The sequence below is a fragment of the Arthrobacter sp. BPSS-3 genome (assembly GCF_044628475.1).
GTDB lineage: Bacteria > Actinomycetota > Actinomycetes > Actinomycetales > Micrococcaceae > Arthrobacter.
On the sequence record NZ_JBIMMV010000005.1, the window covers coordinates 1 to 54,169 of the forward strand.

At 69.6% G+C, this 54,169-nt stretch carries 55 protein-coding genes (1 of these 55 cut by a window edge); 21 read left to right on the forward strand and 34 right to left on the reverse strand.

The features are described from left to right. The first annotated feature begins 26 nt into the window (after window positions 1-26). Window positions 27-122: a hypothetical protein gene (locus tag ACFVY3_RS09205; protein WP_400159658.1), complete on the forward strand. Its 96-nt coding sequence runs from the start codon at window positions 27-29 to the stop codon at window positions 120-122. A gap of 108 nt (window positions 123-230) precedes the next feature. Here the strand turns inward: ACFVY3_RS09205 and serS are convergent, their stop codons facing one another. Continuing rightward, window positions 231-1,511 (reverse strand): serine--tRNA ligase, encoded by a 1,281-nt coding sequence (gene serS, locus ACFVY3_RS09210; protein ID WP_400159505.1) that lies wholly within the window; start codon window positions 1,509-1,511, stop codon window positions 231-233. A 78-nt stretch (window positions 1,512-1,589) separates the two neighbouring features. On the opposite strand from serS, the gene ACFVY3_RS09215 reads away from it, so the two are divergent. Continuing rightward, complete coding sequence (locus ACFVY3_RS09215; RefSeq protein WP_400159506.1) at window positions 1,590-2,651, forward strand: diacylglycerol/lipid kinase family protein; 1,062 nt, start codon at window positions 1,590-1,592, stop codon at window positions 2,649-2,651. 1 nt (window position 2,652) lies between these two features. On the opposite strand, the gene ACFVY3_RS09220 is transcribed toward ACFVY3_RS09215, so the two are convergent. The 3 genes from ACFVY3_RS09220 to ACFVY3_RS09230 all read right to left on the reverse strand — a co-directional run bounded on the left by ACFVY3_RS09220 (window position 2,653) and on the right by ACFVY3_RS09230 (window position 4,305). Next, window positions 2,653-2,871 (reverse strand): hypothetical protein, encoded by a 219-nt coding sequence (locus ACFVY3_RS09220; RefSeq protein WP_290257029.1) that lies wholly within the window; start codon window positions 2,869-2,871, stop codon window positions 2,653-2,655. Between the two features lie 121 nt (window positions 2,872-2,992). Further along, window positions 2,993-3,964 (reverse strand): prephenate dehydratase, encoded by a 972-nt coding sequence (pheA, locus tag ACFVY3_RS09225; RefSeq protein WP_400159507.1) that lies wholly within the window; start codon window positions 3,962-3,964, stop codon window positions 2,993-2,995. Window positions 3,965-3,978: 14 nt separating this feature from the next. Next, window positions 3,979-4,305: a rhodanese-like domain-containing protein gene (locus tag ACFVY3_RS09230; RefSeq protein ID WP_290257031.1), complete on the reverse strand. Its 327-nt coding sequence runs from the start codon at window positions 4,303-4,305 to the stop codon at window positions 3,979-3,981. Between the two features lie 120 nt (window positions 4,306-4,425). Here ACFVY3_RS09230 and ACFVY3_RS09235 point away from each other — a divergent pair, with 120 nt between their 5' ends. The 4 genes from ACFVY3_RS09235 (at window position 4,426) to ACFVY3_RS09250 (ending at window position 9,518) form a co-directional block, all read left to right on the forward strand. Further along, on the forward strand, window positions 4,426-5,856 hold the full coding sequence (locus tag ACFVY3_RS09235) for an amidase (RefSeq protein WP_400159508.1): 1,431 nt from the start codon (window positions 4,426-4,428) through the stop codon (window positions 5,854-5,856). 112 nt (window positions 5,857-5,968) lie between these two features. After that, a complete protein-coding gene (locus ACFVY3_RS09240) occupies window positions 5,969-7,081 on the forward strand; it encodes an alcohol dehydrogenase catalytic domain-containing protein (RefSeq protein ID WP_400159509.1) in 1,113 nt (370 codons plus the stop codon). 101 nt (window positions 7,082-7,182) lie between these two features. Continuing rightward, entirely contained in the window at window positions 7,183-8,652 is a 1,470-nt protein-coding gene (locus tag ACFVY3_RS09245; RefSeq protein ID WP_400159510.1) for a peptide MFS transporter, read from the forward strand. A gap of 5 nt (window positions 8,653-8,657) precedes the next feature. Further along, the gene (locus ACFVY3_RS09250) at window positions 8,658-9,518 is read left to right on the forward strand and encodes a phosphotransferase (protein ID WP_400159511.1); all 861 of its coding nucleotides are present in this window, start codon (window positions 8,658-8,660) and stop codon (window positions 9,516-9,518) included. Here the strand turns inward: ACFVY3_RS09250 and ACFVY3_RS09255 are convergent. Next, window positions 9,508-9,981, reverse strand: coding sequence for a DUF4190 domain-containing protein (locus ACFVY3_RS09255; RefSeq protein WP_400159512.1), 474 nt, complete (start codon window positions 9,979-9,981; stop codon window positions 9,508-9,510). The two genes, ACFVY3_RS09250 and ACFVY3_RS09255, sit on opposite strands and share 11 nt — an antisense overlap. Window positions 9,982-10,130: 149 nt before the next feature. Here ACFVY3_RS09255 and pgm point away from each other — a divergent pair, with 149 nt between their 5' ends. After that, the gene (pgm, locus tag ACFVY3_RS09260; protein ID WP_400159513.1) at window positions 10,131-11,804 is read left to right on the forward strand and encodes a phosphoglucomutase (alpha-D-glucose-1,6-bisphosphate-dependent); all 1,674 of its coding nucleotides are present in this window, start codon (window positions 10,131-10,133) and stop codon (window positions 11,802-11,804) included. A 100-nt stretch (window positions 11,805-11,904) separates the two neighbouring features. On the opposite strand, the gene ACFVY3_RS09265 is transcribed toward pgm, so the two are convergent. From ACFVY3_RS09265 to ACFVY3_RS09280, 4 genes are all read right to left on the reverse strand, one after another. After that, the gene (locus ACFVY3_RS09265) at window positions 11,905-13,080 is read right to left on the reverse strand and encodes a GGDEF domain-containing protein (protein WP_400159514.1); all 1,176 of its coding nucleotides are present in this window, start codon (window positions 13,078-13,080) and stop codon (window positions 11,905-11,907) included. A 102-nt stretch (window positions 13,081-13,182) separates the two neighbouring features. Continuing rightward, complete coding sequence (locus ACFVY3_RS09270; protein ID WP_400159515.1) at window positions 13,183-13,803, reverse strand: hypothetical protein; 621 nt, start codon at window positions 13,801-13,803, stop codon at window positions 13,183-13,185. Window positions 13,804-13,823: 20 nt separating this feature from the next. Next, window positions 13,824-14,429, reverse strand: coding sequence for a malonic semialdehyde reductase (locus ACFVY3_RS09275; RefSeq protein ID WP_290257041.1), 606 nt, complete (start codon window positions 14,427-14,429; stop codon window positions 13,824-13,826). Window positions 14,430-14,504: 75 nt separating this feature from the next. Beyond that, window positions 14,505-15,266 (reverse strand): phosphotransferase, encoded by a 762-nt coding sequence (locus tag ACFVY3_RS09280; protein WP_400159516.1) that lies wholly within the window; start codon window positions 15,264-15,266, stop codon window positions 14,505-14,507. Between the two features lie 233 nt (window positions 15,267-15,499). Here ACFVY3_RS09280 and ACFVY3_RS09285 point away from each other — a divergent pair, with 233 nt between their 5' ends. Further along, the gene (locus ACFVY3_RS09285; RefSeq protein ID WP_400159517.1) at window positions 15,500-17,050 is read left to right on the forward strand and encodes a DUF222 domain-containing protein; all 1,551 of its coding nucleotides are present in this window, start codon (window positions 15,500-15,502) and stop codon (window positions 17,048-17,050) included. Between the two features lie 223 nt (window positions 17,051-17,273). Here ACFVY3_RS09285 and ACFVY3_RS09290 read toward each other — a convergent pair whose 3' ends face one another. Then, a complete protein-coding gene (locus ACFVY3_RS09290) occupies window positions 17,274-18,080 on the reverse strand; it encodes a GNAT family N-acetyltransferase (protein WP_400159518.1) in 807 nt (268 codons plus the stop codon). A gap of 60 nt (window positions 18,081-18,140) precedes the next feature. On the opposite strand from ACFVY3_RS09290, the gene ACFVY3_RS09295 reads away from it, so the two are divergent. Both ACFVY3_RS09295 and ACFVY3_RS09300 read left to right on the forward strand, forming a co-directional pair. Next, the gene (locus ACFVY3_RS09295) at window positions 18,141-18,815 is read left to right on the forward strand and encodes a class I SAM-dependent DNA methyltransferase (RefSeq protein ID WP_400159519.1); all 675 of its coding nucleotides are present in this window, start codon (window positions 18,141-18,143) and stop codon (window positions 18,813-18,815) included. A gap of 74 nt (window positions 18,816-18,889) precedes the next feature. Further along, the gene (locus ACFVY3_RS09300) at window positions 18,890-20,245 is read left to right on the forward strand and encodes a uracil-xanthine permease family protein (protein ID WP_400159520.1); all 1,356 of its coding nucleotides are present in this window, start codon (window positions 18,890-18,892) and stop codon (window positions 20,243-20,245) included. Window positions 20,246-20,339: 94 nt separating this feature from the next. Here ACFVY3_RS09300 and ACFVY3_RS09305 read toward each other — a convergent pair whose 3' ends face one another. Then, window positions 20,340-20,867: a hypothetical protein gene (locus ACFVY3_RS09305; RefSeq protein WP_364137981.1), complete on the reverse strand. Its 528-nt coding sequence runs from the start codon at window positions 20,865-20,867 to the stop codon at window positions 20,340-20,342. A gap of 122 nt (window positions 20,868-20,989) precedes the next feature. On the opposite strand from ACFVY3_RS09305, the gene ACFVY3_RS09310 reads away from it, so the two are divergent. Beyond that, window positions 20,990-21,505, forward strand: a complete 516-nt coding sequence (locus tag ACFVY3_RS09310) for a DUF6328 family protein (RefSeq protein WP_400159521.1) — start codon at window positions 20,990-20,992, stop codon at window positions 21,503-21,505. On the opposite strand, the gene ACFVY3_RS09315 is transcribed toward ACFVY3_RS09310, so the two are convergent. From ACFVY3_RS09315 to ACFVY3_RS09345, 7 genes are all read right to left on the reverse strand, one after another. After that, complete coding sequence (locus ACFVY3_RS09315; RefSeq protein ID WP_400159522.1) at window positions 21,502-23,070, reverse strand: MFS transporter; 1,569 nt, start codon at window positions 23,068-23,070, stop codon at window positions 21,502-21,504. The genes ACFVY3_RS09310 and ACFVY3_RS09315 overlap by 4 nt on opposite strands. A gap of 114 nt (window positions 23,071-23,184) precedes the next feature. Next, the gene (locus ACFVY3_RS09320; RefSeq protein ID WP_377971101.1) at window positions 23,185-24,309 is read right to left on the reverse strand and encodes a glycerate kinase; all 1,125 of its coding nucleotides are present in this window, start codon (window positions 24,307-24,309) and stop codon (window positions 23,185-23,187) included. Between the two features lie 43 nt (window positions 24,310-24,352). Next, window positions 24,353-25,153 (reverse strand): glycerophosphodiester phosphodiesterase, encoded by an 801-nt coding sequence (locus tag ACFVY3_RS09325; RefSeq protein ID WP_400159523.1) that lies wholly within the window; start codon window positions 25,151-25,153, stop codon window positions 24,353-24,355. Between the two features lie 26 nt (window positions 25,154-25,179). Next, window positions 25,180-25,422 (reverse strand): hypothetical protein, encoded by a 243-nt coding sequence (locus ACFVY3_RS09330; RefSeq protein ID WP_290257051.1) that lies wholly within the window; start codon window positions 25,420-25,422, stop codon window positions 25,180-25,182. A 162-nt stretch (window positions 25,423-25,584) separates the two neighbouring features. Continuing rightward, entirely contained in the window at window positions 25,585-26,403 is an 819-nt protein-coding gene (locus ACFVY3_RS09335; RefSeq protein ID WP_400159524.1) for an HAD family hydrolase, read from the reverse strand. A gap of 70 nt (window positions 26,404-26,473) precedes the next feature. Continuing rightward, window positions 26,474-27,007 (reverse strand): YbhB/YbcL family Raf kinase inhibitor-like protein, encoded by a 534-nt coding sequence (locus ACFVY3_RS09340; protein ID WP_400159525.1) that lies wholly within the window; start codon window positions 27,005-27,007, stop codon window positions 26,474-26,476. Window positions 27,008-27,042: 35 nt separating this feature from the next. Further along, complete coding sequence (locus ACFVY3_RS09345; protein ID WP_400159526.1) at window positions 27,043-28,005, reverse strand: carbohydrate kinase; 963 nt, start codon at window positions 28,003-28,005, stop codon at window positions 27,043-27,045. Window positions 28,006-28,088: 83 nt separating this feature from the next. On the opposite strand from ACFVY3_RS09345, the gene ACFVY3_RS09350 reads away from it, so the two are divergent. Then, window positions 28,089-29,405, forward strand: a complete 1,317-nt coding sequence (locus ACFVY3_RS09350; RefSeq protein ID WP_400159527.1) for an MFS transporter — start codon at window positions 28,089-28,091, stop codon at window positions 29,403-29,405. Between the two features lie 71 nt (window positions 29,406-29,476). On the opposite strand, the gene nhaA is transcribed toward ACFVY3_RS09350, so the two are convergent. Both nhaA and ACFVY3_RS09360 read right to left on the reverse strand, forming a co-directional pair. Next, complete coding sequence (nhaA, locus tag ACFVY3_RS09355; RefSeq protein WP_400159528.1) at window positions 29,477-30,871, reverse strand: Na+/H+ antiporter NhaA; 1,395 nt, start codon at window positions 30,869-30,871, stop codon at window positions 29,477-29,479. A gap of 114 nt (window positions 30,872-30,985) precedes the next feature. Then, window positions 30,986-31,780, reverse strand: a complete 795-nt coding sequence (locus ACFVY3_RS09360; protein ID WP_400159659.1) for an alpha/beta hydrolase — start codon at window positions 31,778-31,780, stop codon at window positions 30,986-30,988. Window positions 31,781-32,000: 220 nt separating this feature from the next. Between ACFVY3_RS09360 and ACFVY3_RS09365 the strand changes: the two genes are divergently transcribed. Then, window positions 32,001-33,107, forward strand: a complete 1,107-nt coding sequence (locus ACFVY3_RS09365; protein WP_364137999.1) for a (p)ppGpp synthetase — start codon at window positions 32,001-32,003, stop codon at window positions 33,105-33,107. 12 nt (window positions 33,108-33,119) lie between these two features. Here ACFVY3_RS09365 and ACFVY3_RS09370 read toward each other — a convergent pair whose 3' ends face one another. After that, window positions 33,120-33,860, reverse strand: coding sequence for a Type 1 glutamine amidotransferase-like domain-containing protein (locus ACFVY3_RS09370; protein WP_400159529.1), 741 nt, complete (start codon window positions 33,858-33,860; stop codon window positions 33,120-33,122). Between the two features lie 128 nt (window positions 33,861-33,988). On the opposite strand from ACFVY3_RS09370, the gene ACFVY3_RS09375 reads away from it, so the two are divergent. From ACFVY3_RS09375 to ACFVY3_RS09390, 4 genes are all read left to right on the forward strand, one after another. Further along, the gene (locus tag ACFVY3_RS09375) at window positions 33,989-35,548 is read left to right on the forward strand and encodes a phospholipase D family protein (RefSeq protein ID WP_400159530.1); all 1,560 of its coding nucleotides are present in this window, start codon (window positions 33,989-33,991) and stop codon (window positions 35,546-35,548) included. 194 nt (window positions 35,549-35,742) lie between these two features. After that, window positions 35,743-35,892: a lmo0937 family membrane protein gene (locus ACFVY3_RS09380; protein ID WP_290257060.1), complete on the forward strand. Its 150-nt coding sequence runs from the start codon at window positions 35,743-35,745 to the stop codon at window positions 35,890-35,892. Window positions 35,893-36,022: 130 nt separating this feature from the next. Next, complete coding sequence (locus tag ACFVY3_RS09385; RefSeq protein ID WP_377971079.1) at window positions 36,023-36,394, forward strand: YidH family protein; 372 nt, start codon at window positions 36,023-36,025, stop codon at window positions 36,392-36,394. Then, window positions 36,391-36,780: a DUF202 domain-containing protein gene (locus ACFVY3_RS09390; RefSeq protein WP_377971077.1), complete on the forward strand. Its 390-nt coding sequence runs from the start codon at window positions 36,391-36,393 to the stop codon at window positions 36,778-36,780. Before ACFVY3_RS09385 ends, ACFVY3_RS09390 begins: the two co-directional genes overlap by 4 nt. A 60-nt stretch (window positions 36,781-36,840) precedes the next feature. On the opposite strand, the gene ACFVY3_RS09395 is transcribed toward ACFVY3_RS09390, so the two are convergent. Next, entirely contained in the window at window positions 36,841-37,560 is a 720-nt protein-coding gene (locus ACFVY3_RS09395; RefSeq protein ID WP_364138007.1) for a VIT family protein, read from the reverse strand. A gap of 227 nt (window positions 37,561-37,787) precedes the next feature. Here ACFVY3_RS09395 and ACFVY3_RS09400 point away from each other — a divergent pair, with 227 nt between their 5' ends. Then, the gene (locus ACFVY3_RS09400) at window positions 37,788-38,081 is read left to right on the forward strand and encodes a DUF4287 domain-containing protein (protein ID WP_290257064.1); all 294 of its coding nucleotides are present in this window, start codon (window positions 37,788-37,790) and stop codon (window positions 38,079-38,081) included. 35 nt (window positions 38,082-38,116) lie between these two features. Here the strand turns inward: ACFVY3_RS09400 and ACFVY3_RS09405 are convergent, their stop codons facing one another. Continuing rightward, complete coding sequence (locus ACFVY3_RS09405) at window positions 38,117-39,640, reverse strand: SulP family inorganic anion transporter (protein WP_400159531.1); 1,524 nt, start codon at window positions 39,638-39,640, stop codon at window positions 38,117-38,119. A 164-nt stretch (window positions 39,641-39,804) separates the two neighbouring features. On the opposite strand from ACFVY3_RS09405, the gene ACFVY3_RS09410 reads away from it, so the two are divergent. Both ACFVY3_RS09410 and ACFVY3_RS09415 read left to right on the forward strand, forming a co-directional pair. Continuing rightward, window positions 39,805-40,206 (forward strand): MerR family transcriptional regulator, encoded by a 402-nt coding sequence (locus ACFVY3_RS09410; RefSeq protein WP_290257066.1) that lies wholly within the window; start codon window positions 39,805-39,807, stop codon window positions 40,204-40,206. A gap of 74 nt (window positions 40,207-40,280) precedes the next feature. Continuing rightward, window positions 40,281-41,279, forward strand: a complete 999-nt coding sequence (locus ACFVY3_RS09415; protein ID WP_290257067.1) for a bile acid:sodium symporter family protein — start codon at window positions 40,281-40,283, stop codon at window positions 41,277-41,279. Window positions 41,280-41,389: 110 nt separating this feature from the next. On the opposite strand, the gene deoC is transcribed toward ACFVY3_RS09415, so the two are convergent. The 6 genes from deoC to ACFVY3_RS09445 form a co-directional block, all read right to left on the reverse strand. Next, entirely contained in the window at window positions 41,390-42,058 is a 669-nt protein-coding gene (gene deoC, locus ACFVY3_RS09420; RefSeq protein ID WP_400159532.1) for a deoxyribose-phosphate aldolase, read from the reverse strand. A gap of 21 nt (window positions 42,059-42,079) precedes the next feature. Next, the gene (locus ACFVY3_RS09425; RefSeq protein ID WP_400159533.1) at window positions 42,080-44,065 is read right to left on the reverse strand and encodes a substrate-binding domain-containing protein; all 1,986 of its coding nucleotides are present in this window, start codon (window positions 44,063-44,065) and stop codon (window positions 42,080-42,082) included. Continuing rightward, window positions 44,062-45,552, reverse strand: a complete 1,491-nt coding sequence (locus tag ACFVY3_RS09430) for a sugar ABC transporter ATP-binding protein (protein WP_400159534.1) — start codon at window positions 45,550-45,552, stop codon at window positions 44,062-44,064. The genes ACFVY3_RS09425 and ACFVY3_RS09430 overlap by 4 nt, the downstream gene beginning before the upstream one ends. Window position 45,553: 1 nt before the next feature. Continuing rightward, the gene (gene rbsD / locus ACFVY3_RS09435; RefSeq protein ID WP_400159535.1) at window positions 45,554-45,958 is read right to left on the reverse strand and encodes a D-ribose pyranase; all 405 of its coding nucleotides are present in this window, start codon (window positions 45,956-45,958) and stop codon (window positions 45,554-45,556) included. Between the two features lie 68 nt (window positions 45,959-46,026). Next, window positions 46,027-47,001 carry a ribokinase gene (locus tag ACFVY3_RS09440; protein WP_400159536.1) on the reverse strand — a complete coding sequence of 325 codons (975 nt, stop codon included), beginning with the start codon at window positions 46,999-47,001 and terminating at the stop codon, window positions 46,027-46,029. 34 nt (window positions 47,002-47,035) lie between these two features. After that, complete coding sequence (locus tag ACFVY3_RS09445; protein ID WP_400159537.1) at window positions 47,036-48,046, reverse strand: LacI family DNA-binding transcriptional regulator; 1,011 nt, start codon at window positions 48,044-48,046, stop codon at window positions 47,036-47,038. Window positions 48,047-48,416: 370 nt separating this feature from the next. On the opposite strand from ACFVY3_RS09445, the gene ACFVY3_RS09450 reads away from it, so the two are divergent. Beyond that, window positions 48,417-49,016, forward strand: a complete 600-nt coding sequence (locus tag ACFVY3_RS09450; protein WP_400159538.1) for a DUF6919 domain-containing protein — start codon at window positions 48,417-48,419, stop codon at window positions 49,014-49,016. 21 nt (window positions 49,017-49,037) lie between these two features. Here ACFVY3_RS09450 and ACFVY3_RS09455 read toward each other — a convergent pair whose 3' ends face one another. From ACFVY3_RS09455 to ACFVY3_RS09475, 5 genes are all read right to left on the reverse strand, one after another. Beyond that, window positions 49,038-49,334 (reverse strand): antibiotic biosynthesis monooxygenase family protein, encoded by a 297-nt coding sequence (locus ACFVY3_RS09455; protein ID WP_400159539.1) that lies wholly within the window; start codon window positions 49,332-49,334, stop codon window positions 49,038-49,040. An 88-nt stretch (window positions 49,335-49,422) separates the two neighbouring features. Next, on the reverse strand, window positions 49,423-51,189 hold the full coding sequence (locus ACFVY3_RS09460; RefSeq protein WP_400159540.1) for an acetyl/propionyl/methylcrotonyl-CoA carboxylase subunit alpha: 1,767 nt from the start codon (window positions 51,187-51,189) through the stop codon (window positions 49,423-49,425). Beyond that, window positions 51,189-52,886, reverse strand: a complete 1,698-nt coding sequence (locus tag ACFVY3_RS09465) for a 5-oxoprolinase/urea amidolyase family protein (RefSeq protein ID WP_400159541.1) — start codon at window positions 52,884-52,886, stop codon at window positions 51,189-51,191. Before ACFVY3_RS09465 ends, ACFVY3_RS09460 begins: the two co-directional genes overlap by 1 nt. 7 nt (window positions 52,887-52,893) lie before the next feature. Beyond that, window positions 52,894-53,652 carry a LamB/YcsF family protein gene (locus tag ACFVY3_RS09470; protein WP_400159660.1) on the reverse strand — a complete coding sequence of 253 codons (759 nt, stop codon included), beginning with the start codon at window positions 53,650-53,652 and terminating at the stop codon, window positions 52,894-52,896. A 93-nt stretch (window positions 53,653-53,745) separates the two neighbouring features. Next, window positions 53,746-54,169, reverse strand: the 3' portion of a protein-coding gene (locus tag ACFVY3_RS09475; protein WP_400159542.1) for a LysR family transcriptional regulator substrate-binding protein. The gene runs 314 nt beyond the window's last position; 424 of the gene's 738 nt are visible here — the last part of the coding sequence; its start codon lies off the right edge, out of view; it ends in the stop codon at window positions 53,746-53,748.

The window sequence follows — 54,169 nt, forward strand, 5'->3', positions numbered from 1 at the left end:
CCTCGAACCAAGCCCGAACCAACGCCCTGCAGCCATGGCTAAACTTCTACAACAACCACCGGCCACACGGCAGCCTCGGAGGCAAACCACCCATCAGCAGGTGCAACCAACCTACTGACTGAGTACAGCTAGGACGCGCGCCACAGCACGACATGAAGCGCCCGTGAACACTTGGGTGGCTGGATGGCGGGGCCGACGGCGGGAGGCTGGCGGGGGGCTGGAGCGAATGGTCAGAGGACGGGCAGGACGGTCATCCCGCCCAGGTACTTCTGCAGCGCGGCCGGCACGTTGACCGAGCCGTCCGGGTTCTGGTGGTGTTCCAGGATGGCCACGATCCAGCGGGTGGTGGCGAGGGTGCCGTTGAGCGTGGCGACCGCGCGGGTGCCCTTGGGGGTGCCGTCCTCGGTGATCACGCGTTCGCGGATGTTGAGCCGGCGCGCCTGGAAGGTGGTGCAGTTGGAGGTGGAGGTCAGCTCGCGGTAGGCGCCCTGGGTGGGGACCCACGCCTCGCAGTCGAACTTCCGCGCCGCGGAGGTTCCGAGGTCGCCCGCGGCGGTGTCTATCACGCGGTAGGGAAGCTCGCATTTGGCCAGCATTTCCTCTTCCCAGGCCAGCAGCCGGGCGTGCTCTGCGGCGGCTTCCTCGACCGTGGTGTAGATGAACATCTCCACCTTGTTGAACTGGTGCACGCGGATGATGCCGCGGGTGTCTTTGCCGTGCGAGCCGGCCTCGCGGCGGTAGCAGGAGCTCTGGCCGGCGTAGCGTATGGGGCCGGCGGAGAGGTCCAGGATCTCGTCCGCGTGGTAGCCGGCGAGGGCCACCTCGGAGGTGCCCACCAGGTAGAGGTCGTCCTCGGCGAGGCGGTAGATCTCGGCGTCGTGCTTGACGTCGAAGCCAGTGCCCTGCATGGTCTCGGGACGGACCAGGGTGGGGGTGATCATCGGGACGAAGCCGGCGTCGATGGCCTGTTCCATGGCCATCTGCAGCAGCGCCATCTCGAGCCGGGCGCCGACGCCGCGGAGGAAGTAGAAGCGGGAGCCGGAGACCTTGGCGCCGCGTTCCATGTCGATGGCGCCGATCAGCTCACCGATTTCCAGGTGGTCCTTCGGCTCGAAATCGGGGAACTCGCGCGGGGTGCCGACGGTCTTGACTACGACGTAGTCGTCCTCGCCGCCCTCCGGGACGCCGTCCTCGACCAGGTTGGGAATGCCGCGCAGCAGCTCCTCCTGGGCGGTCTGGGCGGCGTCGGCCTCGGCGGACGCTTCCTTGACCGACGCGGCAAGGACCTTGACCTCGGCCAGCAGGGCCTGCTTCTCCTCGCCCTTGGCCTGCGCCACCTTCTTGCCGAAGGCGTTCTGCTCGGCGCGGAGGTTCTCGTAGCGGATCAGGGCCGCCCGCCGGGACGCGTCCGCGGCGATGATCGCGTCCACCACGGATTCGTCGGCGCCGCGGGCGCGCTGGCTGGCGCGGAACTTGTCCGGATTTTCGCTGAGGTCTTTTACGTCGATCACCAGACAAGAGTATCGAATCCGCACGGTGACGCCGGGCAGTCCGGCCGCGGGGCGGGCCCGGGTTAGTGTTGGAGCACCATGCGCGACTGGCTGCTCTACCTCGTCATCGCTGGAGCCCTGGCCTTTGCCCTCTCCAGCTGGTGGGGCGTGCGCCGGCTCAAGGCCAAACACACGCGCAGCGCCGTCTGGGAGGAGACCCACCATCCGGGCCTGGAGCGGCAGAAGGTCGCGGTGGTGCTGAACCCCATCAAGGCCCGTGCGGCCGAGGCGCGTGCCCTGGTGGAAGGGGCGTGCCTGGCGGCCGGCTGGGAGGCCCCGCTCTTCTACGAGACCACGGCGGAGGATCCCGGCTTCTCGCAGGCGCGTGCCGCCGTCGCGTCCGGCGCCGACGTCGTCCTGGTAGGCGGCGGGGACGGCACCGTGCGGGTGGTCGCCGACGTCCTGGCCCACTCGGACATCGCGATGGGGCTGCTGCCGCTGGGCACCGGGAACCTGCTGGCCCGCAACATCCACCTGGACATCGGGAACCTGCATTCCTGCGTGGAGACCGCCCTCTTCGGGCACCAGCGCTTCATCGACACCGCCCGGATGAAGGTGGCCAACGGCATCACCGGCCAGTCGTCGGAGCACGCCTTCCTGGTGATCGCCGGGATCGGGATGGACGCAGAGGTAGTTAGCGACACCAGCGACGGCCTGAAGAAGGCGGTGGGCTGGCTGGCCTACACCGAGGCCGGGGTGCGGCACCTGCCGGGCCGGCGGAAGCGGGTGTCCATCTCCCTGGACGACGAACCGGAGCAGTCACGCAAGATCCGCAGCGTCCTGTTCGCCAACTGCGGGCTGATTCCCGGTGGCATCGACTTCATTCCGCAGGCAATGATCGACGACGGGATGCTGGACGTGGTGGTGATGAGCCCGCGCAGCGCGATCGGCTGGCTGGCGATGTATTGGAAAATCGTGCTCAAGCACAAGCGGAACCTGCCCGTGATGACCTACTACCGCTCGGGCAAGGTCGTCATCACCTGCGCCGAGCCGATGCCGACGCAGGTGGACGGTGACCCCTCGGGCGAGGCCACGAAGGTCACCGTCCAGATCGCCCCCCGGTCCCTGCTGGTGCGGGTCCGGGAAGACGAAGCCGTCTAGCCTAGCTGGCTTCCTTGCCGGCCTCTTCGGCCTTCTTTGCGTCCTCGGCAGCCTTGGCGGCGCGCGCCTCGCTCTGTTCGCGGATCATGGCCTGCTCCTCTTCGAAGCGCAGCCGGTCCGCGCGGTCTGCGTCGTCACCGTCCCAGTCCTGGTTCTCCGCCGTCGGCTTGGGGTTCACGATCATCCCCTGGCCATCGTTGTCATTGCTCGTCGTTGACATGCCCTGCTCCCTCCAGTCGAGGTCTATCCCGGTTTGGTTCCCGCCAGCATACGCCCGTTTACGAGGGGCGAAAGTGCAGGATGGGGCATTTGTCTACGCTTTGGGCGAATGCCAGGGAGCGCTATCCGGCGGTCAGGGTTTCCCCGTCGGAATCCGGGGCGGCGCCGGAGCGGAGGCCCTCCACCCAGGCGTGGGCGGCGCGGAATGCCTGGTCCGAGGTGTGCGGCTGGACCTCGGTGCGCTGACCGTCCGCGCGGCCGTAGGAGCCAAGGAAGCGGGTGGCCGGGCTGATCCGGTGCAGTCCGGCGAGGGCGTCGGCCACCCTGGCGTCGAGCACGTGGCCGTCGGCGTCGATGCTGAAGAAGTAGTGGCCCAGGTACTGCCCGGTGGGGCGGGACTCGATCCGGCTGAGGTTGACCCCGCGGGTGGCGAACTGGTCCAGGATCTCCATCAGCGCGCCGGGCCGGTCCTCCGGGAGCGGCACCACCACGGTGGTCTTGTCCGACCCGGTGGCCGCCGGCAGCTCACCGGGACGTCCCACCAGCACGAACCGGGTGACGGCGCCGGGGTTGTCGCCGATGTTCTCCGCCAGGACCTGCAGGCCGGGCTGTTCCGCCGCGACGATTGGCGCGCAGATGGCGGCGTCGTAGGGGGCGCCGTCGAGCAGTCCCATGGCCGCGGCCGCCGTCGAGGACCCCGGGATGTATTCCGCATGGGGAATATGAGCGTCCACCCAGAGCCGGCACTGCGCCCAGGCGTGGCCGTGAGTGGAGACCCGGCGGACGTCTTCGAGCCGCACCCCCGGCCGGGCGACCAGCACGAAGGTGATCGGTACCAGCGCCTCGCGGAGGATCCGCAGTTCGGGGCCGGTAGCGATGGCATCCAGGGTGGCGGTCACGCCGCCCTCCACCGAGTTCTCGATCGGCACCATGGCCGCGTCCGCCTCGCCGGCACGGACCTTGTCCAGGGCGGTGTTGACGTTCGACGCCGGGATGCGGATGGCCTCCGCGGCGCCGGGAACCTGCAGCAGGGCCGCCTCGGTGAAGGTTCCCTCCGGTCCCAGGAACGTGTACGTGAGCGGTGCGGCAGGCATGGGGTCCCTTGGGGTTAGAGGATGACGGGCTTGAGGCCGTTGTCGGACACCAGCGGCAGGCCGGTCTCCAGCCACTGGTCCATGCCGCCGGCGACGTTGAGGGCCGAGTAGCCCTGGCCCACCAGCCACTGGGCGGCGCGGAAGGAGCGGCCGCCGGTGCGGCAGATGACGTAGAGGTCCTCGTCCGGGTCCAGCTCGTCGATGCGGCCGGGCAGCTGGTCGAGCGGGATGTGCAGCGCGCGCTCGGCGTGTCCGGCGGCCCATTCGTAGTCTTCGCGGACGTCCAGTATCTTCGCCGACTCGGGGATGTCGGAAACGGTCACGGTATCGATGTCACTCATGGCAGTCCTCTCCGCAGTACCAGGTGTGCCTCCAGCGTATCGCCAGCCCTGCGCCCTCCCGCGTCCGGCGCGTCAGGTTACGCTTCTGGGACGACGTAGGGAGACCGATGGCAGCGAACCTTGGCTGAGATCCACGAACTGTCCGCCGTGGCGCTGCGGGACGCCCTCCGCGCCGGCGCACTGTCAGCCCGCGAGGCAGCGGCGCATTTCCTGGCCCGGATTGGGGAGCAGAATCCGCGGCTGGGCGCCTTCATCACGGTCACCGCGGAGCAGGCCGCCAGGGATGCCGACGCCGCCGACGCGGCATTCCACCGGGCCTCCAAGGCCGGCGTCGTGGACTCGCTGCCGCCGCTGCACGGCATGCCGGTCGCGTTCAAGGACCTGACCGACGTCGCCGGGGTCCCCACCAGCCACGGCAGCGCAGCGCTGGAGGCCCGGCCGGCGGCGGAGGACGGCGCCCTGGCCGCGGCGTTGAAGGGCGCGGGCGTCGTGTCCCTCGGCAAGACCCAGGTTCCGGAGTTTGGGCTTACCGCGTACAGCGAGAACCGGATCGCCCCGCCCTCGCGTAATCCGTATGCGCTCAGCCGAAGCTCGGGCGGTTCCTCCGGCGGCAGCGCGGCGGCCGTGGCGTCGCGGCTGTTGCCGTTTGCGCCGGGCTCCGACGGCGGCGGGTCCATCCGTATCCCGGCGTCGGCCTGCGGCCTGGTGGGGCTCAAGCCCGGCCGCGGGCTGGTGCCCGCCGGGGAAAGTCCCGGCGACCGGGCCGGACTGGTGGTGGCCGGGCCGCTGGCACGCTCCGCCGGGGACGCCGCGCTGCTGCTGGACGCCCTCGCACCGCCTGAGCCGGGCCGGCAGGGCTATCTGGAGCGCACCGGGCAGGCTCCTCCCCCGCTCCGGATCGGCGTCAGCCTGGACAGCCCGTGGCAGGCCGCCTACCCGATCGCCCCCGAGCGCGAGGCTCTGGCCGCGCTGGCCGCGGGAATCGACCTGCTGGAGCGGGCCGGGCACCTGACCGGCGAGGCGTCCATCCGGTACGACAACCGGTACCCGGCGGCCTTCACCACCGCCTGGACGGCCGGCGTCGGAAGCGCCCGGGTCCCGCCGCAGCGCGAACCGCTGTTGACCCCGTTGACCCGGACGTTCCGGCGCCGCGCGCAGCAGCGGAGCGCGGCCAAGCTGGAGGAGGCCCTGTCTTTCCTGCGGACCTTCCAGCGGGACACCCTGGCCCAGTACGCGGCGTGGGACCTGATGCTGATGCCCGCGCTGGCGCAGATCCCGCGCCCGGTGGGCTGGTTCACCGGGGCCGTGCACGGCGACGGGTACTGGCCCGCCGCGGAGTGGGCCGGCGACGCCGACGAGGACTACCGCCGGCAGTGCCAGTTCGCGCCCTGGTCCTCGATGATCAACGTCTGCGGGCTCCCGGCCATCAGCATCCCTGTGCACTGGACCGGCGGGCGGCCGGGCGAAGGGTTGCCGATGGGCATCCAGCTGGTCGGGCCGATGGGCTCGGAGGCCCTGCTCCTGCAGGTCGCGGCGCAGCTGGGCTACTGACGCCGGCTTTCTGAACCACCGGGCCGGAGCCGCGGATTTCCCGGCCGCCCCCGGCTGCGGTTTACTGGAGCGGACACGGCCACTGGCGGCCCCGACGACGGAAGAGGGATCGATGAAGATCACCGGAGCAGTGCTTGAGGAGATCGGCAGGTCCCGCCCGTTCGCGGAGTCCAAACCCATCAGCATCGCGGACCTGGAACTTACCGGCCCCGGCCCCACCGAAATCCTGGTCAAGCTCGAGGCCGCGGGCATTTGCCACTCGGACCTCAGCGTCGTGGACGGGAACCGGGTCCGGCCCGTGCCGATGCTGCTCGGCCACGAGGCGGCCGGACGGGTGGTGGAGGTCGGCGCCGAGGTCACGGACCTGGCGCCCGGCCAGCGCGTGGTGATGTCCTTCTTGCCGCGCTGCGAACAGTGCGAAAACTGCGCCGCCGACGGCCGGCTCCCCTGCACTGCCGGTTCCAAGAGCAACAACGAGGGCACCCTGCTGCACGGCAGCCGGCACCTGAGCCGGGACGGCGAACCGGTCCACCACCACCTCGGCGTCTCCGGCTTCGCCAGCCACGCCGTCGTCGACCGCGCCTCCGCCGTCCCCGTGGACGACGACATTCCCGCCGACATCGCCGCCGTGCTTGGCTGCGCCGTCCTCACCGGCGGCGGGGCGGTCCTGAACGCCGCCAAGCCGCGCCCCGAAGACAGCGTGATGATCGTGGGCCTGGGCGGCGTCGGCATGGCCGCGTTGATCACCGCCGTGTCGCAGGGGATCTCCCGCATCATCGCCGTCGACACACTCCCGGAGAAGCTGGAACACGCCCGGCGCCTCGGCGCCCACGAGGCGTACACCCCGCAGGAACTGCCCGAGCTGGGCGTGAAGGCGCGCTACGTCATCGAGTGCGCCGGCAGCGCCCGCGCCTTCGAGACCGCATTCGCCGCTACCGCCGTCGGCGGCACCACCGTCACCGCCGGCCTGCCCGCCCCTGACGCTCTCGCGCACCTCTCCCCGCTGACAATCACCGCGGAGGCCCGGACCATCGTGGGCAGCTACCTCGGCTCCGCGGTCCCGGCCCGCGACATCCCCACCTACGCCCGGCTCTGGCGGGAGGGCAAGCTGCCGGTCGAGGAGCTCATCACCTCGCGGATCAGCCTGTCCGGGATCAACGAGGCCATGGACCAGCTGGCCGACGGGAAGGCCGTGCGGCAGGTCATCCTGTTCGACGCCGACTAGCGGATCCACGTGCGGAAACATCGCGAAACACCCCGGTATTGACTTGCGCCGGGGCCGTTCCGAATGTGACAATCCCGGGCTGCGGTGTCAGCATTAAGTAAATGAGCACAACTCATTTAGCTGATCCCCCCGCGACCACGCCGGGCGACACCTCCTTCTTTGGCCACCCGAAAATGCTGGCCAGCCTCTTCTCCGTAGAAATGTGGGAGCGTTTCTCCTTCTACGGAATGCAGGGCATCCTCCTGTACTACATGTACTTCTCGGCCACCCAGGGCGGCCTCGAGATCGACAAGGCCCTCGCCGCCAGCCTGGTTGGCGCGTACGGCGGCGGCGTCTACCTCTCCACCATCCTCGGCGCCTGGCTCGCCGACCGGCTCTTCGGCTCCGAGCGGGTCCTCTTCGGTTCCGCGATCATGATCATGGCCGGCCACATCGGCCTGGCGCTGATCCCGGGCATCCCCGGCCTGATCACCGGCCTGGCGCTGGTAGGCATCGGCTCCGGTGGCCTGAAGGCCAACGCCACCGCGCTGGTGGGAAGCCTGTACCGGGAAAAGGACGAACGCCGCGACGCCGGCTTCTCCATCTTCTACATGGGCATCAACACCGGCGGCCTGATCGGCCCGCTGGTGACCGGCTGGCTGCAGGAAAGCCAGGGCTTCCACTGGGGCTTCGGCGCGGCCGCCATCGGCATGGCGATCGGCCTGAGTATTTACGCCATGGGCCGCGGTAAGCTCCCCGCCGAGGCGCACCGCGTCCCTAACCCGCTGCCGGCCACCCAGCGCACCCGCTACGGCCTGATCTTCGCGGCGATCGTCGTCGTCATCGCCCTGCTGCTGGGCACGGGCGCGGTGAACGCCAACAACCTGGCCATGTCCATGGCCTATGCCGCGATCGGCGCCTCGGTGCTGTACTTCGTGCTGATCTACAGCAGCAAGAAGGTCACCACGCTGGAGCGCGGCCGCGTGACCGCGTTCATCCCGCTGTACATCGCCTCGGCCGCCTTCTGGGCCCTGTTCCAGCAGCAGTTCACCTTCATCGCCGTGTACTCGGAGGAGAAGCTGGACCGGAACCTCTTCGGCTGGGAAATGCCGGCCGCCTGGGTCCAGTCGATCAACCCGGTGTTCATCATCATCTTCGCCGGCGTGATGGCCGCGCTGTGGACCCGGCTTGGCCGCAGGCAGCCCGGCTCGGCACTGAAGTTCTCCATCGGCCTGTTCGTGATGGGCCTGGCGTTCCTGGCGTTCATCCCGCTGGCCGGCGGCGGCAAGACCCCGCTGCTGGCGCTGATTGGGATCCTGTTCCTGTTCACCCTCGCGGAGCTGTTCCTCTCCCCGATCGGCCTGTCCGTGACCACCAAGCTGGCCCCGCAGGCGTTCCACACCCAGATGGTGGCGCTGTTCTTCCTGTCGGTGTCGCTCGGAACCACGCTGGCCGGCATTCTCTCGGGCCTCTACAACCCGGACGATGAGCTGCCGTACTTCATCGGTGTCGGCGGAACCGCAATGATCCTGGCGGTCGGCCTTGCGGCGGCGTCCCCGGCCATCAAAAAGCTCATGGGCGGCGTACGCTAGGCCGAATGAGCACCCCGCATCGCCCGCCGGTTGAGGCGCGCGTCTACGTCCCCGCCCCCGGCGAGACGTGCGACGTCGAGCTCATGCCGGCGGGCGATGTTACTGAGGGGGTGGTGCGGGTCGGCGGGACCATCCGTCGGCCGCACCAGCCCCAGAGCCTCGCCGTCGCGGCGTACCTGGACTGGCTGGAGGACGCTGGATTCGACGGTTCGCCCCGGTTCCTGGGCCGCGACACCCAGGGCAAGGACGTGCTGACCTTCCTGCCGGGGGCCTGCGCCGGGGCCGAGCCGGAATCCTGGGTCCAGTCCGAGGAGCTCCTGGCCTCCGTGGCCCGGCTGGTCCGCCGGCTGCACGCGGCCTCCGCTGGGTACGTCCCGGACGGCCACCCGTTCCCGGACCGGCCGTTCCCCGTTCCTGGTTCTGCCTCCGACGGCCCGGTCCTCGTATGCCACCTGGACGCGACGCCGCAGAACGTGGTGGTCCGGGACGGCCTGGCCGTGGGGCTGGTGGACTTCGACCTTGCCGGTCCCGCCACCGCCCTGCGCGATTCGTACAACGCCGCGATGCACTGGGTGCCGTTACGGGCCCCGGAGGACGTCTGGCCCGGCTGGGCCGGCACGGACCCCGTCCACCGGCTCCGCATCTTCGCCGACGCCTACGGCTGGACCCCGGAAGAACGACGCCGGGTGCCCGCCCTGGGCATCGAGGCGGCGGAGCTGAGCTACGGCCGGATGCAGGAGCGGGCCCGGACGCTCGGCGGCGGCTGGGCCAGGATGTGGGACGAGGGCGTGGGCGGACTGATCCTGCGCCGCCGCGACTGGCTGGAGGCCAACGCCGGGCGGCTGCTGGAGGCCCTTAGCGGGTAACGAAGTCCGCGTTGGAGAAGGCGACGCCAAGGACGATGACCACCAGCAGCGTGATGGCGATCGCGATGTAGCCCAAGACCAGTCCGGCGATGGCCAGGCCCCGGCCGCCCGGTTCGCGGAGCAGGGCCAAGTGCCCCAGCAGCACCGCGGCGAGCTGCGGGAGCAGGAAGAAGCCCAGGCCCAGGAAGGCCGCGATGCCGCAGCAGAGGCTGGCGATGCTGAGGCCCTTTGGGGCGGCGGGCACCGGGTAGTAGAGCGGCTGGCCGTAGGCGTCGACGGCGGGAGGCTGCTGCCGGGCGCCTCCCCGGTAGTCCGGGGGTCCGTAGGCGCCGGGGCCGCCCATACCCGAGCCGGCCGGGCCGTAATCGCCGGCGGGGATCCCCTGGTGGGGCGCGGACGGTGGCATCGGCGGGACCTGACCGCGGTAGCCGCCGTCGTACCCGTGCCCGGTCTGCTCGGTCATGGCACTCCCCTTGTTGACGTGTGTTCGTCCAGCGTACCGCCGCGATGCCGGCCCGGGCGGGAGCCTTCCCGCCGCCGTCCCGCCGTCACCCGCGGCCGCATTGCGACCAAACCGTGCCACCGGGCCCGCGGTTCTGGCATGCTGGAGCCATGGCTAGCCGCGCGGGCACAGTTGCCCAACCCCAGGACCTTGTTGACCTCACAGCGCTCCTCGACGCGTACTACGACGTCGCGCCGAACCTCGAAGACCCCGGGCAGCGGGTGGTGTTCGGCACCTCCGGCCACCGCGGCTCCAGCCTCAAGGCCTCGTTCAACGAGCCGCACATCCTCGCCATCACCCAGGCAATCGTGGAATACCGCGCCGGGCAAGGCATCACCGGCCCGCTCTACCTGGCCAAGGACACCCACGCCCTGAGCGAGCCGGCCCAGAATTCCGCGCTTGAGGTCCTCGCCGCCAACGGCGTGCACGTGCTGATCGATGCCCGCCACGGCTACACGCCCACGCCGGCCCTCAGCCACGCGATCCTGACGCACAACAACAAGGCCGCGGCCGGCGCCCCACAGGCAGACGGCATCGTGGTAACCCCCAGCCACAACCCGCCCGGCGACGGCGGCTTCAAGTACAACCCCCCGCACGGCGGCCCGGCGGACACCGACGCGACCGGCTGGATCGCCAACCGCGCGAACGAGCTGCTCGAGAACGGCCTCCGCGGCGTCAAGCGGGTTCCGATCGCCGAGGCGATCGCCGCCGGCACGACCGGCAAGTTCGACTTCCTCTCCAGCTACGTCGACGACCTGCCCTCCGTCCTGGACCTGAACGCCATCCGCGACGCCGGCGTCCGGATCGGCGCGGACCCGATGGGCGGCGCCTCCGTGGATTACTGGGGCGAGATCGGTGAACGCCACCACCTGAACCTGACCGTCGTGAACCCCACGGTGGACCCGCAGTGGGCCTTCATGACCCTCGACTGGGACGAGAAGATCCGAATGGACTGCTCCTCACCCGCCGCCATGGCGTCCCTGATCCAGCGGATGGGAGCGGGCGCGGACGGCGCCGCCCCGTTCGACATCGCTACGGGCAACGACGCCGACGCCGACCGCCACGGCATCGTGACGCCCGTCGTCAACGGCCGGGGCGGGCTGATGAACCCCAACCACTACCTCGCCGTCGCCATCGACTACCTGTACCGGCACCGCACCGGCTGGAACCCGCAGTCCGTGATCGGCAAGACCCTCGTGTCCTCCTCAATCATCGACCGGGTCGCCGAAAGCCTGGGACGGAAGCTCGTGGAGGTACCGGTGGGCTTCAAGTGGTTCGTTCCCGGCCTGCTCTCCGGTGAGGGTGCCTTCGGCGGCGAGGAATCCGCCGGTGCCTCCTTCAACAAAATGGACGGCAGCGTCTGGACCACGGACAAGGACGGCATCCTGCTGGCCCTGCTGGCCTCCGAGATCACCGCCGTCACGGGCAGCTCGCCGTCCGAGCTGTACAAGGGCCTGACCGACCAGTTCGGCGACCCCGTCTACGCGCGCATCGACGCCGCCGCGACCCGCGAGCAGAAGGCCGCCCTGGGCAAGCTCTCCTCCTCGGACGTCAGCGCGACGGAACTGGCCGGCGAGACGATCACCGCAAAGCTGACCGAGGCTCCCGGCAACGGTGCGGCCATCGGCGGCCTGAAGGTGGTCACGGAGAACGCCTGGTTCGCGGCCCGCCCGTCGGGTACCGAAGACGTCTACAAGATCTACGCCGAGTCCTTCAAGGGCGAGGATCACCTCAAGCAGGTCCAGGCCGAGGCGAAGGCGCTGGTGGACTCGGTCATCTCTTGACCCTTTCCCCGGGGCGCTGCGGCGCCCCGGGCCTGACGTGCGCGTCCGCTTCGGCGGACGCTTGGGCGCTGCGGCGCCCCGGTTTCCTGACCCGGCCCGCTCAGACGGTGCCGGCGGTTTCTTCCTCGCGGAGGGTGGCCGCCAGCACCGACTGGTCGCGGCCCTGGGTCTTGGCGCGGTAGAGCGCAGCGTCGGCGCACTCCACCAGGGCCTTCAGGTCCGCCCGGCCGGCCCCTGTGGCGGTAATCCCATAGCTGACGGTGGGAAGCTTGGCCTCAACCTGGGGCTGCTTGTCCTGCAGCTGCCTGCTGATGGCGGCGGTCATGTCCTCGGCGCGCTCGGGGCTCACACCGGGCAGGAGCAGGATGAATTCCTCGCCGCCGTAGCGGCCCACCAGGTCGGTGGAGCGGACCGATTCGGTGCACGCGTCGGCGAAGGCCTGCAGCGCCACGTCGCCCGCGGCGTGGCCGTACCGGTCATTGACGGTCTTAAAGTGATCCAGGTCGGCCAGCACCAGGGCGGCCGGTGTCCGGGCGTTGCCAAGCCGGCGAAGTTCCTCGGCGGCGAGGTCCATGAACGCGGTCCGGTTGAGCAGCCCCGTCAGCCCGTCCACCGTGGCCCGGGACCTCAGGTCACGGGTCAGCTGCTCGTTGCTCAGTTCCACCATGGTGAAGGAGGCCACCACCAGGACCATCGTGGTCAGGATGGTGGTCACCACCGAACCGAAATACGTTTCGAAGACCGGGCTGTTCGGCCCCTGCAGCAGGAACACCACCAGGCGGCCGACGTAGAAGACGGTCAGCAGGGCGGAGCCGTAGGCGAGCGGCCGGTGAACGCGGGAGTAGTCGACCTCGAGGAGGAAGAGCTCCCGCGAGGACAGCCCCAGCATGAGTGCCATAAAGCCCAGCATCACTGGTCCGCCGGACCAGTTGTTGGTGGCCGGGCTGTCGAAGATGGATACCAAACCGGTGAGAACCGGACCTGCGATCAGATACCAGATTTTGGGACTGGTGGAGCGCAGCGAGCGGGCGCCCGCCCACATGGCACCGGCGCCGCCGACCAGCAGGGTGTTTCCGAGCGGGTTGGCCCACTCCTGATGCACGGTGCCGTCCAGCAGGTAGGAGGCGGAGCCGGTGAGGAACAGCAGCAGCGCGGAACACCACCAGGCGCTGTAGGCCGAGCGGGTTTTGCGGTACGTAATGAAGAAGAAGAGGAAGAGCAGCGTCAGCGTGACGACGGCCAAGGAAACTCGCAGGGTCGACGTATCAAGCACCATCCGCTTTTTCTCCCGCCAGCACCCGGTGACCCCATTTCAGCGGTGTCAGACTCCCCATGTGCCCCCAGTATGGCACCCCGGGATAAAAATGAAGAGCTTCATTCACAATGTGGCATCCCACAGCGTCAGGACCTTGCGGGAACTGTGGGTTCCACCCGGCGCCATATCCACCAGCGCCACCCGGTCGAGGACCAGCCGGTCACCGGTCTTCAGCAGTTTGGCGCCCTGGTGGGAGACGTGGGGGCGGTAGCCGGAGCGGGTGTAGGCACCGGTGGCGACCCGCCCGTGCAGCGATTCGACTATGTCGAGCAGCCCTTCGTGCAGCTGCTGCAGGCGCTCGTTGGGTTCGATCAGGGTGACCGGGATGGAGCCGTTCCGGCCGAAGTTGGCCGGTTCCCCGGCCGTGAGGACCTCGCCGAGGGCGGCGCGTACTATCGGGTCCATGCGCCGGGCGATCTCGGTTTCCAGAGGGTCCGACACCAGCGAGTCGGCTTCGAGCGGGCCGGGGTCCGTTGGACCGGTCTCCGGGTTTACGGGGCACGACGCCGAGGGCGCCGCGCCCGACGCCGGGGCCAGGTACCCGCCGTCGTCGTCCTTTGCCTCCGCGGGCGGGTCCGCGACGTCGAAGCGCACCAAGGTGATGTGCAGGGGCCACGCGTCGCGGGCGAAGACCTGCCCCGCACTGACGGGTTCTACGAAGGCGACGGCCACCAGGTTCCGCATGGGCCCAGTCTGCCACCGAGCTAGACGGTGCGGACGACGTCCTCGTAGGCGAACTTCGGCTTCGGGGCGCCCCAGGCGTTCTCGGCGGGACGGCCGATGTTGACCACCATGAAGCTCTTCTGGCTGCCGTCGGGGAAGAACGAGGCGTCAATCGCGGCGAAGTCGGCGCCGGTCATGGGGCCCGCGGAGAAGCCGAGGGAGCGGACGGCGAGGATGAAGTAACCGGCCTGCAGGTGGGCGTTGTTGTTGCCCGTGGCGGCGGCGAGGTCCGGGGAGGCGTCGTACATGGCCTTCGGGGCGTTGTAACCGGGGAGGAAGGCGTCCCACTGTTCGTGCCAAGCGGTGTCGGTGCTGAGGATGGCGACCAGCGGAGCGGAGGCGGTCTTGGCGCGGTTACCGGCGGACAGGGCGTCAACTAGCGTGGCGCGGGCCTCGTCCGAGCGGACGTAGGTGATGCGCAGCGGCTGGGAGTTGAAGGCGGTGGGGCCGAACTTGGTCAGTTCGTAAATGGCGCGGGCCTGCTCGTCGGTGACCTCGCCGGTGAAGGCGTTAGCGGTGCGTGCCTGGGCGAAGATGGCGTCTACCGCCTCGGCGTCGATTACTGCTTCTTCGTGGGCGATGGTCATGTGCGTCTCTTTTCCCTGGTCTGCGTTGCTGCTGTCTTAGGAATTAACCGGCGCCTTCAGCGGCCGCTTCCCGTCTCAGGGCGTGAGATCAGCCACATCCGACGCCTGTGCGCGGGCGAACATCCGGGCGCTGTCCCGGCGGTAGCCGGCGGCGTGCTCGTGCAATTCCGTGCGTCCGCTCTCGACGGCGCGCTGGTCGGAGTACTCCGCGAGTTCCAGCAGCCGCCGGCCGAGGGTTTCAAAGATGTCGGCGTGGGCGAAGGGCTGACCGTAGGCCTCGATGAGATCGTCCAGCCGGCCGGGCTTTTCCTCCTCCGCGGGTTCCCCGGAACCGGTCCCCTCGATCAAGGGCACCAGCTGATAGGCCAGGTAGGCGACGTCCCAGATGCGGGGACCGGGAGAGGCGGCGTCGAAGTCGAAAGCCCCGGTGAGTTTCCGGTTCCGGAAGACCATGTTGTAGGGGGCGAAGTCGTTGGCGCAGACCACCTCTGCCGGTTCGTGGGTGGCCAAAAGCCAGGGCCGGCTTGTGTCCGCGAGGTGGGCTCCGGCGTCGTGGATTTTCCGCAGCATGGTGGCGGCGTCGCGGAGGATGTCCGGGTGCCAGATCCAGGCGGGGAGTGGGTAGCGGACGACGTCGCCCGGCACGAACGTGAGGATCTCACGGCCCTGCTCGTCGAGGCCGAGCGCTTCCGGGACGTTGGTGACGCCGCCGGCGTGGAGGGCGTGGAGGAAGTCATGTACCGCGGGTGTCCATGGACCGGTGTTGCGGCGGACGGTGTCCCCCACGCGCACCACGACGCTCGAGTTGCCGCCGTCCAGGACCTCTTCGTTCTCCACCGCACCAATCTATGCGGTTCCGGGCTGGTTTCTTGTTGGCGGGCGTTGTTGTGGGCAGCCTTGGCTGCCCCGGTTGGCGGGCGGCCCTAATTGTCAGAGGTCGGCGGGACAGTTGAATTATGGACGCACTGGCTGCGGTTTCTTCTCTACTGGCTCACCGGCCGATCGGTGACGGGCGCATGCGGCCCGCCTGGGCGAGGTTAATTGTCAGAGGTCGGCGGCAGGATTAACCCATGAACGCAACAGCTGCGGTTTCGTTTCTACCGGTCCCCGGACCGGTAGCTGGCGGGCGCGGCGGTATTGCATTGGGGGATATCGCCGCTTCGCTGCGGGAGGTTTGCGCGGCGGCGGTCGACGACGCCGGGGTGCTGGGTTTCACTGAGGCGGCGGCTTTCGCCGGGGACGTGGAGGAAATCGCCCGAGCCGTGGAGTTCCTCCAGGTGGTTGCTGCGGGCGCCGTCGACCGAACGCGAACCCAGGCCGCCGCAGCCGATGCTTCTGATCGCTCAAAGCCTGGGCCGGAGGGTGAAGGGTGCCGGCGGACCACGGACTTCCTCCGCGATCGGTTGCGGATCAGTACCGCCGAGGCGCACCGGCGACTGTGCCTTGCCGGGGAACTTCTGCCCCGGGTTGGGCTGACCGGCCAGCCGATCCCGGCCGTTCATGAGGAACTGGCCGCGGCGTTCGCGGAAGGGGAGGTCCCGTCCCGGTCCGCGACCATCATCACCCAGGCACTGGACCGGGTCCGGCTCCTGGCCGATACCGCCACCCTGGCCCGGATGGAAGAAGTCCTGACCACGCTCGCGGCGGTTCATGACCCGGACTTCCTGACCCGGGTCGCCCGCCGCTGGATCGACGGCCTCGACCAGGACGGCACCGAACCCACCGAAGAACTCCTCCGCCAACTCCAGGGTGCGTTCATCCGCCGACCCCGGCACGGACTCCAGCACCTGGAAATCTTCGCCACCACCGACCAGTTCGAACACCTCCTCACCGTCATGAACACCGCCACCAACCCACGAACAGCCGCGACCGTTCCCGGCGCAGTGGATGCCAGCGGGACCACCCCGACCGCTGCCGACAAAGCCGACGCTGAAGGCTGCGCAGTTTCGCCGGAGAAGGCCTTCGCTGCGGAATCGGGAGTCTCCGAGGAACGGCTGGACCTCCGGACCCGTCCGCAACGGCTGCTCGACGGCCTGATCGGCGCCTGCAAGGCCGCCCTCGCCACCGGCGGGCTCCCCGCCACGGGCGGACTCCGCCCTCAGGTCATGGTCACTATCGACTACAGCGACCTCCTCACCCGCCTCACCACCGCCGACGGTCGTGGCCCGCAGGACGGGTCAGCATCCGGGACCCTGGGTCTGGCCGCGACCGGGACGCTGGCCTTCACCGGACCCGTCACCGCCGCCACCATCCGCAAAATCGCCTGCGACGCGGACATCATTCCCGTCCTCCTCGGCAGCGAGGGCCGGGTCCTGGACATCGGCCGGACCAGCAGGATCTTCCCGCCACACATCCGCAAAGCCATCACCGCCCGCGACAAAGGCTGCACCTTCCCCGGCTGCACCATCCCCGCCCCCTGGTGCGAAGCCCACCACATCGACTACTGGTCCCGCGGCGGCCCAACGAGTACAGACAACGGTGTCCTGTTGTGTTCTCACCACCATCACCTGATCCACAAAGAACAATGGACCATCCAATCCCGCGCCGGGACTCCCTGGTACATCCCGCCACCCCACCTCGACCCCCACCAAAAACCCCGACAAAACCACTACTTCACATAGTGAAGGCAGAGCGGAAGGGCGCGGACGGTATGGAGCGTCACTCCGATCTACAAGGCTGACTCGAGAAGGGCGCGCCGCAGAAGCAACTGCCTGTGTGGGCAGAGGCTGCGGTAACGGCGACGGCCACTTGCGGCGCACGGACTCCGCTGGAGCCCGGCGGTCAGTCCGAGGGCAAGGAGCCACCAACTTGGATGTCCTCAGGCCGAGGCAGCCACGTCGGTCATCAGTTCCCATCGGCTCCGGACGAACGCCGCCAGAGATACGGCGTCGTGGTCGACACCCGGACCAGTCCGGAGCGTTCCAGGATGGGACGCGAAAACTCGGTCGAGTCGCTGTGGATGAGCGTCTTGCCCAGGTCCAGCGCCGCACGCGCCCGGGCGGCGGTGACAGCGCGGTAGATGCCCCGGCCGCGCCATTCCGGCCGGGTTGCACCGCCCCAGATGCCGGCGAAATCGGTTCCGGGGACAGGTTCCAGGCGCCCGGCGCTGATGAACATGCCGTCGTGTTCGGCCACCCAAAGCTGCATCCCGTCGTCAAGGGCCGCGCGGCGCAACACCGCCTCGGCGTGGCCGTCCGAATCGGGGCTGCCGAAGACCTCGTCCTGCATGGCGCACATCGCCCGGATGCCCGCCTCGTCGGACACCTGCCCGACGGTCACACCCGGCGGGAGGTCGACGTCGGCCGCCAAGCCGCTGGCCGCGCCGATCATGATCGACTCAGTCTCGTCGGCCTCCAGACCGTTCTGGAGAAGCGCCTCATGCAGGCCGGGGGCGTGATCGTGGCCGCGGGTCTTCCACTCGAACCGGTCAATCCCGGGTTGGGCGCGGTAATACTCGACGGTCTCCGCCACCCACCCGGCGATCGTCGGCGCATCTGCCCCGTCCAGATCCCGGTAGGTCACGAACCCCCGGCCGCCGGAAAAGGTGACGAGACGCAGCGGACCCAACCGTTCGACGGCCACGGCACTTGGGGTTTCGGCGTCGGTGCGAAGCTGCTGGTCATAGGCCGCGAGGAGCTCAGTCGTCGTCATCGGGCCCACGATACAGCGGCATCGCCGGGCGGCACTGTCATGCCGCGGTAGGCTCGGGCCATGCCGGAGCCCGCCGATCACACCGCTGTCCGGTCCGCATATGACACGGTGGCCGAAACCTACGCCCAAGTCCTGCCGGACCTCGGCTTCGAAGCCGCCGAAGATCTGGCCATGATCGAGCGCTTCGTCACGGAAGTCAGCCACTCAGCGGGCCGGAAGGTAATCGACGCAGGCTGCGGTGCCGGGCGGCTCGCAGCCCACCTCCGGGACGCCGGGCTGAACGTTACCGGCGTGGACCTCTCCCCAGGCATGGTGCAGGTGGCCGGACGTCTGAACCCGCAGATCGAGTTCACCGCCGGCGATCTCACCGCACTCCCGGCCGCAGATGGGTCCGTGAACGGCGTCGTGGCCTGGTATTCGATCATCCACCTCGAGCCCGGCGACATACCGGCCGTCGCCCGCGAGTTCGCTCGGGTCCTCCGGCCGGGCGGCGCCGCGCTGCTCGCCTTCCAGGTCGGAAGCGGCTCCCGCACCGTGACGCGCGCGTACGGGCACGACGTCGTGCTCCGCGCCGAACTGCACAACCCCGGCGACGTCACGCGCAGCTTCGCCGCCCACGGCTTCGCGCCGCTGGAGCAACTGCTCCGGCCGCCGAGGGAGTCGGAGAAGCAGCCCCAGGCCGTGCTCCTTTTCCACAAAGACACCGGACCGCAGCCACGGACCGCCGCCCGCTGACGCCGTCGCGGTAAAGTGTCACCCGGAAGATTCCTTCCCAGCCCCGCGACACCCTTTTTGAAAGGCTCACTGCCATGAGCATGCTCGGAACCAACTGGAAGATCCACGGAAACGGCAAGTCCATCCGCCCCGGCGAGGTCGTCCGGCCCGACGAGCGCCTGGCGTGGCCACTGACCATCGGCGTCGGCATGCAGCACGTCGTGGCCATGTTCGGCGCCACCTTCCTGGTTCCGATCATCACCGGCATGCCCCCGGCCACCACCCTGTTCTTCTCCGGCGTCGGCACCCTGCTGTTCCTGGTCATCACCAAGGGTCGCGTTCCCAGCTACCTCGGCTCTTCCTTCGCCTTCATCGCCCCGATCATGGCCTCGCAGCAGCAGTTCGGAATCCCCGGTGCGCTCGGCGGCGTGGTGATGGCCGGCATCGGCCTCGCCATCATCGGCGCGATCGTGCAGAAGTTCGGGGCGGGCTGGATCAACCGCCTCATGCCCCCGATCGTCACCGGTGCCATCGTCGGCCTGATCGGCCTGAACCTCGCCCCCGCGGCCAAGAACAACTTCGACGCCGCCCCCATCACCGCCCTGATCACGCTCGCCGTCATCATCGTGGTCAGCGTCTTCTTCCGCGGCATTCTCGGCCGGCTGAGCATCCTGGTGGGCGTCGTCGTCGGCTACCTCGTCGCGATCATCCGCGGCGAGGTCAACTTCGCCAAGGTCGACGCCGCCGCCTGGATCGGCCTGCCGCACTTCCAGACGCCCGAGTTCCACCTCGGCGTCGTCGGCCTCTTCGTGCCGGTGGTCCTGGTGCTGGTGGCCGAGAACATCGGCCACGTGAAGTCCGTCTCCGCCATGACCGGGCAGAACCTCGACGGCGTCTCCGGGCGCGCGCTGATGGCTGACGGCGCCGCGACGGTCCTCGCCGGCCTCGGCGGCGGCTCCGGCACCACCACCTACGCCGAAAATATCGGCGTCATGGCCGCCACCAAGGTCTATTCGACGGCGGCGTACTGGGTTGCCGGCCTCTTCGCCGTGATCCTCAGCTTCTCGCCGAAGTTCGGCGAACTGATCGCCACCGTCCCGGCAGGTGTCCTGGGCGGCGCCGCCACCATGCTGTACGGCATGATCGGCGTACTCGGCGTGAAGATCTGGGTGCAGAACAAGGTCAACTTCTCCAACCCGGTCAACCTCACCACGGCCGCCGTCGCCCTGATCGTCGGCATCGCGGACTACACCTGGACCATCGGCGACCTGAAGTTCACCGGCATCGCCCTCGGCTCCGCCGCCGCGCTGGTGATCTACCACGGCATGAAGGCCATCGCGAAGGCCCGAGGAACGGTCGCCGAGCCGGAAACCGAGGACGCCGCCGTCGCCGCCGCTGCCCGGGGCGCCGTGAACGCAGCAGCCAAGCGCGCCCCCAAGAAGCGCCGCTAAGCGCGGACCCGCGGCCTGGAACACGGCAAGGGCGGCGCCTCTCCCGGGAAGGAGGGGCGCCGCCCTTGCTGTCTATTGCTGACAAAGCCGGCGGTTAGCCGGCGTTGAAGGACTCTTTGTCCTCGTCGTCGCGATCCTTCGGTGAGTGCTCCTCCGGCAGGTCCGTCCCGGAGCCGTCCGGAATGCCGGCGGCGTCCTGCCCGGACTCCGAGGAGAACGGGCGCCCCGGTTCGGCTTCCTCGGTGTTGGCCGAGTCCATGTCAGCTTCCGACGACGGCACGGCGCCGCCGTTCTCGGCTGCGGTCTCGTCGCCGGACTCGAAGCCCTGCTCGGTGCTCTCGTTTTCCGCGTTCATCTGCTCCTCCGTTCCTCCGAAGCGTCCCGCTCCGGGTTCTCCTGCACTGTCCTGGTCTTCCGCGCCGAACTGGCTCAGATCCGGGGCGCCGGCCGGGAAGGTCTCACCGTCCGGGCTGTCCTGGTTCAGGCCCGCGGCGTCGAACGCTTCTTCGTCGCGCGGCTGGGCGAAGCTCTTGGTGTCGCCGCCGGGCATCTCCTGCTCGGCGGTGGGTGTGCCGTAGCCGCCTGCTTCTTCCTCGACGACGCGGTGCTGGTCTTCAGACATGTGCTTCCTCCTGGTTAGCGGCGGCCGGCGGTCAGCCTGGCAGAATTTCCCTGCTCTTCCACCGTACCCGAAAATCGTCAGTAAGCTTAGTACCAGAGCGAAATCTCAGGTGAGGAGCAGCGATGGCGCGCGCCGATGAGTCCCGGGAGGCCGGGCGGAGTGAGACCTTTGACGAGAAGATGGACCGCAACTGGGGCGAGCTGCTGCAGGAACTCCGGGTGCTGCAGACGGGCGTGCAGATCCTGGCCGGCTTCCTGCTGACGCTGCCGTTCCAGAGCCGCTTCGAGAAACTGGACGGCTTCGAAATCGGACTCTACCTCTGCAACGTGGTCCTCGCGGCGCTCACCACGGCCCTGATTCTCTTGCCGGTCAGCGCTCACCGCCGGCTGTTCCGGCAGGGCCTGAAGGAGGTTCTGGTCTCCAGCGCGGACCGGATCGCGAAGACCGCCCTGGCCGCCGTCGCCCTTCTCAGCGTCGGGACGTCGGCTTTGGTTTTCGACGTCACGATCGGGCGGACCGCCGGGGTCGTGGCCGGCGCGGCGCTCCTGGCGGTCCTGCTGGTGCTACTGGTCCTGGTGCCGGACCGGCTTCGGCGGAAGGCCCCGGGGCGCAGCACCGTGAATGGCACTGACCACTAGCCGGCGGGGTGCTCCCTCCGCCCGGCGTCGCCCTCCCGGTCCGACGCGTCCGACGCGCGCTGCTCCGAGGCCGGCTGGTCCGACTCGGCCGGATGGTAGGTCTCGTCGAACGGCATCTCGTTGAGATCCAGCAGCTCGTTATCCTCCTGCCCCGCCACGAGTTCGTGGGCCTCTTCGACCGTGTCAACGCTCGGCATCGAGCCCATCAGCGGCCGGCCGGCCGTTTCCTTGATGAAGTAGACGGCGACCGCACCCACCGCAGACGTGGCCATGAGGTAGTAGGCGGGCATCATCTCGTTGTTCGTGCCGGCGATGAGGGAGGCGATGATGAACGGCGCTGTGCCGCCGAAGATGGCGACGGCGAAGTTGTACGCAATGCCCATGGCGCCGTAGCGGCTTTCAGTCGGGAAGAGCGCCGGGAGCGTGGAGGCGAGGTTGGCCACGTAGAAGGTCAGCGGGAAGGCGATCAACGCCAGCCCCAGCAGCGTGGACCAGATGGCTCCGATACCGATCAGCAGGAAGGCCGGAAGGGCCAGGACCACGGTGCCCAGCGAGCCGATCCAGAGCACCGGACGGCGGCCGATCCGGTCCGAAAGCTTGCCCGTCAGCGGGATCGCGGCGGACATCAGGACCAGAATCGGGATGGTGAGCAGGGTGCCGTGCAGTTCGTCGTAGCCCTTGTTCGAGGTCAGGTACGTGGGCATGTAGGAGGTGAGCGCGTAACCCACGGTGTTGGCGGCGGCCACGAGGATCATCGCCAGCAGGATTCCGCGCCAGTGCGAGGCGAAGATCGCTACCGGCCCCTTGGCGTCCGCGGATTCGCCTTCCGCCCCGCCGGTCTGCGCGTCGAGGCTGGCCTGGAACGCCGGGGATTCCTCGATCTTCATCCGGAAGTAGATGGCGATCAGCCCCAGCGGGCCGGCGATCAGGAACGGGAGCCGCCAGCCCCAGGCCTGCATGGTGTCCTCCCCGAGGGTGACCTGCAGCAGCGTGACCAGTGCGGCGCCGATGGCGAAGCCCATGTAGCTACCCAGGTCCAGGAAGCTGGCGAAGAAACCGCGCCGGGCGTCCGGGGCGTGCTCGCTGACGAACGTGGTGGCACCGGCATATTCGCCGCCGGTGGAAAACCCCTGGATCAGCTTGGTGGCGACCAGCAGCACGGCCGCCCAGATGCCGAGGGTGGCGTACCCGGGCAGCAGGCCCACCACGAAGGTGGACGCGGCCATGATGATCAGTGTCATGGCGAGCACCCGCTGACGGCCAATCTTGTCGCCGAGCCAGCCAAAGAAGACCCCGCCGAGCGGCCGGGCCACGAAGGTGGCGCCGAAGGTTCCCAGCAGGAACAGATTTTGGACGGTCTTGTCCGCCTCAGGCAGGAAGACCGGGCCCATGGTGGTGATCAGGTAGCCGAACACGCCGACGTCGTACCATTCCATGGTGTTGCCGACGATGGTTCCGCCGAGGGCCTTGCGCATCACGCGCCGGTCCACGACATTGATATGTTCGACCTCGAGCCGCCGTTCGCGGAGCTTGGGGCGGCGGGCGGTGCTGCGCTTCATGGACATGCGGATCTCCTGTCACGGCCACCGGTATGCGCGTGGCCCTGGCAGGGGGTCACGGCCCCCAATGAAGCAATCTTATTCAGCGGGGAGCCGCTAAACCAGAGTCTTCACCGCCACTTAGGCGCCCTCGAGCACCTGGCTGGTGGTCCAGGCGAGGTACTTGGCCGCCTTCGCCTGCGCCTCCTCGGGCGAAGGGGCCGTGTCCACAAGCTGCGCCGCCGCAACCACGCCGCGCCGTTCCAGGTCTTCCGGGGTGACCAGGATCCGGCCGGCGACCATGATCACCGGGATGCCGAGGGCGTGCGCGGCGTCGGCCAGCGCCACGGGGGCCTTGCCGGTCAGCGACTGCTCGTCGAGGGACCCCTCCCCCGTGATCACCAGATCTGCGCCGCGCAGCTTGTCGGCAAGGCCGGTGAGGCCCGCCACGAGCTGGAAACCGCTCTCCAGGGCCGCGTTGCTGAAGGCCAGGAACGACGCCGGGAAGCCGCCGGCCGCGCCGGCGCCGGGGACGTTGACGTCCCGGCCGGTGGCCTGCCGGAGCACGGAGGCCCAGTTCCGCAGGCCAGCGTCGAGCCGTTCGACGGCGTCCTCGTCAGCGCCCTTCTGCGGACCGAAGACGTGCGCGGCGCCGTCGGAGCCGTACAGCGGGTTCTGCACGTCGACGGCGATGCGCAGCGTCACGGCCGACAGTCGGGGGTCCAGTCCGCTGACGTCGACGGCCACGACGTCAGCCAGCGAGCCGCCGCCGAGGGGCACTACGTTGCCGTTGGCATCCAGCGGCTTGAGGCCCAGGGCGCGCAGGGCGCCGCTCCCGGCGTCGGTCATCGCGGACCCGCCCACGCCGAGGATGATCTCGGTGGCGCCGGCGTCGAGGGCGGCGGCGATCAACTGCCCGGAGCCGTAGCTGTGGGCACGCAGGGCGTTTTCCGGCGTGGGTTCCATGTGGGCGAGCCCGGAGGCCTGGGCGGTCTCGATCACGGCGGTGGCCCCGCCGAAGGCGTCCTTCCTGAGCGCCCAGGCCGCGCCGATCGGCGCCAGGATGGGCCCGACGACGGCGTTCAGCCGCTCCTCGTAGCCCGCGGCAACTGCGGCCTCCAGCGTCCCCTCGCCGCCGTCGGCGACGGGCAGCTGCAGCACGGAGGCCTCGGGGTAGACCCGGAGGGCCCCCTCGGCCATGGCGGCGGCTGCTTCGGCCGCGGTGAGGCTGCCTTTGAACTTGTCCGGGGCAATCAGGATGCGCATGGGTCCATCCTGCCAGCCGGGGCAGACAGCCAGGGACGTGCAGTCAGTCCCGCCACTGGCCGCGGTCTCGAAGCACAGCCTTGAGCAGGTCCGCCCTGTCCGTCACAATGCCGTCGACTCCGAGGTCCAGGAGCCGGTGCATCTCCGCCTCCTCATTAATGGTCCAGACGTGGACATGCAGGCCATGGAGGTGGGCGCGCCGGACGAAGCCCGCCGTCACCACCGGGACCGCCCCGAACCGGACCGGGACCTGCAGGGCGTGGACCCCGCGCAGTGCCCGCGCCGTCACGCGGCGCATCACCGGCGCCGGGAGCAGCGGACCCAGCAGCACGAACAGCGCGTTGGAGGCCATGCCGGCGGAGCTGGCGGCCGGCCGGCTCAGGAGGCGGAGGACCGCGCGGCGCCTGCGGTCGGAGAAACTGGCCACCAGCACCCGGTCGTGCAGCCCGTGCCGTTCGATCGCGGCTGCGAGGGTTTCCACCGAGTTCCAGTCCTTGACGTCCAGGTTCAACCGGGCGTCGGGGAATTCGGCGACCAGTTCGGCGAGTTCCGGGATGGGTTCGGTGCCGGCGATGCGCGCTCGGGCCACCGTCTCGGCGGAGAGTTCGGAAACGCGCCCGGCCCCGTCGGTGACCCGGTCCAGGGTCTCGTCGTGGAAGAGCAGCAGCACGCCGTCGGCGGTGGTGTGCACGTCGGTTTCCAGGTACCGGTAGCCGAGGCCGACGGCGGCGCGGAACGCGGCCATCGAGTTTTCCGCACCCTCCGGCGAGAACCCCCGGTGGGCGATGGCCACAGGGGCGTCGGGGGCGCCGTCGCGGGCGAGGAAGGGGTGCTCTGCGCTCATCCGGTCAGCGTACCGGAGCCGCGGTCCTAGCCGTGGGGCAGGATTTCGACGCCGTCGCTGCAGTGCAGCAGGGTGCGTCCGCCGCCGTCGAGGTCCACCCAGACGGTGGTGTGGTCCACGGTGAGCGCGTCCACGAATCCGGCCGCCTCGTAGCCCGGGGACAGCCGAACCCGGACCCGGTCGCCCTGGCGCAGGCTCTGCCAGTGGGCGTCCGGGGTGACCCGCCGCAGCGGCTGGTCGTCAATGTGTCGCTTCACGTTCCTGGCCATGATTGCCCGCCCTCAGTCATCCGATCCGTTCAGTGGTTTGAGCGTAGGAGGCCAAGGTGAACGGCAGTTGGCCGCGAGCTGGGAATCACATGTCCGCGGCGCGGGCGGCGCGACGGCGGCGCGGGCGGCGCGGCGCGACGGGTCAGGACAAAAGGCGGAGCGTCAGGGCTGGCGGACACCAAGGTCGGCGAGCCGTGCCTCCAGGATCTGGGCCACGCCGTCGTCGTCGAAGTGCGGGGCCGTGTGCGCGGCGGCGCGGATGGCGTCGGGGTGGCCGCTGGCCATGGCGTAGCCGTGGCCGGCCCAGCGCAGCATCTCGATGTCGTTCGGCATGTCCCCGAAGGCCACCACGTCCTCGGCGCCGAGGCCCAGGGCGCGGGCATATTCGGCGAGGGTCACGGCCTTGTTCACGCCCGGGAGGGAGAGCTCCAGGAGGGCCATATTGGGGGCGGAGTGGGTGGCGGCGGCCAAGTGGGCAACGGCGGGCGCGACGTCCGCGAGGAACTCGTCCGCGGTGCCTTCCCGGATGATCGCCATCAGCTTCACCACGGAATCGCCAGGACGGAGCGTCTCTTGCAGCGGGGCCGGGGTGACCTCGTCGAGCAGGCCGGCCGAGTTGCCGCCCAGGAAGTGCGGCTCCAGGTGGAAGCCGTCGAGGGTTTCGGCGGCGAACAGCGCGTCCGGCCGGATGCCCTGGATGATCCGCCGGGCCTCGAAGACTGATTCGAGGGCCAAGGCGCGGGAGGAGATGACCCGGTCGGATTCCAGGTCCCAGACCACGGCCCCGTTGGAGCAGATCACGGTTCCGGTGTGGCCCAGCTGGTCCCGGAGGGGGTGCAGCCAGCGCGGCGGCCGGCCGGTGACGAACACCAGCTCAACGCCAGCGTCGCGGCAGGCGTGGAAGGCGCGGACGGTCCGTTCGCTGATCCTGCCGTCGTGCCCCAGGATCGTTCCGTCGATATCGCTCGCTACCAGCCGCATGCTGCCAGTCTACGTCGGCGCCCCGGGCGGTGGCCCGGGGCGCCGACGCTTCAGTGCTGTTCGGAAAGTCTCAGTGCTGTTCGTAGATGCCGGTCAGCCGGGCCCGTCCGATGCTGTGGCTGAAGAGGTTGAAGCCAAGGAAGGCGGGGCTGCCGTCCGCGTCGACGTCGAGGTGCTCGACGTCGACGGCGTGCACCACAACGAGATAGCGGTGGGGACCGTGGCCCTTGGGCGGCGCTGCCCCCACGAAGCCGGCGAATCCGGCGTCGTTCTTCAGCTGCAGGGCACCCTGGGGCAGGTGCGCGCCGTCCTTGGAGCCCGCGCCGGCCGGCAGCGAGGTGACGTCCGCGGGGATGTTCAGGACGGCCCAGTGCCAGAAGCCGCTGGCCGTCGGCGCGTCCGGGTCGTAAACGGTGACGGCGTAGCTCTTGGTGCCTTCCGGGGCGCCGCTCCAGCTCAGCTGCGGGGATTCGTCCTCGCCGCCGGCGCCCATGAGTCCGCTGCGCTGCGGCGGCGGGAGGGTTTCCCCGTCGGCGAAGGATTCACTGCGGAGGTCGAAGGCGGGAACGTCCGGGAGCGGGGCATACGGGTCGTGGGAGGTCATGGCTGCCTTTCAGGTCTAACGCGGAGGCCGGGAGCTTACGGGGCCGTGCTGGTGTTCACGCTACCAAGTTCCATTGCGGAGAGTTCCGCGCGGCCGGGCGGGTTGGCGCCGGCCCGGGAGACGGTGACGGCGGCGGCCGCGGCGGCGTGCACCAGGAGTTCGCGCAGGCTGCCGGCGGAGAGGGAGCGCAGCTCGCCGCGGTTCTGCGCGCCGTCCAGGCCGCGGTCCACGATGCCGGACAGCAGCGCCGCCATGAACGAGTCCCCCGCGCCCACGGTGTCCGCCACCTTGACCCGGGGCGCCGGCGCCTGCGCCTCGCCGTCGGCGTTGACGCCCCAGGGGCCGTCCGCTCCGCGGGTGACCACCACCAGCGCGGGGCCCTCGGAGCCGCCCAGCGTGAGCCAGCGCCGCGCCGAATCCAGCGGATCCACGCCGGGGTAGAGCCATTCGAGGTCCTCGTCCGAGGCCTTGACGACGTCTGCGAGGGCGACGAACTTTTCGGCCTGGTGCCGGGCATAGACGGCGTCGGTGATGATGCTGGGGCGGCAGTTCGGGTCGAAGCCGATCGTGGCGGAGGGATGGGCGCGTTCGACGGCGGCGAATACGGCGGCGGCGCCGGGCGCCAGCATGGTGGCAATGGAACCGGTGTGCAGCAGGGTGGTGGCCTGCAGCATGAGCGGCAGCCGCTCGGTCAGGTCGGGCAGCTGCCAGGCGAGGTCGAAGGTGTAGCTGGCCGCCCCGGCGTCGTCGATCAGTGCCGTCGCCACCGAGGTGGGCAGGTCATCGGGGCCGAGGGGCAGCAGCACGGAGCCGGATTTCAGGTGCGCCGCCACCGCGTCGCCGTACTCGTCCCGGCCGTAGCGGCCAATGAACTGGACCGGGTGGCCCAGCCGGGCCAAACCGATGGCGACGTTCAAGGGGCTGCCGCCGACGTGGGCCCGGGTGCCGGAGGACCGCTGGACGACATCTACCAAGGCCTCGCCAATGACTGTGAGCATGGTCATACTCTGCCAGAGAATCCTGCACGGCGCCGCTCCCGGGGCGCTTTCCGGAAATACCCCCATGGGTATAATATTGAGGCATGTCGACTCCAGCCCCCAGCCATGCCGCGCGCCGCGATGCCGTCGGTTCCGCCGCCATCCTTGGCCTGCGCAGCAACCTCCCGCAGTTCCTGCTGCTGGTGGCGGTCAACGCGCTGGTGGGCGGAACCTTGGGCCAGGAACGCACCGTGCTGCCGCTGCTGGCCGGCGACGTGTTCCACCTGGACTCCTACAGCGCCGCCCTGACGTACATTCTGGCCTTCGGGCTGGCCAAGGCGGCCACCAACTACGCTGCCGGAACGCTGTCGGACCGGTTCGGGCGCAAGCCGGTGCTGGTGGCCGGCTGGCTGATCGCCCTCCCGGTGCCGCTGCTGCTGATCTTCGGGTCCAGCTGGTCCTGGATCGTTGCCGCCAACGTGGTGTTGGGCGTGAGCCAGGGCCTGACCTGGTCCACCACCGTGGTGATGAAAATGGATCTGGTGGGACCGCACCGCCGGGGCCTGGCCATGGGCTTCAACGAGGCGTCAGGCTACCTGGGTGTCGCCGGCACCGCACTCTTCACCGGCTATCTCGCGGCGACCTACGGCCTGCGGCCGGCCCCGTTCCTGCTGGGCGCCGCATTCATTGCCGTGGGTCTGGGCCTGTCCATCCTCACCGTCCGCGAAACGCACCACCACGCCAAGGCCGAGGCGGCATCACGCTCCGGTTCCGTGGCGGAGAGCCAGCCGGCTGCGACGGCGGACTCCAGGGCGGGTTCGGGCGGACTCAGCAGCCGCGAGGTCTTCACGCTCACCAGCTTCCGGGACCGCTCCCTGTCCGCGGTGAGCCAGGCCGGGATGGTGAACAACCTCAACGATGGCCTCGCCTGGGGACTGTTTCCGGTGCTGTTCACCAGCGCAGGCCTGCCGCTGGAGCAGGTGGGGATCCTGGCCGCCGTGTACCCGGCGGTCTGGGGCGCGGTGCAGCTGGTCACCGGGGCGGCGTCCGACCGCTTCGGCCGGAAGTGGTTGATCGCCGGCGGGATGGGCGTGCAGGCGGCGGGCCTGGTGATGGTCGCGGCGGGCCACGGGTTCGGCGTCTGGCTGGCCGCCGCCGTGCTGATGGGCGTCGGGACGGCCATGGTCTACCCCACGCTGCTGGCAGCGATCGGCGACGTCGCCCATCCGGGCTGGCGGGCACGGTCCGTGGGCGTCTACCGGCTCTGGCGCGACGGCGGCTTCGCCGTGGGCGCACTGTTGTCCGGCATCCTGGCCGACGCCTACGGGATTCCGTCGACGATCATGGTGGTGGCCGCCCTCACCGCGGCGTCCGGCGTGGTGGTAGCCCTGCGGATGCGCGGCACGGACCACCGGCGCTAAACGACCGCAAGGCGGGGCCGACGTCGCGCCCCGCCCCGGCCGCCGTCGTCGTTAGGAACCCGCCGCCGTCGTCAGGAACCCGCAGCGTCCTGCTGGTAGACGTCCGGAATACCGTCCTGGTCCGAATCCCGGCGCTCCTCTTCCTCCGCGATCCGGTACTGCCGGTTCCGGGTGGTGAGCACCGCGCTGGCGAGCAGGGCCGCGATGAAGGAGGCCGCCAGGATGCCAACCTTCGCGTGGTCGTCGTGGGGGCTGCCCTGGCCGAAGCTCAGCTCTGCCACCAGCAGCGAGACGGTGAACCCGATGCCGGCGAGGATGGACACCCCGGTGATATCGATCCAGCGCAGCGAGCCGTCCAGCCGCGCGCGGGTCAGTTTGGTCAGCAGCCACGTGGTCGCCAGAATGCCGATCGGCTTCCCGAGGACCAGCGCCACGATGATGCCCAGAGCCACCGGATCCGACAGCGCCGAGCCCAGGCCCTCCCAGCCGCCGACCGCCACCCCGGCGGAGAAGAACGCGAAGACCGGCACGGCCACGCCGGCCGAGATGGGCCGGAAGCGATGCTCGAAAATCTCCGAGAGGCCGGGCCCGGCCTCGGGTCCACCGCTGGCCTGCGAACGGATCACCGGGATGGCAAAGCCCAACAGCACGCCGGCCACCGTGGCATGGATTCCGGAGGCGTGGACCAGGGCCCAGGTGATGACACCCAGGGGCAGCAGGATCAGCCAGGCGGCGGGAGCCTTCAGGCCGAAGAATCGCCGGTACCGGTGGGCCAGGAACGTGTAGAGGCTCAGCGGCACGAGCGCCAGCAGCAGGGGCAGCACATGCAATTCCCCGGAATAGAACACCGCGATGATGGTGATGGCGATCAGGTCGTCCACCACCGCAAGGGTGAGCAGGAAGATCCGCAGGGCACTGGGCAGGTGCGAGCCGATGATCGCCAGGACGGCAACGGCGAACGCGATGTCCGTTGCGGTGGGAATGGCCCAGCCCCGGAGCGTCTCGGCGTTGCCCAGGTTCACCAGCACGTACAGCACCGCCGGTACCAGGACGCCGCCCGCCGCGGCCGCCACCGGGACGATCGATTTGCTCAATTGCCGGAGGTCGCCGGCAATGAACTCGCGCTTGAGTTCGAGCCCCACCAGGAAAAAGAAGATCGCCAGCAGGCCGTCCGCTGCCCAGGCGCCGAGGCTCAGGTTCAGATGCCAGGGTTCGTAGCCGATGGTCAGGTCGCGGAGCGCGAAGTAGCTCCCCGACGCCGGGGAGTTCGCCCAGATCAGGGCGACAACGGCGGCGGCCACCAGCAGCGCGCCGCCGACGGTTTCCTTGCGAAGGATTTCGCCGATGCGCAGTGATTCGGCGTAGCTGCCGCGGCTGAACAGGGCGGGACGGGAGGCGGGCTGCTTCGGTCCCGGCGTCCCCGGGCCCGGCGGCTGCGGGGAAGGGGTCGTGGGTGTCTGGCTCATCTGGGAAGTCCTCACGGTGGGGTCGACGAAATCATGCCGACCAGACTTCCCGGCGCACCTGACTCCAGTCTAGGCGATGGGCCCGGATCACCGATGGCCGGTCCGGCCGCCGGCTCAGGCGAGCAGCTGCTGGACCAGTTCCCGCGACTTCCGGTAGGCCGGCGCCTTCGTATCGATGAGGGCGAAGTGGTCGCCGGGGACATTGACCAGCTGAACCGCGGCTCCGGCGGCCCGGCCGGCGGCGGCATAGGTCTCGGACTGGCTGATCGGGACGGTGTCATCCTCCGTGGTGTGGAGCGCGACGACGGGCACGTCCAGGGGCACAGCGGTCATGGGGTCCGCATACTTATGCCGTTTGGGGTATCTTTCCGAAGAGCCGCCCAGGAAGTTGCTGACGGCCCCGTTGCTGAGGTCCAGCCGGTCCGCCTCGGCCAGGTTCAGCAGCCCGGACTGGCTCACCACGCCCGTCAGGTGCACCGCGGCGCCGTCGTCGTTGCGTTGCAGTTGCCGGTCCGCGTCCGGGAGTCCCAGCGCGCCCAGCCGGCTCCGCCCCGCGGCCCAGACGGCCAGGTGGCCGCCCGCCGAGTGGCCCAGCGCCACCACGCGGTCCAGGCCCAGGCCGTGCTCGCCGGCGGCATCCCGGAGCTTGTCGATGCCATTTAGGACGTCCGCGAAGGTCTGCGGCCAGCCGCCGCCGTTGCCGGCCCGTCGGTACTCGAGGTTCCAGGCGGCCATGCCGTGGCTCGCGAGGTCCTTGGCCAGCGGCTCGCCCAGTTCGGCCCCGTACTGGGAACGCCAGTAGCCGCCGTGAATGACCACCGCCACGCCCCTGGTTTCGGTGCCGCCGGGCAGGAACAACTCGGCCCACTGGCTGGGGTCGTCCCCGTAGTGATACTTCTGCCGCTTCACGGTGTCCTCCCGGGGGCCGGGTGAGCATGCCACGGCGGCGGCCCCCAGAGCCGCCGTAGCCGCGGCACCGAGCAACACTCGACGCCGCAGATCAGCCATGCCCAGAGCCTACCGTGGGCCCGAGGCCGGACGGCGGAGGCCCGGGCGGACGTCTCCGCGGGGAACCGGAGGGCGGCGGGGTCCGGGCACGCTGTCGGTGCCGCACCGTATGCTGGGGCGCATGGCAAGCAACTGGGACCGTTTGGACCCCGCACTGCGCGAATCGGTGCAGGAAAACGTGGAGCTCTACGAGCGGGTCCGCCCTGCCCTGAAACTCGTGACCCGGGACGTGCTGCTGACGCTGCGGACCATGTTGAAGGGCACCGAGGTGACCCCGCTGTTCGTCACCGGACGGACCAAGACGGTGGAATCCTTCCGCGAGAAGATCTCCCGGGTGGAGGAATCCGTGGAACCCGGGGCGCCGCCGGTGCTGAAGTTTCCGGACCCGTTCCGGACGCTCAATGACATGGTGGGAATCCGGGTGATCACCAAGCTTCCGGCGGAGAATGCCGTCGTTGCCAACCTGATCAAGCGGCAGCGGCAGCTCTTCGATTGCCGCGGTGACCGGGAAAAGGACATCGGCTCGATCGAGTCGGGGACCTACGGGTACTCCAGCCGGCACCTGATCCTGCGCAGCATCCAGAATGAGGCGGTCAAGGAGTACCAGCAGGTCTTCAACCCGGAGGCCCAGCCCAACGGCAGCTACTTCTTCGAATGCCAGATCCGGACGGTCTTCGCCCACGCCTGGAGCGAGATCGAGCACGACATCCGTTTCAAGGCCGAGGACCCGCGCGCCTGGACCCCGCAGTTCGACCGGCAGTTCACCGCCACCGCCGCGATGCTCGAGACGGTGGAAAGCGCGTTCGCGGACCTGCACGAACGCTACGAGGAGGTCCGCAGCTACTGGGACATGGAGGGCGAGGGCGCCGCACAGCTGACGCCGAACCGGATCCGCGATGTCTGGCGGACCCTGCTGCCGCACGTTGACCGGAAGGTCGACGACGACTGGGGCTGGGCCGCGGAGCTGATGGCGGCCCACGGGCTGAACCAGACCGTGGAGCTCGCGGGGCTGCTGAGCGCTGCCCGCATCACCGAGGTCCGCAAGGCCCTGGACCACCGCTACTCGCCCGGGCCGGACCGGCTGCTCGATGACCTGCTGCTCTGGGAGTACGGCCACGCTCACATCGACCTCACGGCCGAGCCCGCCGATACGGTGCCGCACCCCCGGCGGGACAGCCTGCTGCGCCGCCTGAAGCAGATCGAGCGTTACCGACTCACCAAGGGGTAGGACACAGCGGAGCTAGAGGGCCGTCGGCTCCAGTTTCTCCTCGACCACGGTGGCGTCGGGTGTTCCCGGCCGCTCGAGCCGCACCCGGTAGGCCGCCTTGCCTGGGGCTTCGGTGACCACGTCGGCGAGGTCGGGGCCGCGGTAGACCAGGCCGACGCCGTCGTCGGTGCAGTGCGTCTCCCCCAGCGTGCCGTCGGCCACCAGCCGGTGCACCGCTGGACGGCGCGCGGCCTCGGAGTCGTAGTGGACGCCATTGTCGTACGGCAACAGTGCCAGCCCGTTGTCCACGGCCCGGAGTTCCGGGCCGAATGAGTCGGTGGTGCCTCCCTTGAACCAGCAGATGGACCCGGCGGATACCCCGGCGAGGACGACGCCGGCCTCCCAGACGCGCCGGAAGATGTCGTCCAGGCCGTGTGCGCGCCAGACCGCCAGAAGATTGACCACCGAGCCGCCGTTGACCCAGACGACGTCCTGGCCCAGCAGGTACTCCTCGATGTTCCCGACGTTCGGCATGGTGAACAGGGTCAGGTGGCTGAGGTCGAACTTGGCCACCCTGCCGGCCTCGCTGAGTTCGTGGTTGAACCAGCGCTGGTCGCCGCTGGCCGTGCCGACATGGCTGATCCGCGGCGCCCGCCCGGAGACCCCCGACAGTTCGACGGCGTGATGCACCAGTTTGTTGAACTCGAAACGGGTCCGGGTGCCGGGGCGCAGGCCGCCGGACGTGGCGAGGATGGTACGACTGTCGGCGGTCATGGGTGCGGGTTCCTCCGGCGGATCAGGGGCGGTGTGCTTCGAGACTAGCCGTCATCTGCGCGCCAGCGGCTACCTTTGGAGGCAGGCGGCAGGCTACCTCCCGCCCCGACAGCCGAAAGAAGGTCTGGATGGACGGCGACGCCGGTGAATGGTTCCTCAGCGGCCCGGAGCGGGGAAACCCCGCCAGCGAGGTACAGGACGGCCGGGACGAAGGTCCCGCTTGGTCGGAGGGGAACCTGGTCCGGCCCCTGGTCCACGGGGTCACCTACTTCGGCCGCCTGTACGAGGAACTGTCCTCGCTGACCGCCGGCGACCGCGTCTGGTTCACGGACTGGCGCGGCGACGCCGACGAGCGCCTGGTGGCCGGCGGCCCCACCATCGGCGACCTGCTGGCATCCCTGGCGCGCTCCGGCGTCGAGGTCCGCGGCCTGGTGTGGCGCTCCCACGGTGAGCGCATCTCCGCACCGATCAGCGGCCGCTCCAACGAGCTGCTGGGCCGCGAAATCAACGACGCCGGCGGCGAAGTCCTGCTCGACCAGCGGGTGCGGATGTTTGGCTCCCACCACCAGAAACTGGTGGTGATCCGTCGCCGGGATGATCCGGCCCGGGATGTGGCGTTCGTCGGCGGCCTGGACCTGTCGCACAGCCGCAGGGACGATGCCGGCCACGCCGGGGATCCGCAGGCCGTGGAGATGGACCCGCGCTATGGTGACCGCCCGCCGTGGCATGACGCCGCCCTGGAGCTGCGCGGTCCCGTCGTGGCGGACGTGTTGGCCGCCTTCGCCGAACGCTGGAACGACCCCCACCCCCTGGACCGCAAGACCCCCTACCGAATGCTGCTGCAGCGCCTGGCCCGGATGCCGCGGCATCCCGAACCGCTGCCGGAGACCGCCCCGCCGCCCCCGCCGGCGGGTGGCCACGCGGTCCAGTTGCTGCGCACCTACGGGGTGAAGCGGCCGCCTTTCCCGTTCGCGCCCGACGGCGAACGCAGCATCGCCCGCGCCTACGCGAAGGCGTTCGGCCGCGCGAGGTCGCTGATCTACATCGAGGACCAGTATCTGTGGTCCCTCGAGGTGGCGGACGGGATCGCCGCGGCCCTGGAACGCAGTCCCGACCTCCGGGTGATCGCCGTCGTGCCGCGCTATCCGGACTCGGACGGCACCCTGGGCGGTCCGCCGCGCCGGCTGGGCCAGTTGAAGGCCCTGCACCGGCTGCACCGGGCCGCCCCGGACCGGGTGTCCGTGTTCGACCTGGAAAATGCCGCCGGAACCCCGGTGTACGTCCACGCCAAGGTCTGCATCATCGACGACACCTGGTTCACCTGCGGTTCGGATAACTTCAACCTCCGGTCCTGGACCACGGACAGCGAACTGACCTGCGCCGTTGTGGCCCCGGCCCTGGCCCGGGAGCTCCGGCACGAACTCTGGGCCGAGCACCTGGGCCTGGATCCGGCCGACCCCCGGATGGACGACGCCGATTCCTGGGCCGGCCTCTGGGAGGGGACGGCGGCCGCGCTGCAGAACTGGCACGACGGCGGTCGCCCGGGGCACCGCCCCGCGGGCCAGGTACGCCGCCACTCCGTCGAGACCGTGACCCGGCTGCAGCGGCTCTGGGCCGAACCGCTGTACCGTCTCGTCGTCGACCCGGACGGCAGGCCGCGGCGGCTGCGGGGAACCACTCAGTTCTAGAAAGCGGATCCTGACCACCGGCGGCCGCACGGGCTGACCCACCCTGACCTGCGGTTCCGTGCCGGAAGTGTCATCGGCGCGCCACTTGGCAAAAGATTGCAAGCACCCTTACTATTTCCTCTGAAGCGGCCCCCGGGCCGGGACTCACCAAGAACCATCCATATCTTCACCCAAAGAGTCATCAAGGAGTCATCATGTTGCTTTGGATCGCGATTATCCTGGCCGTTCTCTGGCTGCTCGGCCTGCTCGGCAGCATCGGCGGCGGGTTCATCCACCTGCTGCTCGTCGTCGCCGTCATCGTCCTGATCTTCCACTTCGTCCGTGGACGATCCTCGCGCGTCTAAGTACCGCGCAACCCGGCAATGGCGGGGGTGCTGACCTGGTCGGCTCCCCCGCCATTGCCATGTCCGGGCTAGCCTAGATCCGGTGGCCACCCGGGCCGCCGCCGGCCCTCAGGCCGGGGAAGGGAGTCCCGTGAAGAAGATCCTGTCCCGCGAACCCGGCTGGCGTCGGGAGGGGCAGATGCCCGACTACCGGTTCTCCCTGGCCAACGAACGTACCTTCCTGGCCTGGATCCGCACCGCGATGGCCATCCTCGCGGGGGCCATCGCCATCGACCAGCTCACGCCGCAGATCGCACCCCAGCCTGTGCGGGTGGTGCTGTGCCTGGTGCTCTCGGTCATTGGCGCCCTGCTGGCCGTCGAGGCCTACCGCCGCTGGGCCCTGCAGGAACAAGCCATGCGGAACAACCGCGAACTCCCACATGCCTGGCTGCTGGTGGCGATGACCGGAGTCATCGCCGCGGCCGCCGTCGTCTTCGCAGTCCTGATTCTGCTGGGCCGATGAGCGCCGCGGCCGACGGCGGAACGGTCCCGGGCCGGGACCCCGGCCTCCAGCCGGAGCGGACCTCACTGGCCTGGCGGCGGACCCTGCTGGCGCTCCTAGTGGCGGACTTCTTCATCTGGCGCTCCTGGCTCACTCACCTTGGGTTGGAACACGGCCAGGAACACATCCCCGAACAGGGCGGACCCGGCGGCTACGCGCTGGGCCTCGGAATTGCCGCCGCGGCCGCCGCGGCGGCAACGGTGCTGATCGCGGGCTGCGTCATTGTCCGGGCCCGGGTCCTGCGGCGCGGCACCGACGCCCCGTCCGCCGCCCTGCTCCGCACGGCCGCCGGTGCGGTCCTCCTGCTCGCCGCGGCGGTGTCCGCCAGCATCGTCCTCTCCCGCTGACCCACCCGAGGGAACGCCTCAGGGCGACGCCGCCGCTGTCATTGACCTCCGGCAGGGGCTTTACGCGATGCCGGTGGTGCCGAGCAGCAGGCCCACGGCGTAGGTGAACGCCATGGCCAGCGCACCGCCGATCACCAGGCGCAGGGTGGCCTTCCGCTTGGAGCTGCCGCCGATCCTGGCGCTGATGGTGCCCGTGATGGCCAGTGCAATGACGACGGCGACGAAGGTCAGCGGGATGCGCACCTCCGCGGGGGTCAGGATGATGGTCAGGAACGGCAGGATCGCGCCAACGGTGAAGGCGATGGCCGAGGCCATGGCGGCGTGCCAGGCGCTGACCACCTCGTGCTCGTCGATCTTCAGCTCGGCCTCAAGGTGCGCACCCAGCACGTCATGGTCGGTCAATTCCCGTGCCACCGTCTGGGCCGTAGCCGCCGAGAGTCCCTTCGCCTGGTAGATCGCGGCGAGCTCCGCCAGTTCGCCCTCGGGATCCTCCGCCAATTCGCGGCGCTCCTTCTCGATCAAGGCTCGCTGGCTGTCGCTCTGGCTGCTGACGGAGACATATTCCCCAAGAGCCATAGATACCGCGCCACCAACGACGGCGGCCGCGCCGGCCACCAGGATGGGGGTGACATCGTTCGTTACACCTGCCACGCCCACCACGGTCGCGGCGACGGAAACAATGCCGTCATTCGCGCCGAGGACGCCGGCCCGCAACCAGTTCAGCCTGGCGGCAATGCTCTCGTCGTGCGGTTCGTTGGCGTGCAGCGTGGCGTCAGTCATGGCCTTAGTAAAACACCCGGCGGCATGCCGCGCCACGATGATCCGCGGGCGGGCGGGATGGGACGCACGTCGTCGGACCCGCCGGAGGCCCGCCCGAAACCCGCCGGAAGCCCCCGAACGCCCGCACAGAGGGCCCCTCCGGCTCTGGCGCGGCCCCCGCCCCGTGCCTAGAGTGGCCCCCAAACGCTCAAATGAAGGTCCAAAGACGGTCCAACGAAGGGACATCGATGTCATTTCAGGCCTACCTTGACTCCATCGAGGCCAAAACCGGACTCACCCCCAGGGAGTTCCTCAACGCCGCCCACCAGCGGGGCCTGACGGGCACCTCCGTGAAGGCCGGGGAGATCCTCGACTGGCTCAAGGCCGACTACGGACTGGGCCGCGGCCACGGGATGGCCCTGGTGCACGTGTTCAAGCACGGCCCCGGAATCAGCGCCAAGCACGTCGGCACCACGGGCGCGCACAGCGACGCCACCGACACCCTCTGGCTCGACGGCAAGGACTCGAAGCCCGGGACGTAGGCCCTGAACCTAGGCCCGGGGCACGCCGTCGGGGATCAGTGCCCGGCGCCGAGCTTCCCGCCGAGCCGTTCCCGCATCCGGACGCTGGCGTCGTTGAGACCCACGATCTTCACGTCCTTGCCGTGGTGGCGATACTTCTCCGTGATCGCATCCAGCGCCGCCACCGTGGAGGCGTCCCAGAGGTGGGACGCGTGCAGGTCGATCACCACGAACTCCGGGTCCAGCGCATAGTCGAACTGCGTATAGAGCTCGTTCGAGGAGGCGAAGAACAGCTCGCCGGTCACCGTGTAGGTGGCGGTGTCATGGCCACCCGCGGTGGAAACCGTGCGTTCCACGGTCACGAAGTGCGCCACGCGGCGGGCGAACAGCACCATGGCGACGAGCACCCCGACGCCGACGCCGACTGCCAGGTTGTGGGTGGCGACGGTGCCGATGACCGTGGCCACCATGACCGCGGTCTCGCTCTTGGGCATCATCTTCAGGGTGCGGGGCCGGATGCTGTGCCAGTCGAAGGTGGCCACCGACACGAAAATCATCACTGCCACCAGTGCCGCCATCGGGATCAGGGACACGATGCCGCCCAGCACCGCCACCAGGATCAGCAGGAAGACGCCGGCCAGGAAGGTGGAGATCCGGGTGCGGGCGCCGGAGGCCTTGACGTTGATCATGGTCTGGCCGATCATCGCGCAACCACCCATGCCGCCGAAGAAGCCGGTCACGATGTTGGCCACGCCCTGGCCCCAGGCCTCGCGGGACTTGGGCGAACGGGTGTCGGTAATGTCGTCGACCAGCTTGGCCGTCATCAGCGACTCCAGCAGCCCCACGAAGGCCATGGCCAGGGCGAACGGGAAGATAATCTGCAGCGTCTCGACAGTGAAGGGGATGGACGGGATCAGCAGGGACGGCAGCGAATCCGGCAGTGCACCCTTGTCCCCCACGGTCGGGACGGCGACGGCGGCCAGCACGGTGATGAGCGTCAGCACCACGATCGCCACCAGCGGGGCGGGGACGGCGGTGGTCAGCTTCGGCAGCCCGAAGACGACCACGAGGCCGAGGGCCGCCAGCGGGTACACCAGCCAGGGGACGCCGAGGAGTTCCGGGACCTGGGACATGAAGATCAGGATGGCCAGGGCGTTGACGAAGCCCACCATGACCGAGCGCGGGATGAACCGCATCAGCTTCGCCACACCGGACAGCCCCAGGATGATCTGGAAAATGCCGGCGAGGATGACCGCCGCGATGAGGTAGTCCACGCCGTGGGACGCGACCAGCGGTGCCATCACCAGGGCCACGGCCCCGGTGGCGGCGGAGATCATGGCGGGACGGCCGCCCACAATCGAAATGGTGACGGCCATGGTGAAGGAGGCGAAGAGGCCGATCCGCGGATCGACGCCGACGATGATCGAGAACGCAATCGCCTCCGGGATCAGCGCGAGGGCAACGACGAGGCCGCCGAGGACCTCGGTCTTCAGCCGCCGCGGGGAGGCCAAGGTGGCCCGGACGGACTGACGTTCTTCGGGCGTTGGGGCGGGTGCGGGCACGGCGGTTGTCACGGCCACTGCTGGCTCCGTTTCTGATGGGGCGCCGGGGCGCCACGGATCCCGGGACCTGCCCGGGTCTGGCGAATGCTTGGATGCGTCGATTACGGGCGCCTCACTGCGCCTGAGAAGAGCGGGACGGCTTGGCCATCACACCGCGTTACCACCAACTCTACCCTAACGTGATGGTAGAGTTGAACGTCGAACGGACGGAGACCTTCATGACGGCCAACAGCACCACCATGCACATCGGCGAACTGGCGGAACGCACGGGCCTGTCCCTGCGCACCATCCGGCACTACGACGACGTCGGCCTGCTGCCCGCGTCCGCCCGCACCGATGGCGGCTTCCGCGTCTATTCGGAGGCCGACGCCGAACGGCTGATGGTGATCAAGCAGATGAAACCGCTCGGATTTTCCCTGGAGGAAATGGCCGAGATCCTGGCCCTGCTCGGCGCGGACACCCCCGCCGCCACCACCCCCCTCGCCGCATTTCTGGAGCGCGCCGAAATCCAGCGCGCCAAGATGGCCCGCAACCTCGCCCAGGCGGACGAGTTCATCGCCATGCTGGGCCGCAGGACCGCCTAGCCCCGCCTGACACACTCCCCGCACCCCCGGTCACAAAGTGGCCCCGCGGGCGCGCCGAATGGCACCATTCTTGGATGCTTGAGGCAACTAAATCTTCAGACTCCCGCGCCGACGCGGACACCCCGGCCAATCCCGCCCTCGCCGCCGAGGCCCGGATCGCCCGCATCGCCGTTACGGTCTTCCCGCTCCTGGTGGTGGTGGCCGGCGTCGTGGGCTTCCTGGCACCGGGCGCCTTCAAGCCGCTCGCACCGAGCGTCCCGTATCTGCTCGGCATCATCATGTTCTGCATGGGGCTGACCCTCACTCCGCCGGATTTTGCCTCCGTGGCGAAGCGGCCGTGGGCCGTGGTGCTGGGCATCGTGGCGCACTACGTCATCATGCCGGGGGCCGGCTGGCTGATCGCTCAGGCGCTGCACCTCGAGCCGGAACTCGCCGTCGGCGTCATCCTGGTGGGCTGCGCGCCGTCGGGCACCGCCTCGAACGTGATGGCCTTCCTGGCCAAGGGCGACGTCGCCCTCTCGGTTGCCGTCGCCTCCGTCTCGACGCTGATCGCCCCGGTTGTCACTCCCCTGCTGGTGCTGTTCCTGGCCGGTTCCTACCTGCAGATCGACGCCGCCGGAATGGTGCTGGACATCGTCAAGACCGTGCTGCTGCCCGTGGTCGCGGGCCTGCTGGCGCGACTGTTCCTCAAGCGCGCGGTGGCCAAGGTCCTCCCGGCCCTGCCGTGGGCCTCGGCCGTGGTGATCTCCCTCATCGTGGCAATCGTGGTGGCCGGCAGCGCGAGCAAGATCGTCGCCGCCGGCGGCATCGTCTTCCTCGCCGTGGTGCTGCACAACGGCTTCGGCCTGGGCCTGGGCTACCTCGCCGGCAAGCTGGGCCGCCTGGACGACAAGGCCCGCCGCGCCCTGGCGTTCGAGGTGGGGATGCAGAACTCGGGCCTGGCCGCGACGCTGGCCACCGCGCACTTCAGCGCCCTGGCAGCCCTGCCCTCGGCCGTGTTCTCGCTGTGGCACAACGTCTCGGGGGCCATCGTGGCCGCCTGGCTGGCGCGCCGTCCGCTGCGCGACGCATAGACGAGGCGGAGGGTGGTACCCGGCGCACACGCCGGCACTCTGCCCCGCGGTGCAAACGCTGCCGCCTGCGTGCCGACGGCTTTTGCCGCCGGCCCGCAGGGGTTTTCGTTTTAGTACCCGGTGCTGCGTCCGCCGCCGAGGACCTCGGCGGTACCGGAGAGCCCCAGCCGGGTGGCGCCGGCAGCGATCATCGCCTGCGCCGCGGCCCAGTCCCGGATGCCGCCGGAGGCCTTGACGCCCAGCCGCGGCGCGACCGTCCGTGCCATCAGTTCGACGGCGTGGGTGGTGGCTCCGCCGTCCGGGTGGAAGCCCGTGGACGTCTTGACGAAGTTGGCCCCGCCGGCCTCGGCCGCTTCGCAGCAACGGACGATCTGTTCGTCGGTCAGCGCCGCGGTCTCGAGGATGACCTTGAGTACTGTCGGCGCGGGCACTGCCTGACGCACGGCGCTGATGTCCCGTTCGACGGCGTCGTAGTCACCGGCCCAGGCCGCGCCGACGTCGATCACCATGTCGATCTCGTCGGCGCCGTTGCTCACTGCCTCACGGGCCTCGGCCGCCTTGACGCTGCTGTGGTGCTTGCCGGACGGGAACCCGCAGACGGCGGTGATCCGCGTCCCGGTCCCGGCCAGGGGCAGCATAGACGGCGAGACGCAGACCGAATAGGCCCCCAGCCGCGCTGCTTCGGCGGCGGCCTGTTCGGCTTCCGTCCGTGTTCCCGTCGATTGCAGGAACGTGTGGTCCACCATCGCGGCCAGGCCGGCCGCGGTCAGTTCAGTCATGATTCTCCTTGGGGTGGTGGGCTACTTGCAGGTGGCGGTGTCGCCGATGCCGCGCAGGTACGAGCAGAAGTCGTCGACGCCGCTGCCGGTGACGAGCTTGCCCTGCAGCACCCGGGACTCTTCGACCTTTTCGCCGGTGGCTACGGCGTGGCCGATCTTGGCGACTTCCTGGCCAAGCGCGAACGGGGATTCGGCGTTCGTGGCGTACATCTCGCCGCTCTTCACCGCGGCGAGGGCGTCGCCGATGCCGTCGTTTCCGACGATCCTGATGGAGGACAGCAGGCCGCGGGACTTCACGGCCGCCACGGCGCCGAGCGCCATTTCGTCGTTGGCGCCGTAGATGCCGGTGATGCCCGGGTTAGCCTGGAGGATGTTGGTGGTGACGTCCAAGGCCTTGCCGCGGTCGAAGTCCGCGGACTGCACGGCCACAACCTGCACGCCCGGGCATTCCTTCATGCCGGCCTTGAAACCCTGGGACCGGTCGCGAGCGACGCTGGTGCCGAGGAGGCCCTGCAGTTCGGCCACCTTGCCGCTGCCGCCGACTGCTTCGCAGAGGGCTTTCGCGCCGTTTTTGCCGGCCTGGACGGCGTCGTAGCCGATGAACGCGGCCAGTTTGCCCTGGTCCGGTGCGCGGTCGAACGCGACCACGGGGACGTTGGCCTGGTTGGCCTTGACCGTGATCGATCCGCCGGCCTCACTGGAGGTCGGGTCGAGCAGCAGGACGCCGGGCTTCTTCACCAGCGCGGTGGTGGCCTGGTTCAGGGAGGCGGTGTCGTTGTTGTTGGCGTTCTGCACATCCAGGGTCACGCCCAGTTTCGCGGCCTGGTCCTTGGCGCCGTCGCCGACGGAGACGAAGAACGGGTTGTTGAGCGTCGAAATGACCAGGGTGGCGGTTTTCTGCTGGGCTCCGGCGGCGCCGTTGTCCGCGGAACGGACGGCGGTGGTGACGCCGGCGCCGACCACCAGCAGGCCAACCACGGAGAGCATGGCGACCTTCGGAAGCAGGGGCGCTCCGCCGCCGGGGGCGGTCGCGGCGGCCGGAGCGGACGCCTTGGCCGGGCCGGTGCGGAAGATGCGCATCAGCACCCCGGAGTTCCGGTCCACGAAGACGGCCAGCAGGATCACGGCGCCCTTGACGACGCTCTGCAGGAACGGGGAGACGTTGAGCAGGTTCAGGCCGTTGTCGATCATGGCCAGCAGCACGGCGCCGACGAGGGTGCCGAGCAGGGCGCCGCGGCCGCCGGAGAGGCTGGTGCCGCCGATGATGACTGCGGCGATGGCGGCGAGCTCGAGGCCGGTTCCCGCGGTGGGCTGTGCCGTGCCGAGGCGTGCGGTGAGGATAAAGCCGGCAGTGGCGGCAAGGACGCCGGAGATCATAAAGGCGATGATCTTGACCCGGTCCGTGCTGATGCCGGCAAGGCGCGCGGCGTCCGCGTTGTCGCCCGTGGCGTAGAGCTCACGGCCGTAGCGGGTGCGGGCCAGGATGTAGCCGAACAGCACACCGAGGACCAGCATGATCCAGATGGGGGTGGGGATGCCGAGCAGGTTGCCCTGGCCGAGGGCCAGGAACGCGTCGCTGGTGACCTTCACGGGGTTGCCCTGGGAGAACTGCAGGGTCAGCCCGGCGAAGATGGACATCGTCGCGAGCGTGGCGATGAACGAGGGCATCTTCGCCTTGGTGACCAGCACGCCGTTGATCAGGCCGGCCAGTGCGCCGACCGCGAGCCCCGCGGCGAGTCCGGCGACCACACCGTACTGGCTGATGACGCTGGCGGTGGTGATCGCGCTGAAGCCGAGGACCGCGCCGACGGACAGGTCGATTTCGGCGAGGATGATCACGTACGTCTGCCCCGCGGCGATCAAGGCCACCACGGCGGCGGTGAGCAGGACGTTGAGCATGTTGGACGGCTGCAGGAACAGCGGCGTGGCGAAAACGAGCGCTATGGCCACGAAGGCCAGCATCCACACCGCACGCAACTGGTCACTGAAGAGGGATATTTTTTTCATCGGGATACGGTCTCCATTGCGTGTTCCAGGACGGACTGTTGGGTCAGGGCGTGGGAGGTCAGTTCAGCGTTGATGCTGCCTCCGCGCATGACCAGCACCCGGTCCGACATTTCGACTAGTTCGGGAAGGTCTGATGAGACGAGGACGACGGCGACACCCTGGGCGGCGACGTCGTTGATGATGGAGTAGATCTCCGCCTTGGCGCCCACGTCGACGCCGCGTGTGGGTTCTTCCATCAGCAGGATCGCGGGGTTGCCCAGCAGGCAGCGGGCCAGGAGGACCTTCTGCTGGTTGCCGCCGGAGAGGGTTCCGACCGCGTCGTCGATGCTGTTGCACTTGACGCTGAGCCGGGTGGAAATTTCCTGGCACCGGTCCCGCTCCCGCTTGAGGGCCACGATCCCGTTGCGCGTGATGGCGCCCAGGGTGGCCAGCGATTGGTTGTGCGAGATGGGCTGCGCCAGGGTGAGGCCCTCGGCCTGGCGGTCCGGGGTCAGGTAGGCCACTCCGGCGTCCATGGCGTGGCGGGGGGACTTGAGGTTCAGCGGTTTGCCGTCGATGCTGACGGAACCGGCGGCGCTGTCCAGGCCAAAGAGTGCGCGGAGGACATCACCCTTGCCGCTGCCCATCACGCCGCCGATGCCGAGGACTTCCCCGGCCCGGACCTGGAAGGACACCCCGTTGACGCCGGCCGACCGGAGGTCCTGCACGTCCAGCCGGACGCGGTCCGTGGCGTGGTGTTCCTTGGGGTAGAAGTTTTCCACTTCGCCGCCCACCATGGCTGCCACGACGGCGGCCTCGGTCAGGTCCGCGGCGGTTCCGGTCTTGGACACGCGGCCGTCGCGCATCACGACGATGCGGTCGGACAGGGCGAAGACTTCGGGGAGCCGGTGGCTGATGTAGATGATGGCGACGCCGGCGGCCTGGATCTTGCGCACCTGGGCGAACAGGAGTTCGGATTCGCGGTCATCGAGCGCGGCCGTCGGCTCATCGAGGATGAGCAGCTTGACCGAGTGGTTGAGGCAGCGGGCCAGCTGCACCAGCTGTTGCTGGCCGAACGTCAGGCTTCCGACCGGACGCCGGGTGTCGACGTCGATCCCCACCTGGCTCAGCAGCTCGGCGGCACGGGCATGCATCTTGTCCTTGTTGACAAAGAGCTTGCCGAACTCGCCGGTGCCGTCGTGGGCGAAGATGTTGGAGGCGACATCCAGCTGCGGGAACAGGTTGTTCTTCAGCTCCTGGTAGATGACCTGGATGCCGGCGCCCATGGCGTCCTGCGGGCCGCTGAACTTCCGGGCCTCGCCATCGATCGAAATCGAGCCGGAATCGGGCTGGTAGGCGCCGGCGATGATCCGGGTCAGGGTTGATTTTCCCGCCCCGTTTTCGCCGACGAGGGACACGATTTCGCCGGGTTCGATGCTGAGGTCAACACCGCGGAGCACCCGGTTGGGACCGAAGGACTTGGTGATGCCGCTGAGGGTGATTGTCATGTCAGTAGACCACCCCTGCGACGAGGATGACGTTGGCGTAGGGGGTGAATTCGCCGGAGCGGACGGCGGCCCGGGAGTTCCCCGTCCGCTGCTTGAAGTCCGTGTGCGGGACGAGTTCGAGCGGAATGCCGAGGCTGCCGAGCCGTTCCTTGAGGGCCTCGAGGAGTTCCGGGCTGTGCTCGGCGATCTCCGACGCCGCGATGGCGCCTTCCGCCTCGACCTCGGCCAGGACCACGTCCAGGCACTCTAGGAACCGCGGGACGTTGGCAGTCAGGGCGAGGTCGATCCGTTCCACGCCGGCCGGGATGGGCAGGCCGGCGTCGGTGACCACGAGTTCGTCGGTATGGCCCAGTTCCGAGATGACCCGGGCGAGGGCTGCATTGAGGGTACCGCTGTTCTTGCGCATAGTTGCTCCACTGCGTTGTAGAGGGATGGGACGTTGTAGAGAGGTGGGCGTTGTAGAGGGTGGGACGGTCAGCGCGCGGTGGCGGCCTGCCCGGCGAGGAAGTCGTCGATGGCGGCGCGCTGCGGCAGGCTGGGGCTGGCGCCGGCAACGGTGACCGCCAGCGCGCCGCCGGCCATGGCCCGGCGCAGGGATTCGTCCCATTCCAGGCCTTCGGCGAGGGCGCTGCCCAGGACTCCGGCAAAGGCGTCGCCGGCAGCTGTGGTGTCCACCGCGGTGACACGGAACGGCACCTGCAGGGTGGCTTCGGTGCTGTCCGCGGAGGTCCGTTCGACGACGACGGCGCCGGCGCCGGCGAGGGTGACGACGGCGCGGTGCACACCGCGGTCGGTGAACCAGCGTCCCGCCGCGGTGGCGGATTCCTGGTCCGTGACCTCGATCCCGGTGATCAGGCACGCTTCGGTCTCGTTGGGGGTCACGACGTCGACGTGGCGCCAGAAGTCCTCGTCAAGGGCGGCTGCCGGGGCCGGGGCGGGGTCCAAGATGACGGTGATCCCGCGGGCCTTGCAGGCACGGGCCGCTTCGAGGGCCGATTCGTGCGGGATTTCCAGCTGGATCAACGCGACGGCGGCGGGCCGTTCGGAGCGGTCCAGGGATTCCCGGATGTGTTCCGGGCTCAGCCGGGAGTTGGCCAGCGGGATCATCACGATGTCATTTTCGGCCGAGGCGTCCACCCGGATGTGGGCGATTCCGGTGGGGCCTTCCGTGCGCATCACGTGGGTGGTGTCGATGTGTTCCTCGTCCAGGGTTCCCAGGACCAGTTCGCTGAAGGCGTCGTTGCCCACGCTCCCGATCAGGGCGACGTGGCTTCCGGCGCGGGCCGCGGCCAGCGCCTGGTTGGCTCCCTTGCCGCCGAGCACCATGGTGAAGGAGTTTCCGAGCACGGTTTCACCGGGCTGCGGCAGGCGGTCGCTGAAGCTGGTGAGGTCGCAGGTGATGCTGCCGATCACCAGTACGTTCCCGTTTCCGGGCGCAGTTGTTGTCATGGGATTCCTTTAGGGGTCTGGTCAGTGGGAAGCGTCAGTTGGAGGCGGGGGCGGAGCAGGACTGTCTGATGGTCAGGCTGACCGGGAGGACTTTGTGCTCCAGCGCGGGCTGGGCGGGATTGCCGAAGTGCTCAATCCGCGCAAGGAGGAGGTCCGCGGCGGCATGCCCCTCCGCAATGGCGGGCCGCGAAATCACGGTGACCGGTGCCGGCAGCAGTTCCGCGAGGTCGAAGTCGTCGAAGCACAGGAAGGAGAGTTCCCCGGGGATGGACACCCCGGCGGCGTGCAGGGAGAGCAGGGCGCCCTGGGCCATGGTGTTGTTGCCGACGAACAGCGCCGTGATTCCGGTGGGATTCTCGATCAGTTCCTGGGCGGCCCGGCGGCCGAAGTCGCGGCTGAATTCGCCGATTTTGATGGCGTCGGCCGGGATCCGGATGCCGGCGGCGGCCAGGGTTTGCAGGAAGACCTGGTGGCGGACCCGTCCGGGCACGGTGTCCTGGCGTCCGCTGATGATCCCGAAACGGGTGTGCCCGAGGGACAGCAGATAGTCGGCGGCGGCTTTGGCCCCGCTGGCGTTGTCGACGTGGACGAGGTCGAAGCCGGGCTCGGCTCCGGTGGTGCGGTCGATCAGGACTACGGGTTTGTTCAGCCCCGCCAGCATCCTGCGGGTGCGGTCGCCTTCTTCGGCGGGGACAATCGCGACGGCGTCGACGGCGTCGACGAGGTTGGCCAGGAGTTCCGCTTCCGCGCTGAACTGCTCGTCGCTGCTGGCCACGACGATCCGGAATCCCTGCGTCATGGCCCGTTCCTCGATGCCGCGGACAAGGGCGGCGAAGTAGGGGTTGGAGATGTCGGGAACAATCACGGCGATGCTGTGGTGTTTGCCCAGGCGCAGTCCGCGGGCACTGGCGTTGGGCCGGTAGCCAAGATCGGTGATGGCCTGCCGGATCGCCTCCGCGCTGCGAACGTTTTCGCCGGCGAGCATGCGGGAGACGCTGGCAATCGAGACGCCGGCAAGTTTTGCCACGTCATGGATATTCGCCATTGCTGCACTCTCCTTTGAGTCCGCCGGGTTCCGGCCGGTCCGTCGCTTCCTTGACCGGCCGTTGGCGCCGACTGTGAATCTGATCACCCCGGCTTGAAGTACTGTAAACGTTTTCAGTAGCGGACGCAAGGGTGCAATCCTCAATTGGTCAGCGATGGTCTCCGGGATGGGTTACGGAAGATTGACCCCCGTGACGCGATGAGTCGGGCGGGGCGGCGGCCGCCGTCGCCGCCTAGCCTCGGTGGAAGACCGCGGAAAGCGGAGGCGCGCGGTAGCCTGACGGGCAACGGAACTCCGCGGCCGCCAAGCGGCAGCGGAGGCCGCGTGCCTTCGTAGCGGACAATCAGCAATTCGAGAGGAGGCCGCCGCCATGGACGAGCAGTACACCACCGAGCGTGACGGATTCGGCAGGCTCCTGGCGGACAGGCAGGTCTGGCGGCAGGCGACGACCATACCGGCCGCAGGCGAACTCACCGCACGCTGGCTGGAAGGGGCCAGCCAGTACCAGCCCGGAACTTTCAGCCCGGGCATCGACGCCGAGACGGAGGCGATCGCCCCGAAGCTCGCGGCCCTGAACCGGAGCGGCCTTTTCACGAAGGAATCGCAGCCCGGACTCCGGGAGCGCGGCCTGGTCCAGCGGGCCTACGTCACGGGGTTCTGCCTGCCCGAGTCGGCCGGTGCGCTCCTGGACCTCTCCGCCCGCACCGAGCTGGTCACCGTGGGGCACGCGCCGGGCGAAACCAGCCGGGCTTCGATTCCCGTCACCCTGTTGGACGCGGAGATTGTGACCGTGCTGGGCTCGAGCGAGGGCCCTGTCCAGGCGGAACAGCTCACCGACTGGTCGTTAGAGACAAACGAATCTCTGGCCCTGGTGCTGGCAGAGTCCTGGTACGTGGAGATCTTCGACCCCGTGTGGGGCCGGAACGATCTGCTCTTCGACGCCGTCCTGGAGTCCCTGGCGGCCGGCTAGAGGTGACGGTGCGGCAGTGGCTCAGCCGATCCGCGCCGCCTCATCCAGGGTCCGTGCCTCGAAGTGCTCCAGCATGGGGCGGATCGTGGCCAGCCCGTGGGTGAAGGTTTCCGAGCCGCGCCACTGCTCGATTTGCTCCAGCGACTCCCAGGCGCCGGTGCTGATGAAGCGCTGGCGGACGTCCTCGTCGTGCATCAGCACGGCCTGAGCGCCGGGATAGTCCTCCTGCGTCTTCCTGGCCAGGTCCCGCCAGGCCTGAACGAAGTCGTTCTCGCGGCCGGGATGCACCAGCCAGATCCCCAGGCTGTAGACAGACATGGTCCGCCTCCGTTCTCGATGTGGGGCTGATTCCCCCAGCATCGGACTGGACCGGAGGCGCCGGTAGGGCCGGACTGCCCGCCGGCCGCTACCCGATCAGGGCCAGGACTGCTCCGGCGCTGACGGTGCCGCCGGCGTCCGCCCGGACATCGGTGAGGGTCCCGTCCCGGTGGGCGGAGACCTGGGTTTCCATCTTCATCGCCTCGAGGACCACCACGGCGTCGCCGGCGGCGACCTCGGTCCCGGGCTCCACCAGCCACTTCACCACGGTGCCGGCCATGTCGGCGCGGAGTTCGGCCGGATCGGCATCCCCACGGCCGTCGGAGTCGGCAACGTCGTCGCGGGCACTCACGCCGGGCGCAGCGGCGGCGCCGTTCCCGCCGCGCATCCACCCGTCCAGCAGTTCCCCGGGGAGCCCGACGGCGAGGCGCTTGCCGTCCACCTCAACGGTGATGGTGCGGCGCGCGCCCTCGGGTGCGGCCGGGCTGTAGTTGGGGTCGGCCGGGATCCGGTCCGCGAAGTCCGTCTCGATCCAGCGGGTGTGGACGTTCAGGGCGTCGGGGGCGGTGAAGTCCCCGGCGTCGAGGACGGCTCGGTGGAAGGGCAGCACGGTGGCGACGCCGGTGATCTCCAGTTCGGCGAGGGCGCGGCGGGCACGGCGGATGGCTTGCTGCCGGTCCGCGCCGGTGACGATCAGCTTGGCCAGCAGCGAGTCGAACTGCGGTGCCACGATCGAGCCGGCGCGCACCCCGGAATCGAGCCGGATGCCCGGGCCGGTAGGGCCGTTGACACCGGTGACGGTACCGGGCGAGGGCAGAAAGCCGCGGCCCACATCCTCGGCGTTGAGCCGGAATTCGAAGGCGTGGCCATGGGGTGCCGGGTCGCCGTCGAGGCCCAGCGGCTCTCCGGCGGCGATCCGGAACTGCTCCTGCACCAGGTCCACGCCGGTGGTTTCCTCGGTGATCGGGTGCTCCACCTGCAGGCGGGTGTTGACCTCGAGGAAGGCCACGGTCCCGTCGGCCGCGACGAGGAACTCCACGGTGCCGGCTCCGGTGTAGCCGGCCTCCCGGCACACGGCCTTGGCGGCGTCGTAGATCTGCCGGGTCTGCTGTTCGGTCAGGAACGGTGCCGGGGCCTCCTCGACCAGCTTCTGGTGGCGGCGCTGCAGCGAGCAGTCGCGGGTGCCGACGACGGCCACGTTTCCGTGCGTGTCGGCGAGGATCTGGGCCTCGACGTGGCGGGGCCGGTCCAGGTACCGCTCTACGAAGCACTCGCCGCGGCCGAAGGCGGCGACGGCCTCACGGACGGCGGAATCGAAGGCCTCCTCGACCTCGTCGAGGGAGCGGACCACCTTCAGGCCGCGGCCGCCGCCGCCAAAGGCCGCCTTGATGGCCATGGGCAGGCCGTGCTCCTCGGCGAATGCGCGGGCCTCGGCGGCGGATTCCACCGGTCCGTCGCTGCCTGCCACCAGCGGGGCTCCGGCCCGGACCGCCGTCTCGCGGGCGGTGATCTTGTTGCCCAGCAGCAGGATGGCCTCCGGCGACGGCCCGATCCAGGTCAGCCCGGCGTCCAGGACGGCCCGGGCGAAGTCTGCATTTTCGGAGAGGAAGCCGTAGCCGGGGTGGACGGCGTCGGCGCCGGACGAGGCGGCCGCGGCGAGCAGCTTGGGGATGCTCAGGTAGGTCTCGGCCGGCGAGTTGCCGCCGAGCGCGTAGGCCTCGTCGGCGGCGGAGACGTGGAGGGCGTCGGCGTCGACGTCGGCGTACACGGCCACGGAGGCGAGCCCCGCGTCGTCGCAGGCCCGGGCGATGCGGACGGCAATCTCTCCTCGGTTGGCGATCAGGACCTTGCGCATCAGGAACTCACTTCTGTGTCGGAGACTGTGGGGGCGGCGGGCGGTGCCACGGGGGTGCCGGCGTCGTTGTCGCTGGCGCTGTCCCTGTCGGCCCAGCGGAAGCGGATGGTTCCGCCGATCGGGACCTGCCCCGCCCGGTCCAGGTGCGCGTCGACGACGACGGCGATCACCGGGTACCCGCCGGTGACGGGGTGGTCGGCCAGGAAGAGCACGGGCAGTCCCTCGGGCGGGACCTGGAGCGCTCCGGAGACGGTCCCCTCGCTGGCCAGTTCCCCGTCCCGGGTGCGGCGCAGCGGCGTACCATCCAGCCGCATGCCCACGCGGTTGGACTGCGGCTTCACGGTCCACTCCTGGGCGGTGAGGGCGGCCAGGGCGGCCTGGTCGAACCAATCCGAGCGGGGTCCGGGGACGACGTCGAGCACGGTCACGCCCCCATCGGGGAAGTCGGGCTGGATCTCGGGGTGGCCGACCACGCCGGACTCGGCGCTGCAGCCGGCGGCCAGGGCCTGCCCGGCGGCCAGGGGGGCGGGCCCGAGGCCGGCGAGGGTGTCGGTGGAGCGGCTGCCCAGCACCGGCGGGACGTCGACGCCGCCGCGCAGGGCCAGGTAGCTGCGGAACCCGCTGGCGGGGGTGCCGAGGGTCAGGGTCTCGCCGTCGAGCAGCGCGAACGGGGTGGCCATGGGCACGGTCCGGTCGGGCGCCGCGCCGTCGTCACCGGCCGTGATGGTCAGCCCGACGGGGGCACCGGTGACGGCGAGGACCTGGTCGCCCACGGCGCGGACCTGCAATCCCCCGGCCACCGTCTCGATCACGGCGGCGGACGCCGCGTTCCCCACCAGGCGGTTGGCCCGGCGGAGCGAGGCTCGGTCCAGGGCCCCGGCCGCGGAGACGCCCAGGCCGGCGTGGCCGGCGCGGCCCAGATCCTGGATCAGGCTCTGCAGCCCGGGCGAAATGATGCGAAGTCCGGAGGAGGCTTCCTGCGCCGGTGCGTCTGCGGCAACGTCTGCGGCCGGTGCGGATTCGGGGGTGATGTCCAGGCTTTCCCGGACCGCGCGGAACTGGATCCGCTGGCCGGGGACGGCGAGGGCGGGCTGGTCCCGGCCCAGGTCCCACATCCGGGCCGTGGTGTGTCCGATCAGCTGCCAGCCCCCGGGTGAACGGCGCGGGTAGACGGCGGAGAAGGTGCCGGCCAGGGCGACGGCCCCGGCGGGGACGGCGGTGCGGGGTGAGCTGCGGCGCGGCACTTCCAGGGCGGTGTCTTCACCCAGCAGGTAGCCGAAGCCGGGGGCGAACCCGGCGAAGGCCACGGTCCAGAGTTGGCCGGTGTGGGCGGCCACGACACCGTCGGGGCCCAGCCCGGTCAGCCGGGCCACCTCGGCGAGGTCTTCGCCGTCGTACACGGTGTCGATGAACACCAGGCCGCCGTCGCGCTGGACCGGGGCGGTGAGGTCGAGTTCCGGGAGGGTGGCGGCGATGCGGCGGGCGGAGGCCGGGGAGTCGGCGGTGACCAGGACCGTCCGCGCGGCGGCCAGCACGTCCACCTGGCCGGGCAGCGGGTGTTCCTGGAGCAGGGCCTGGAGGGCCAGGACGTCTCCGGTGCCGGCGAGTTCGGCGAGGACCGCGCGGGTCCCGGCCGGGCGGACGCCGGCCACCCGGCCCGTTCCGGCCTGCAGTGCCTCCCCCGTTGTCTGGGTCATCACGGGCCTAGACAAACGGGGCGGTGCCGATGCCGGCGTCGTTGAGGGCGGCGCGGACGGCAGCCGACATGGCCACGGCTCCGGGTGAATCGCCGTGGACGCAGATGCTTTCGGCGCGGATCTTCAGGATTGAGCCGTCGATCGCGCGGACGGCGGAGTCCGTGGCCATCCGGAGGACGTGTTCGGTGACCTCGGCGGGGTCGTGCAGGACGGCGTCCCGGCGGGTGCGCGACACCAGGGTTCCGTCGGGGTTGTAGGCGCGGTCGGCGAAGGCCTCGGTGACGGCCCGGAGACCGGCGGCCTCGGCCAGGCGCAGGACCTCGGAGCCGGGCAGTCCCAGGATCGGCAGGCCTGGGTCTACCGACTTCACGGCGTCGACGACGGCCTTCGCCTGGGCGGTGTGCGAGACGATCGCGTTGTAGAGGCCGCCGTGGGGCTTGACGTAGGTGACCTTGCCGCCTTCCGCGGCGGCGAGGGCCTGCAGCGCGCCGATTTGGTAGACGACGTCGTCCGCGAGTTCGCCCGGGTCGATGTCCACGAAGCGGCGGCCGAAGCCGGCCAGGTCGCGGTAGCCGACGTGCGCGCCGATGGTGACCCCGGCGGCGACGGCGTGCCGGCAGGTCTGGCGGATCACGCTGGGGTCGCCGGCGTGGAAGCCGCAGGCGACGTTGGCGCTGGAGACGGAGCGGAACATGGCGGCGTCGTCGCCGAGGCTCCAGCGCCCGTAGGATTCGCCGACGTCGCTGTTCAGGTCAATGGTGTTCAGCCCGGTGGTGGCCATGTGTGATCCTCGTCTCAAGGTTGCTTCCTACCTAGGATGCACCATGAACGAGGATTGTTCAACAATTTTCTGTGCGGGTTAGCGCTTTCCCTTTTTGCGGGAGCCCTTGCCACGGCCCTTGTCCGGGTTCGGGGCGTAGCGTTGGGCGACCTTGGGCTGCTTCACCGCCGGTCCGCGGCGGTCCGGCTTGGGCGCCCGCTTGGGCTTCTCCTGCTGGGCGGAGGGCTGCCGGGAGCTGGCGGCGGTCCGTCCTCGGACGATTCCGATGAACTCCTCGATCACCTCGTCCGTGGACTCGCTGGGCCAGGCCAGGGCGATCTGCGTGACGGGAGCTCCGGTGAGACGGCGGGCGACGGTGTCCTTGACGTTGAAGTGCCGCGCCACGGACATCGGCAGGAACACCAGCCCGGCGCCGGAGGCCACCACCTGCAGGGCGGGTTCGGCACCGCCGAGGTCGGCGACGTCCAGGAACGTCTCGGCGGACAGGTCCTCCAGCGCCACC

Excerpts from the sequence above, each read along its gene's own strand:
- ACFVY3_RS09430 (WP_400159534.1), bottom strand. The coding sequence starts at position 45,552 with ATGACAATCACCCTCAGCGGCATCACCAAGTCCTTCGGTCCCAACCGG.
- ACFVY3_RS09350 (WP_400159527.1), top strand. The coding sequence starts at position 28,089 with ATGTCGACTCCAGCCCCCAGCCATGCCGCGCGCCGCGATGCCGTCGGT.
- ACFVY3_RS09305 (WP_364137981.1), bottom strand. The coding sequence starts at position 20,867 with ATGTCTGAAGACCAGCACCGCGTCGTCGAGGAAGAAGCAGGCGGCTAC.
- ACFVY3_RS09400 (WP_290257064.1), top strand. The coding sequence starts at position 37,788 with ATGTCATTTCAGGCCTACCTTGACTCCATCGAGGCCAAAACCGGACTC.
- ACFVY3_RS09275 (WP_290257041.1), bottom strand. The coding sequence starts at position 14,429 with ATGACCATCGCCCACGAAGAAGCAGTAATCGACGCCGAGGCGGTAGAC.
- ACFVY3_RS09370 (WP_400159529.1), bottom strand. The coding sequence starts at position 33,860 with ATGACCGCCGACAGTCGTACCATCCTCGCCACGTCCGGCGGCCTGCGC.
- ACFVY3_RS09240 (WP_400159509.1), top strand. The coding sequence starts at position 5,969 with ATGAAGATCACCGGAGCAGTGCTTGAGGAGATCGGCAGGTCCCGCCCG.
- ACFVY3_RS09300 (WP_400159520.1), top strand. The coding sequence starts at position 18,890 with ATGAGCATGCTCGGAACCAACTGGAAGATCCACGGAAACGGCAAGTCC.
- ACFVY3_RS09215 (WP_400159506.1), top strand. The coding sequence starts at position 1,590 with ATGCGCGACTGGCTGCTCTACCTCGTCATCGCTGGAGCCCTGGCCTTT.
- ACFVY3_RS09345 (WP_400159526.1), bottom strand. The coding sequence starts at position 28,005 with ATGCTCACAGTCATTGGCGAGGCCTTGGTAGATGTCGTCCAGCGGTCC.
- ACFVY3_RS09410 (WP_290257066.1), top strand. The coding sequence starts at position 39,805 with ATGGTAGAGTTGAACGTCGAACGGACGGAGACCTTCATGACGGCCAAC.
- ACFVY3_RS09325 (WP_400159523.1), bottom strand. The coding sequence starts at position 25,153 with ATGAGCGCAGAGCACCCCTTCCTCGCCCGCGACGGCGCCCCCGACGCC.
- pgm (WP_400159513.1), top strand. The coding sequence starts at position 10,131 with ATGGCTAGCCGCGCGGGCACAGTTGCCCAACCCCAGGACCTTGTTGAC.
- ACFVY3_RS09320 (WP_377971101.1), bottom strand. The coding sequence starts at position 24,309 with ATGCGCATCCTGATTGCCCCGGACAAGTTCAAAGGCAGCCTCACCGCG.
- ACFVY3_RS09245 (WP_400159510.1), top strand. The coding sequence starts at position 7,183 with ATGAGCACAACTCATTTAGCTGATCCCCCCGCGACCACGCCGGGCGAC.
- ACFVY3_RS09270 (WP_400159515.1), bottom strand. The coding sequence starts at position 13,803 with ATGCGGAACCTGGTGGCCGTCGCCTTCGTAGAACCCGTCAGTGCGGGG.
- ACFVY3_RS09415 (WP_290257067.1), top strand. The coding sequence starts at position 40,281 with ATGCTTGAGGCAACTAAATCTTCAGACTCCCGCGCCGACGCGGACACC.
- ACFVY3_RS09445 (WP_400159537.1), bottom strand. The coding sequence starts at position 48,046 with ATGGCGAATATCCATGACGTGGCAAAACTTGCCGGCGTCTCGATTGCC.
- ACFVY3_RS09450 (WP_400159538.1), top strand. The coding sequence starts at position 48,417 with ATGGACGAGCAGTACACCACCGAGCGTGACGGATTCGGCAGGCTCCTG.
- ACFVY3_RS09425 (WP_400159533.1), bottom strand. The coding sequence starts at position 44,065 with ATGAAAAAAATATCCCTCTTCAGTGACCAGTTGCGTGCGGTGTGGATG.
- ACFVY3_RS09285 (WP_400159517.1), top strand. The coding sequence starts at position 15,500 with ATGAACGCAACAGCTGCGGTTTCGTTTCTACCGGTCCCCGGACCGGTA.
- ACFVY3_RS09250 (WP_400159511.1), top strand. The coding sequence starts at position 8,658 with ATGAGCACCCCGCATCGCCCGCCGGTTGAGGCGCGCGTCTACGTCCCC.
- ACFVY3_RS09335 (WP_400159524.1), bottom strand. The coding sequence starts at position 26,403 with ATGCGGCTGGTAGCGAGCGATATCGACGGAACGATCCTGGGGCACGAC.
- deoC (WP_400159532.1), bottom strand. The coding sequence starts at position 42,058 with ATGACTGAACTGACCGCGGCCGGCCTGGCCGCGATGGTGGACCACACG.
- ACFVY3_RS09230 (WP_290257031.1), bottom strand. The coding sequence starts at position 4,305 with ATGAGTGACATCGATACCGTGACCGTTTCCGACATCCCCGAGTCGGCG.
- ACFVY3_RS09255 (WP_400159512.1), bottom strand. The coding sequence starts at position 9,981 with ATGACCGAGCAGACCGGGCACGGGTACGACGGCGGCTACCGCGGTCAG.
- rbsD (WP_400159535.1), bottom strand. The coding sequence starts at position 45,958 with ATGCGCAAGAACAGCGGTACCCTCAATGCAGCCCTCGCCCGGGTCATC.
- ACFVY3_RS09465 (WP_400159541.1), bottom strand. The coding sequence starts at position 52,886 with ATGACCCAGACAACGGGGGAGGCACTGCAGGCCGGAACGGGCCGGGTG.
- ACFVY3_RS09375 (WP_400159530.1), top strand. The coding sequence starts at position 33,989 with ATGGACGGCGACGCCGGTGAATGGTTCCTCAGCGGCCCGGAGCGGGGA.
- ACFVY3_RS09310 (WP_400159521.1), top strand. The coding sequence starts at position 20,990 with ATGGCGCGCGCCGATGAGTCCCGGGAGGCCGGGCGGAGTGAGACCTTT.
- ACFVY3_RS09290 (WP_400159518.1), bottom strand. The coding sequence starts at position 18,080 with ATGACGACGACTGAGCTCCTCGCGGCCTATGACCAGCAGCTTCGCACC.
- ACFVY3_RS09295 (WP_400159519.1), top strand. The coding sequence starts at position 18,141 with ATGCCGGAGCCCGCCGATCACACCGCTGTCCGGTCCGCATATGACACG.
- ACFVY3_RS09390 (WP_377971077.1), top strand. The coding sequence starts at position 36,391 with ATGAGCGCCGCGGCCGACGGCGGAACGGTCCCGGGCCGGGACCCCGGC.
- ACFVY3_RS09330 (WP_290257051.1), bottom strand. The coding sequence starts at position 25,422 with ATGGCCAGGAACGTGAAGCGACACATTGACGACCAGCCGCTGCGGCGG.
- ACFVY3_RS09315 (WP_400159522.1), bottom strand. The coding sequence starts at position 23,070 with ATGTCCATGAAGCGCAGCACCGCCCGCCGCCCCAAGCTCCGCGAACGG.
- ACFVY3_RS09265 (WP_400159514.1), bottom strand. The coding sequence starts at position 13,080 with ATGGTGCTTGATACGTCGACCCTGCGAGTTTCCTTGGCCGTCGTCACG.
- ACFVY3_RS09440 (WP_400159536.1), bottom strand. The coding sequence starts at position 47,001 with ATGACAACAACTGCGCCCGGAAACGGGAACGTACTGGTGATCGGCAGC.
- ACFVY3_RS09395 (WP_364138007.1), bottom strand. The coding sequence starts at position 37,560 with ATGACTGACGCCACGCTGCACGCCAACGAACCGCACGACGAGAGCATT.
- ACFVY3_RS09340 (WP_400159525.1), bottom strand. The coding sequence starts at position 27,007 with ATGACCTCCCACGACCCGTATGCCCCGCTCCCGGACGTTCCCGCCTTC.
- ACFVY3_RS09455 (WP_400159539.1), bottom strand. The coding sequence starts at position 49,334 with ATGTCTGTCTACAGCCTGGGGATCTGGCTGGTGCATCCCGGCCGCGAG.
- nhaA (WP_400159528.1), bottom strand. The coding sequence starts at position 30,871 with ATGAGCCAGACACCCACGACCCCTTCCCCGCAGCCGCCGGGCCCGGGG.
- ACFVY3_RS09380 (WP_290257060.1), top strand. The coding sequence starts at position 35,743 with ATGTTGCTTTGGATCGCGATTATCCTGGCCGTTCTCTGGCTGCTCGGC.
- pheA (WP_400159507.1), bottom strand. The coding sequence starts at position 3,964 with ATGCCTGCCGCACCGCTCACGTACACGTTCCTGGGACCGGAGGGAACC.
- ACFVY3_RS09220 (WP_290257029.1), bottom strand. The coding sequence starts at position 2,871 with ATGTCAACGACGAGCAATGACAACGATGGCCAGGGGATGATCGTGAAC.
- ACFVY3_RS09460 (WP_400159540.1), bottom strand. The coding sequence starts at position 51,189 with ATGCGCAAGGTCCTGATCGCCAACCGAGGAGAGATTGCCGTCCGCATC.
- ACFVY3_RS09365 (WP_364137999.1), top strand. The coding sequence starts at position 32,001 with ATGGCAAGCAACTGGGACCGTTTGGACCCCGCACTGCGCGAATCGGTG.